Source organism: Pseudomonas sp. KH_024_B2 (assembly GCF_057839965.1).
In genome coordinates this window covers 933,372-990,569 of record NZ_CM174502.1, presented here as the reverse complement: position 1 = coordinate 990,569, position 57,198 = coordinate 933,372, and the positions used below count along the sequence as shown (strand labels likewise).

Annotated in this window: 53 protein-coding genes (2 of these 53 running past the window's edge); 33 read left to right on the top strand and 20 right to left on the bottom strand. The window is 58.7% G+C overall.

The window, feature by feature from the left end; all coding sequences use genetic code 11:
* From AC3I0A_RS04620 to AC3I0A_RS04555, 14 genes are all read left to right on the top strand, one after another.
* Positions 1–518, top strand: the 3' portion of a protein-coding gene (locus AC3I0A_RS04620; protein WP_489376456.1) for an aminotransferase class V-fold PLP-dependent enzyme. Its footprint begins 667 nt before the window's first position; 518 of the gene's 1,185 nt are visible here — the last part of the coding sequence; its start codon lies beyond the left edge, outside the window; the stop codon is at positions 516–518.
* 81 nt (positions 519–599) lie between these two features.
* Positions 600–1,115: a sigma-70 family RNA polymerase sigma factor gene (locus AC3I0A_RS04615; protein ID WP_489376455.1), complete on the top strand. Its 516-nt coding sequence runs from the start codon at positions 600–602 to the stop codon at positions 1,113–1,115.
* Positions 1,116–2,093: a FecR domain-containing protein gene (locus tag AC3I0A_RS04610; protein WP_489376454.1), complete on the top strand. Its 978-nt coding sequence runs from the start codon at positions 1,116–1,118 to the stop codon at positions 2,091–2,093.
* Positions 2,094–2,195: 102 nt separating this feature from the next.
* A complete protein-coding gene (locus AC3I0A_RS04605; RefSeq protein WP_489376453.1) occupies positions 2,196–4,628 on the top strand; it encodes a TonB-dependent siderophore receptor in 2,433 nt (810 codons plus the stop codon).
* 65 nt (positions 4,629–4,693) lie between these two features.
* Positions 4,694–5,881: an ABC transporter substrate-binding protein gene (locus tag AC3I0A_RS04600; protein WP_489376452.1), complete on the top strand. Its 1,188-nt coding sequence runs from the start codon at positions 4,694–4,696 to the stop codon at positions 5,879–5,881.
* Positions 5,878–6,939, top strand: coding sequence for a FecCD family ABC transporter permease (locus tag AC3I0A_RS04595; RefSeq protein WP_489376451.1), 1,062 nt, complete (start codon positions 5,878–5,880; stop codon positions 6,937–6,939). The genes AC3I0A_RS04600 and AC3I0A_RS04595 overlap by 4 nt, the downstream gene beginning before the upstream one ends.
* The gene (locus AC3I0A_RS04590) at positions 6,933–7,688 is read left to right on the top strand and encodes an ABC transporter ATP-binding protein (RefSeq protein WP_489376450.1); all 756 of its coding nucleotides are present in this window, start codon (positions 6,933–6,935) and stop codon (positions 7,686–7,688) included. Before AC3I0A_RS04595 ends, AC3I0A_RS04590 begins: the two co-directional genes overlap by 7 nt.
* Positions 7,689–7,851: 163 nt before the next feature.
* The gene (locus AC3I0A_RS04585) at positions 7,852–8,187 is read left to right on the top strand and encodes a hypothetical protein (protein ID WP_489376449.1); all 336 of its coding nucleotides are present in this window, start codon (positions 7,852–7,854) and stop codon (positions 8,185–8,187) included.
* 118 nt (positions 8,188–8,305) lie between these two features.
* On the top strand, positions 8,306–8,482 hold the full coding sequence (locus tag AC3I0A_RS04580; RefSeq protein ID WP_489376448.1) for a hypothetical protein: 177 nt from the start codon (positions 8,306–8,308) through the stop codon (positions 8,480–8,482).
* A 32-nt stretch (positions 8,483–8,514) separates the two neighbouring features.
* Positions 8,515–9,993 (top strand): c-type cytochrome, encoded by a 1,479-nt coding sequence (locus AC3I0A_RS04575; RefSeq protein ID WP_489376447.1) that lies wholly within the window; start codon positions 8,515–8,517, stop codon positions 9,991–9,993.
* A 43-nt stretch (positions 9,994–10,036) separates the two neighbouring features.
* Positions 10,037–11,812: a cytochrome c oxidase subunit I gene (gene ctaD / locus AC3I0A_RS04570; RefSeq protein ID WP_489378410.1), complete on the top strand. Its 1,776-nt coding sequence runs from the start codon at positions 10,037–10,039 to the stop codon at positions 11,810–11,812.
* Entirely contained in the window at positions 11,809–12,495 is a 687-nt protein-coding gene (locus tag AC3I0A_RS04565; protein WP_489376446.1) for a cytochrome c oxidase subunit 3, read from the top strand. Before ctaD ends, AC3I0A_RS04565 begins: the two co-directional genes overlap by 4 nt.
* 6 nt (positions 12,496–12,501) lie before the next feature.
* Positions 12,502–13,215, top strand: coding sequence for a heme-copper oxidase subunit III family protein (locus AC3I0A_RS04560; RefSeq protein WP_489376445.1), 714 nt, complete (start codon positions 12,502–12,504; stop codon positions 13,213–13,215).
* Between the two features lie 33 nt (positions 13,216–13,248).
* Positions 13,249–13,566 (top strand): cytochrome C oxidase subunit IV family protein, encoded by a 318-nt coding sequence (locus tag AC3I0A_RS04555; protein ID WP_489378409.1) that lies wholly within the window; start codon positions 13,249–13,251, stop codon positions 13,564–13,566.
* Positions 13,567–13,598: 32 nt separating this feature from the next.
* On the opposite strand, the gene AC3I0A_RS04550 is transcribed toward AC3I0A_RS04555, so the two are convergent.
* The 3 genes from AC3I0A_RS04550 to AC3I0A_RS04540 all read right to left on the bottom strand — a co-directional run bounded on the left by AC3I0A_RS04550 (position 13,599) and on the right by AC3I0A_RS04540 (position 16,917).
* A complete protein-coding gene (locus tag AC3I0A_RS04550; protein WP_489376444.1) occupies positions 13,599–14,159 on the bottom strand; it encodes a magnesium transporter in 561 nt (186 codons plus the stop codon).
* A 330-nt stretch (positions 14,160–14,489) separates the two neighbouring features.
* Entirely contained in the window at positions 14,490–15,380 is an 891-nt protein-coding gene (locus tag AC3I0A_RS04545; protein WP_489376443.1) for a DUF2950 domain-containing protein, read from the bottom strand.
* A 13-nt stretch (positions 15,381–15,393) separates the two neighbouring features.
* Positions 15,394–16,917, bottom strand: a complete 1,524-nt coding sequence (locus AC3I0A_RS04540) for a DUF3300 domain-containing protein (protein WP_489376442.1) — start codon at positions 16,915–16,917, stop codon at positions 15,394–15,396.
* 296 nt (positions 16,918–17,213) lie between these two features.
* Here AC3I0A_RS04540 and AC3I0A_RS04535 point away from each other — a divergent pair, with 296 nt between their 5' ends.
* Entirely contained in the window at positions 17,214–18,425 is a 1,212-nt protein-coding gene (locus tag AC3I0A_RS04535) for a patatin-like phospholipase family protein (protein ID WP_489376441.1), read from the top strand.
* Positions 18,426–18,471: 46 nt separating this feature from the next.
* Here AC3I0A_RS04535 and AC3I0A_RS04530 read toward each other — a convergent pair whose 3' ends face one another.
* Positions 18,472–19,419: an antitoxin Xre/MbcA/ParS toxin-binding domain-containing protein gene (locus tag AC3I0A_RS04530; RefSeq protein ID WP_489376440.1), complete on the bottom strand. Its 948-nt coding sequence runs from the start codon at positions 19,417–19,419 to the stop codon at positions 18,472–18,474.
* Between the two features lie 246 nt (positions 19,420–19,665).
* On the opposite strand from AC3I0A_RS04530, the gene AC3I0A_RS04525 reads away from it, so the two are divergent.
* The 3 genes from AC3I0A_RS04525 to AC3I0A_RS04515 all read left to right on the top strand — a co-directional run bounded on the left by AC3I0A_RS04525 (position 19,666) and on the right by AC3I0A_RS04515 (position 23,074).
* A complete protein-coding gene (locus tag AC3I0A_RS04525) occupies positions 19,666–21,627 on the top strand; it encodes an alkaline phosphatase D family protein (protein WP_489376439.1) in 1,962 nt (653 codons plus the stop codon).
* 432 nt (positions 21,628–22,059) lie between these two features.
* The gene (locus tag AC3I0A_RS04520) at positions 22,060–22,200 is read left to right on the top strand and encodes a LysR family transcriptional regulator (RefSeq protein ID WP_489378408.1); all 141 of its coding nucleotides are present in this window, start codon (positions 22,060–22,062) and stop codon (positions 22,198–22,200) included.
* A 16-nt stretch (positions 22,201–22,216) separates the two neighbouring features.
* Positions 22,217–23,074: a DMT family transporter gene (locus AC3I0A_RS04515; protein WP_489376438.1), complete on the top strand. Its 858-nt coding sequence runs from the start codon at positions 22,217–22,219 to the stop codon at positions 23,072–23,074.
* 184 nt (positions 23,075–23,258) lie between these two features.
* Here the strand turns inward: AC3I0A_RS04515 and AC3I0A_RS04510 are convergent, their stop codons facing one another.
* Positions 23,259–24,200: a LysR family transcriptional regulator gene (locus AC3I0A_RS04510; protein WP_489376437.1), complete on the bottom strand. Its 942-nt coding sequence runs from the start codon at positions 24,198–24,200 to the stop codon at positions 23,259–23,261.
* Between the two features lie 197 nt (positions 24,201–24,397).
* Here AC3I0A_RS04510 and AC3I0A_RS04505 point away from each other — a divergent pair, with 197 nt between their 5' ends.
* A complete protein-coding gene (locus tag AC3I0A_RS04505; protein ID WP_489376436.1) occupies positions 24,398–25,420 on the top strand; it encodes an NAD-dependent epimerase/dehydratase family protein in 1,023 nt (340 codons plus the stop codon).
* Positions 25,421–25,451: 31 nt separating this feature from the next.
* On the opposite strand, the gene msrA is transcribed toward AC3I0A_RS04505, so the two are convergent.
* The 3 genes from msrA to msrB all read right to left on the bottom strand — a co-directional run bounded on the left by msrA (position 25,452) and on the right by msrB (position 28,677).
* A complete protein-coding gene (msrA, locus tag AC3I0A_RS04500; protein WP_489376435.1) occupies positions 25,452–26,165 on the bottom strand; it encodes a peptide-methionine (S)-S-oxide reductase MsrA in 714 nt (237 codons plus the stop codon).
* Positions 26,166–26,303: 138 nt separating this feature from the next.
* Positions 26,304–28,115: a cytochrome c biogenesis protein DipZ gene (locus AC3I0A_RS04495; protein WP_489376434.1), complete on the bottom strand. Its 1,812-nt coding sequence runs from the start codon at positions 28,113–28,115 to the stop codon at positions 26,304–26,306.
* A gap of 43 nt (positions 28,116–28,158) precedes the next feature.
* Entirely contained in the window at positions 28,159–28,677 is a 519-nt protein-coding gene (msrB, locus tag AC3I0A_RS04490; RefSeq protein WP_489376433.1) for a peptide-methionine (R)-S-oxide reductase MsrB, read from the bottom strand.
* Between the two features lie 155 nt (positions 28,678–28,832).
* Here msrB and AC3I0A_RS04485 point away from each other — a divergent pair, with 155 nt between their 5' ends.
* The 5 genes from AC3I0A_RS04485 to AC3I0A_RS04465 all read left to right on the top strand — a co-directional run bounded on the left by AC3I0A_RS04485 (position 28,833) and on the right by AC3I0A_RS04465 (position 32,497).
* Positions 28,833–29,549, top strand: coding sequence for a response regulator transcription factor (locus AC3I0A_RS04485; RefSeq protein WP_489376432.1), 717 nt, complete (start codon positions 28,833–28,835; stop codon positions 29,547–29,549).
* Entirely contained in the window at positions 29,546–31,072 is a 1,527-nt protein-coding gene (locus AC3I0A_RS04480; protein ID WP_489376431.1) for a sensor histidine kinase, read from the top strand. Before AC3I0A_RS04485 ends, AC3I0A_RS04480 begins: the two co-directional genes overlap by 4 nt.
* Before the next feature lie 72 nt (positions 31,073–31,144).
* The gene (locus AC3I0A_RS04475) at positions 31,145–31,399 is read left to right on the top strand and encodes a type II toxin-antitoxin system prevent-host-death family antitoxin (RefSeq protein WP_489376430.1); all 255 of its coding nucleotides are present in this window, start codon (positions 31,145–31,147) and stop codon (positions 31,397–31,399) included.
* Positions 31,396–31,650 (top strand): Txe/YoeB family addiction module toxin, encoded by a 255-nt coding sequence (locus AC3I0A_RS04470; RefSeq protein WP_489376429.1) that lies wholly within the window; start codon positions 31,396–31,398, stop codon positions 31,648–31,650. Before AC3I0A_RS04475 ends, AC3I0A_RS04470 begins: the two co-directional genes overlap by 4 nt.
* Before the next feature lie 142 nt (positions 31,651–31,792).
* Entirely contained in the window at positions 31,793–32,497 is a 705-nt protein-coding gene (locus AC3I0A_RS04465; protein WP_489376428.1) for a hypothetical protein, read from the top strand.
* A 96-nt stretch (positions 32,498–32,593) separates the two neighbouring features.
* Here AC3I0A_RS04465 and cyoE read toward each other — a convergent pair whose 3' ends face one another.
* The 7 genes from cyoE to hmpA all read right to left on the bottom strand — a co-directional run bounded on the left by cyoE (position 32,594) and on the right by hmpA (position 40,222).
* Complete coding sequence (gene cyoE, locus AC3I0A_RS04460; RefSeq protein ID WP_489376427.1) at positions 32,594–33,481, bottom strand: heme o synthase; 888 nt, start codon at positions 33,479–33,481, stop codon at positions 32,594–32,596.
* A gap of 10 nt (positions 33,482–33,491) precedes the next feature.
* Positions 33,492–33,839 (bottom strand): cytochrome o ubiquinol oxidase subunit IV, encoded by a 348-nt coding sequence (cyoD, locus tag AC3I0A_RS04455; protein ID WP_489376426.1) that lies wholly within the window; start codon positions 33,837–33,839, stop codon positions 33,492–33,494.
* Positions 33,840–34,466 (bottom strand): cytochrome o ubiquinol oxidase subunit III, encoded by a 627-nt coding sequence (locus AC3I0A_RS04450; RefSeq protein ID WP_489376425.1) that lies wholly within the window; start codon positions 34,464–34,466, stop codon positions 33,840–33,842.
* A gap of 3 nt (positions 34,467–34,469) precedes the next feature.
* On the bottom strand, positions 34,470–36,500 hold the full coding sequence (gene cyoB / locus AC3I0A_RS04445; protein WP_489376424.1) for a cytochrome o ubiquinol oxidase subunit I: 2,031 nt from the start codon (positions 36,498–36,500) through the stop codon (positions 34,470–34,472).
* A gap of 3 nt (positions 36,501–36,503) precedes the next feature.
* The gene (gene cyoA / locus AC3I0A_RS04440) at positions 36,504–37,448 is read right to left on the bottom strand and encodes a ubiquinol oxidase subunit II (protein ID WP_489376423.1); all 945 of its coding nucleotides are present in this window, start codon (positions 37,446–37,448) and stop codon (positions 36,504–36,506) included.
* Between the two features lie 818 nt (positions 37,449–38,266).
* Positions 38,267–38,776, bottom strand: coding sequence for a disulfide bond formation protein B (locus tag AC3I0A_RS04435; protein ID WP_489376422.1), 510 nt, complete (start codon positions 38,774–38,776; stop codon positions 38,267–38,269).
* Between the two features lie 264 nt (positions 38,777–39,040).
* Positions 39,041–40,222: an NO-inducible flavohemoprotein gene (gene hmpA / locus AC3I0A_RS04430; RefSeq protein WP_489376421.1), complete on the bottom strand. Its 1,182-nt coding sequence runs from the start codon at positions 40,220–40,222 to the stop codon at positions 39,041–39,043.
* Positions 40,223–40,378: 156 nt separating this feature from the next.
* On the opposite strand from hmpA, the gene norR reads away from it, so the two are divergent.
* The 4 genes from norR (at position 40,379) to AC3I0A_RS04410 (ending at position 44,554) form a co-directional block, all read left to right on the top strand.
* Positions 40,379–41,935 (top strand): nitric oxide reductase transcriptional regulator NorR, encoded by a 1,557-nt coding sequence (gene norR, locus AC3I0A_RS04425; RefSeq protein WP_489376420.1) that lies wholly within the window; start codon positions 40,379–40,381, stop codon positions 41,933–41,935.
* Positions 41,936–42,171: 236 nt separating this feature from the next.
* Positions 42,172–43,074, top strand: coding sequence for a chemotaxis protein CheV (locus AC3I0A_RS04420; RefSeq protein WP_489376419.1), 903 nt, complete (start codon positions 42,172–42,174; stop codon positions 43,072–43,074).
* A gap of 3 nt (positions 43,075–43,077) precedes the next feature.
* The gene (locus tag AC3I0A_RS04415) at positions 43,078–43,560 is read left to right on the top strand and encodes a GNAT family N-acetyltransferase (protein ID WP_489376418.1); all 483 of its coding nucleotides are present in this window, start codon (positions 43,078–43,080) and stop codon (positions 43,558–43,560) included.
* Positions 43,561–43,804: 244 nt separating this feature from the next.
* Complete coding sequence (locus tag AC3I0A_RS04410) at positions 43,805–44,554, top strand: YkgJ family cysteine cluster protein (RefSeq protein ID WP_489376417.1); 750 nt, start codon at positions 43,805–43,807, stop codon at positions 44,552–44,554.
* 39 nt (positions 44,555–44,593) lie between these two features.
* Here the strand turns inward: AC3I0A_RS04410 and AC3I0A_RS04405 are convergent, their stop codons facing one another.
* From AC3I0A_RS04405 to AC3I0A_RS04395, 3 genes are all read right to left on the bottom strand, one after another.
* Positions 44,594–45,436: a type 1 glutamine amidotransferase domain-containing protein gene (locus AC3I0A_RS04405; RefSeq protein WP_489376416.1), complete on the bottom strand. Its 843-nt coding sequence runs from the start codon at positions 45,434–45,436 to the stop codon at positions 44,594–44,596.
* A gap of 30 nt (positions 45,437–45,466) precedes the next feature.
* On the bottom strand, positions 45,467–46,660 hold the full coding sequence (locus AC3I0A_RS04400; protein WP_489376415.1) for a transporter substrate-binding domain-containing protein: 1,194 nt from the start codon (positions 46,658–46,660) through the stop codon (positions 45,467–45,469).
* A gap of 256 nt (positions 46,661–46,916) precedes the next feature.
* Positions 46,917–47,174 (bottom strand): hypothetical protein, encoded by a 258-nt coding sequence (locus AC3I0A_RS04395; protein ID WP_489376414.1) that lies wholly within the window; start codon positions 47,172–47,174, stop codon positions 46,917–46,919.
* A 227-nt stretch (positions 47,175–47,401) separates the two neighbouring features.
* Here AC3I0A_RS04395 and AC3I0A_RS04390 point away from each other — a divergent pair, with 227 nt between their 5' ends.
* From AC3I0A_RS04390 to AC3I0A_RS04370, 5 genes are all read left to right on the top strand, one after another.
* On the top strand, positions 47,402–48,571 hold the full coding sequence (locus tag AC3I0A_RS04390; protein WP_489376413.1) for an efflux RND transporter periplasmic adaptor subunit: 1,170 nt from the start codon (positions 47,402–47,404) through the stop codon (positions 48,569–48,571).
* The gene (locus tag AC3I0A_RS04385; protein ID WP_489376412.1) at positions 48,568–51,663 is read left to right on the top strand and encodes a multidrug efflux RND transporter permease subunit; all 3,096 of its coding nucleotides are present in this window, start codon (positions 48,568–48,570) and stop codon (positions 51,661–51,663) included. The genes AC3I0A_RS04390 and AC3I0A_RS04385 overlap by 4 nt, the downstream gene beginning before the upstream one ends.
* Positions 51,664–51,672: 9 nt before the next feature.
* The gene (locus AC3I0A_RS04380) at positions 51,673–52,347 is read left to right on the top strand and encodes a heavy metal response regulator transcription factor (RefSeq protein ID WP_489376411.1); all 675 of its coding nucleotides are present in this window, start codon (positions 51,673–51,675) and stop codon (positions 52,345–52,347) included.
* Entirely contained in the window at positions 52,337–53,701 is a 1,365-nt protein-coding gene (locus AC3I0A_RS04375; RefSeq protein ID WP_489376410.1) for a heavy metal sensor histidine kinase, read from the top strand. Before AC3I0A_RS04380 ends, AC3I0A_RS04375 begins: the two co-directional genes overlap by 11 nt.
* 161 nt (positions 53,702–53,862) lie before the next feature.
* Positions 53,863–55,356 carry a GGDEF domain-containing protein gene (locus AC3I0A_RS04370; RefSeq protein ID WP_489376409.1) on the top strand — a complete coding sequence of 498 codons (1,494 nt, stop codon included), beginning with the start codon at positions 53,863–53,865 and terminating at the stop codon, positions 55,354–55,356.
* A 202-nt stretch (positions 55,357–55,558) separates the two neighbouring features.
* Here the strand turns inward: AC3I0A_RS04370 and lpxC are convergent, their stop codons facing one another.
* Together lpxC and ftsZ are read right to left on the bottom strand one after the other, a co-directional pair.
* The gene (gene lpxC, locus AC3I0A_RS04365; RefSeq protein WP_489376408.1) at positions 55,559–56,470 is read right to left on the bottom strand and encodes a UDP-3-O-acyl-N-acetylglucosamine deacetylase; all 912 of its coding nucleotides are present in this window, start codon (positions 56,468–56,470) and stop codon (positions 55,559–55,561) included.
* Between the two features lie 112 nt (positions 56,471–56,582).
* On the bottom strand, positions 56,583–57,198 hold the 3' portion of the coding sequence (gene ftsZ, locus AC3I0A_RS04360; RefSeq protein WP_489376407.1) for a cell division protein FtsZ. It continues 572 nt past the right edge of the window; 616 of the gene's 1,188 nt are visible here — the last part of the coding sequence; the start codon falls outside the window, past its right edge — the gene reads right to left on this strand; the stop codon is at positions 56,583–56,585.

Here is a 57,198-nt window from a genome sequence, read left to right as displayed (position 1 = left end):
TCTACGTCGAAAAGTCCCTGTGCCAAAGTCTGGAACCGGCGTTTCTCGACCTGCATGCCGCGTCTTTGCTGACGCCTGACACCTTCAAGATTCGTGAAGATGCGCGGCGTTTCGAAAACTGGGAGTGCAACGTGGCTGCGAAACTGGGCCTCGGTGCAGCGGTGGACTACGCGCTTGCGCAAGGCATCGAGCCGATGTGGCAGCGCATTCAACAGTTAGCGGGCCACTTGCGTCATCGACTGGCCGACGTGCCTGGCGTCACGCCTCAAGACATAGGCACCATCAAGTCAGGCATCGTTACATTCACTCGCCAGGGCAGCAGCGCTGCTCAGGTACAGCAATGGCTTGCGGGGCAAGAGAAACGTATCAACGTCACGACCTCGACGTTCCGCTCGACCATGCTCGACATGCAGCAACGGGGTTTACAGGAAGTCAGCCGCGCCTCGGTCCATGCCTACAACACCGAAGCCGAAATCGACGCAATGATCGAAGCACTGATGCGCATGCCGCGAGGATGAGGTTGCCGATTCCCCCTTGCGTCACAGGCCCTCCGTCAACTAGGATCGGGAATACTTCTCAATCGCAAAAAAATACCCGCCATGAGCGATACCCTGCCCGCGACTCACTCCAATCATCTGCGCGCGATCGAGGCCCTTTACAGCGGCCATCACGGCTGGCTGTACGCCACGCTGCGGAAAAAACTGGGTAACGCCATGGATGCGGCGGACCTGGCGCAGGATACCTTCACCCGCATACTCGCCTCGCAGGTCGCGGTTATCGAACAGCCTCGGGCTTACCTGAGCTGCGTAGCCAAGGGCATTCTCGTCAATTGGTATCAGCGCAAGGCGCTCGAACGCGCCTACCTCGATGCCCTCGCGCTGCTGCCCGCCCCCGAAGTGCCTTCGCCCGAATTGCGTTTCATGGTGCTGGAAACCCTGCACGAAATCGACGCAATGCTCGACTCCCTGCCCGCGCTGGTCAAACGCACATTTCTGCTGTCGCAGATCGGCGGGCTGAAATACGAGGACATCGCCGTGCAACTGGGCGTATCGCTGATCACCGTCAAGCGCTACATGAAGCAGGCCTTCGTGCAGTGCCTGATGCTGGTGGAATGAATGATCACTCGCCGCAGCGACCCGCAGCTCGATCCCAAGGTTCTCGAAGAAGCCGCCGAGTGGCTGATGCGCCTGGGCGAAAGCGACCTCAGCGACACCGAGCGTGCCGAATGGGAATGCTGGCGTGTCAGCACTCCCGAACGTCATCTCGCCTGGGCTCGCGCGCAGTTGCTGCAAAGCAAACTTGGCGGGCTGCCACCGTCATTGGCGATGTCGGCGCTGGACCGCCCGAGCAATCCTGAGCGCCGCGTCGCCCTGGGCAAACTGGCGGCGATCCTGGCCTTGCTGCCCGCCAGTTGGGGCAGCTGGAAACTGGTGGAATCGCAGCAATGGTCGGCCGACTACCGAACCGCCGTCGGCCAGCGCCGCGAGCTGACCCTGGCCGACGGCTCGCAGATCACTCTGAACACCGACACGGCCATCGATGTGCTGTTTGACGCCAACCAGCGGCTGATCAACTTGCGCGAGGGTGAAATTCTGGTGCAGACCGCGCCAGATGTTTCACCGTATGCCCGACCCTTTCTGGTCAGCACCCGCCAAGGCCGAATGCAGGCACTGGGCACGCGGTTTACCGTTCGCGAACTGCAGACCCGCACTCATCTGGCGGTCCTGGACGGCGCGGTCAGGGTCCAATTGCCCGATAGCAGCGGCGTGGCGTCATTGATCGTCAACGCCGGGCAGCGCACCGACTTTTCATCGCAAGCCTTTGGCCAATTGAACCCGGTGGACCGCTCCGTCAGTGCCTGGACCCAAGGCATGCTGATGGCTGACAACCTGCGCCTGGCCGACTTCGTCGCCGAACTCGCCCGATATCGCCAAGGTTTCGTGCGCTGCGATCCGGCGATTGCCGAACTGCGCATTTCCGGGGCTTTCCCCATCAGCGATAGCCAACGCACCCTCAACATGCTGGTGCAGACCTACCCGGTGATCGCCACCGGACATTTGAGCGGTTATTGGGTGACACTCTCCCCCGCTTGAGCCATGCACAAAAAATAGTTGCTGCGCGGGTGATACTTTTTTTGATCTCGACTGGCAAGGAAAGGAAGAACTTCTCAACCTCGTCGAAAGGGTCATCACTCCATGCTCGTTGCACGACCTCTGCGCTCGGATCGCTCACTCAAGCTGGCTATCCGCAGCGCGCTGCTAAGCCTTGCCTTGACCGGCGTCGCCAGCCCGTTTGCCATCGCCGCCGCACCAACACAACTGGATGCCACCGCTACCCGTGCCTACAACATTGCCCCTGGCCCTTTGGGTGCGACGCTGTCGAGATTTGCCGTCGATGCCGGTATTGCTCTTTCGTTTCAGCCGTCGATGACCGAAGGCCTGACAAGTCCGGGCTTGTCAGGCACCTACTCCACGCAGGAAGCGATCAGCCGTCTGCTGGCCGGCAGTGGCCTGGAAATGGTTTCGCGCAGTGACGGCAGCTACACCCTGGCACCGCGCCCGGCCGACAGTGCCGGTGGTCTGACCCTTTCCGAAACCACGGTCAACGGCATCGACGGACGCACCGACGGCTTGCCGCCAGTGTACCCGGGCGGCCAGGTTGCCCGTGGCGGGCGCCTCGGCATGCTGGGAAACAAGGATGTCATGGACGCGCCGTTCAGCGTCAGCAACTACACCTCGGCGCTGATGAAGGATCAGCAAGCGGTCACCGTGGCCGACGTGCTGGAGCGTGACTCCTCGGTCCGCTCCACGGGCCAGACCGGTGGCATTGTCGACTCCTTCTTCATCCGCGGCTTCCCGGTCGGTGAAGGCAACCTCGGTGAACTGGCGTTCGACGGTGTGTACGGTGTGGCGCCCAACTATCGGGTGTTCACCGAATACGCCGAGCGCATCGAAGTGATCAAAGGCCCCGGCGCCCTGCTCTACGGCATGTCGCCGAACAGCGGCGTGGGTGGCGTGATCAACGTGGTGCCCAAGCGTTCCCTCGACGAGGACTTGACCCGGTTCACCGCCAGTTACGCCATGGATTCGCAGATCGGTGGACACATCGACGTCAGTCGGCGCTTCGGTGAGGAACGCCGGTTCGGCGTGCGCATCAACGGCAGCACCCAGCAAGGTGACACGGCCATCGACGATCAATCCCGGGACGTCGACATCGGCGCCATTTCGCTGGACTACCAGGGTGACCGCCTGCGAACCACGCTGGACTTGATCAGCCAGAAAGAGGAGTTCGACGCGGCATCCCGACCGTTCCTCATTGCTTCAGGCGTGGAGATTCCCTCCGCCGCCAACGGCCGTACCAACGTGAGCCAGGACTGGGGTTGGTCCGAAACCCGTGACAAATCGGCCTTGCTCGGTGCCGAGTACGACCTCAACGACGCCCTGACCGTGTTCGCCCACGCAGGCGGCGGCAAGTCGGATGTAGCGCGGATGTCCGACCAGACCCCGACTATCCTCAACAGCGCTGGCGATACGCGGTCGATCCCCGGCTATTACAAATTCGAAGTCGAGCGCTACACCGTCGACGCTGGCGCCCGCCTGCGCTTCGACACGGGCCCGATCAGCCACAGCACCACGCTGCAAGTCACCCGGTACCGTGATGAACTGTCGCGCGGCATCAACTCCGGCCCGGCCGTACTGTCGAACATTTACCACCCGATCGACCGTGCGAAACCGTCCATTGCCACGCCGAATGCGCTGAAAGTGTCCGAGACCGAATTGTCCGGCGTGGCCCTGGCCGACACCCTTTCGGTACTGGACGAACGCTTGCAAGTTACCCTCGGCTTGCGCAAGCAGAACATCGAATCCGACAACTTCAACGCCGCCGGCGTGGTCACCACCTCTTACGATGAGAGCGAGACAACGCCGCTGTTCGGGGTCGTCGTCAAACCCTGGGATCATGTTTCGTTCTACTACAACTACATCGAAGGCTTGAGCAAAGGCGACATCGCTCCGGCCACCGCCTCGAACACGGGCGAAATCTTTGCGCCCTACATTTCCCGGCAACAGGAAGTCGGGGTCAAAGTCGACTACGGCACCTTCACCTCCACGCTCGCCCTGTTCCAGATCAAAAAGCCCAGCGGCGAACTGACCGCCGGCGTGTTCTCGGTACAAGGCGAACAACGCAACCGTGGCATAGAGCTGAACGTGTTTGGCGAGATCGCGCAAGGCACGCGCCTGCTCGGTGGCGTCACCCTGCTCGACGCTGAGCTGAGCAAGACCGGCGTTGCCGCCAACCGTGGCAATAAACCGGTCGGCGTACCTGAAGTTCAGGCCAACCTCTGGGCCGAGTGGGATACCCCGTGGGTCGAAGGTTTGACCCTGACCAGTGGCGCGATCTACACCGGCAGCCAGTATGTGAACCAGGCCAATACCCAGGAACTCGATCCGTGGACGCGTTTCGATGTCGGCGCGCGTTACGCCACCCGTATCGCGGATCGTCCGACCACCTTCCGTGCCACGGTGCAGAACGTATTCGATCGTGAGTACTGGTCCGGGGTCGCGTCCTACGGTGCCTTCTCCCAAGGCTCACCGCGCACCCTGCAACTGTCGGCCACCGTCGACTTCTGAAACGTTCAGCCCCGGGTAGCGGCCTGAGCCGTTGCCCGGTCTGGCTTTTTGCAAAGGCTTCAAACATGGCATCTGTTCATCGACGCAACCACGCTTTCGCTGCCCTGCTTTTGGCAGGCCTGCTGGGCGTGGCGTTGTTTTCTCTGACGCCGCGCAATGCGCTTGCCGCCGATCAGGATCCCGCGGCGGTTATGGTGACCGACCTGCTGGGACGCAAGGTCAAAGTCCATGTCCCGGTCAGACGCGTGATTCTGGGTGAAGGCCGTCAGTTGTACCTGGTCGCCGCACTGGATACGCAAAATCCCATCGAACGCATCGTCGGTTGGCGCAAGGACTTGATTCAGTCCGACCCGGACACCTACGGCGCCTACCTGCGAAAATTCCCGGCTATCGCGAAGATTCCAACCTTTGGAGGCTTTGAAGACGGCACGTTCGACATCGAGCAAGCAATCTCCCAACAGCCGGACGTGATCATCCTCAACATCGAAGCGCAGCACGCCACCGAAGACGCGCGCTACATCGAGAAGCTCGATGCGCTAGGGATCCCAGTGGTCTACGTCGACTTTCGCAACAACCCGATGCAAAACACCGAGCCGACCATGCGCCTGTTCGGCCAGCTGTTTGGCAAGGAAGAGCGCGCCGGGGCCTTCATCGATTTTCGCAACCAACAGATCCGTCGCGTGACGGACGTCATCAAAGCCAGCAAGCCGCCACGCCCGAACGTGTTCATCGAGCGCATCGGCGGTTACACCGACGATTGCTGCCTGAGTTTCGGTAACGAAAACTTCGGTCGTTTCGTCGAGATGGCCGGTGGTAACAACATCGCCAAAGGCATCATTCCGAGCACCTTTGGCCAGTTGAACCCGGAACAGGTGATTGTCGCCAACCCGGATCAGGTGGTTGTCACCAGCGCCAATTGGGAAGCCTTTGCTCCGAGTGGTCGCTGGGTCGGCGTCGGACCGGGCGCGGACCTGACACAAGCCCGACACAAACTGGCCTGGTACACTCAGCGCCCGGCTTATGCCGGCATCAAGGCTCAGGACAGTCAGGCCTTTCATGCCATCTGGCATCAGTTCTACAACAGCCCTTATCAGTTCGTGGCAATACAGCAACTCGCCAAATGGTTTCACCCGACGCTGTTTGCCGACCTCGATCCCGATGCCTCATTTCGCGAACTCCATGAGCGGTTCCTGCCGGTGCCGTACGAGCCGGGTTACTTCGTCAGCCTGAAGAAAACGGAGGCCAAGCCATGAGTTCTCTCGGCGACGTACAGATCGTGCAGCGTGACGCCTACCGCCAACTGGTGCTTCGCAAACGGCTGGTTCTCGCGGCGCTCGTGGTGTTGCTGATGTTCAGCGTACTGCTCGATCTGGCCTTGGGGCCAGCCCGCTACAGCCTGAGTGAAGTGCTCGGAGCGGTGTTTTCACCGGACACCGCGTCCGCGCAAGTGCGGGTGGTGATGTGGGAAATCCGGCTGCCAGTGGCGCTGATGGCTGTGGCGGTCGGCGCGGCGTTGTCGCTGGCCGGCGCGCAGATGCAGACGATCCTCAACAACCCGCTCGCCAGCCCCTTCACCCTCGGCATTTCCGCCGCTGCCAGTTTTGGCGCGGCCATGGGCCTGGCCTTTGGTGTAGCGCTGTTCCCGTTGGCGGCGCAGTACATGGTGCCGGTGAACGCGTTCATCATGGCGATGCTTTCCGCGCTGCTGATCCACTTCCTGAGCATGCGTCGCGGCGTGACAGCCGAAACCATCGTGCTGCTCGGCATTGCGCTGGTGTTCACCTTCAATGCTCTGCTGGCGCTGGTGCAGTTTTTCGCCACCGAGCAAGCCGTGGCTGCGGTGGTGTTCTGGACCATGGGCAGCCTGACCAAAGCCACCTGGCCGAAACTCGGCGTGATCTGTCTGGTGATCCTGATCACCTTGCCGATCTTCGCCAAACGCGCCTGGGCCCTGACCGCCCTGCGCCTGGGCGATGACAAGGCCGCGAGTTTCGGGATCAACGTGCGGCGTCTGCGCTTTCAGACGCTGATCATGGTCAGCCTGCTCGCGTCGTTTCCGGTGGCCTTTGTCGGCACCATCGGCTTTATTGGATTGGTGGGGCCGCACATCGCCCGGATGTTGATTGGAGAAGATCAACGTTTTTTTTTACCGGCCTCGCTGCTGACCGGTTCGCTGATTCTGTCGGCCAGTTCCGTGGTCAGTAAAACGCTGATTCCGGGTGCGATATTTCCCATCGGCGTGGTCACCTCGCTGATCGGCGTGCCGTTCTTCATATCTCTGATCCTCAGCGGGAAGAAAAACTCATGGTGAAGATCAAACTGGAGAACCTCGGCGCCCGTTACGGCCAACGCGAGATCATTTCCGGAGTGACCACGGCGACGTTTACCGGCGGCCAAGTGGTCGCTGTGGTCGGGCCCAACGCGGCGGGTAAGTCGACGCTGTTCAAACGCATGGCCGGGCTGATCGACGGGCCGGGTCAGGTCATCCTGCAGGACTCGAAAAAAGGCCCTCAAGGCATCAGCTACATGCCTCAGGGCTTGAATGCCAGCGCCCGGTTGACGGTCTACGAATCGGTGTTGCTGGCGCGCAAACAACTGACGCCGGGCTGGGTCGTCCACGACGATGAGTTGAAGCTGGTGGACCAGATTCTCGGCGCCCTGGGGATCACTGAACTATCCTTTCGCAACCTTGGGGAACTGAGCGGCGGCCAGCAACAACTGGTGTCGATTGCACAAACCCTGGTGCGCGAGCCAGAAATCCTGCTCATGGACGAACCGACCAGCGCGCTGGACATGCATCGGCAGGTGCAAGTGCTGAACTTCATGCGCGCACTGGCCCGCAAACGCGAGGTCATTGTGTTCATCGCGATCCACGACCTGAATCAGGCGCTACGTTTTGCCGATCAGGTATTGGTCATCGCCAAGGGTACCACCCAGGGCAGCGGCCCCAGCGATGAAGTGATCACCGTTCAGATGTTGCGCGATGTCTACGAGGTTGAGGCAAGGATCGAAAAATGCAGCCGCGGGCAGTGCCACATCCTGATCGACGATATAGTTTGAGCAAATGCGCCATAAAAAAGGGAACCGCTTTTCTCCCGCTTTTCCCTTTCCCCACTAATCTGCAAAAGAAGAACCCTGCCCATGCGTAGTGGTCAGATAAGTGATGGCATTGAGAAGAGTAAAAAATCTACAGAGTCCAGCAGTCCACAATGGAGGTTTCGTCATGAGCACCCTGACGATCGAAGGCTGGTGCAAAGCCAGCGGCGCCCAAAAGTCCACCCCGATGGGGGAGATCCATTTTTACGTCGATGGCCCCCTTCATCTGCGTCTGGAGGAAGCTGAAGAACGCCTACAGAAGACCCATGAGCGTGAAGCCATGGTCGATGTCGACATGAGCTCACTGGATTTGATCATGCCGGAGGAATATGGCCCCTTGTCCGACTGCCAAATGCGCGTCTATATACACAACGAGCGCGGTCAGTTCCATTTGGTCGGACATCGAGCGAGCGATGGTAGCTTGATCTATAGCAACGCGGTTTTGATTGATCAGCTGCTTTAGAAGCGACTACGAAAAGGGGAAAGTCACCCTGCTTCTAAGGTCCAGTGAGTAGCCTGGCGGACTAAATAAATCGGCCCTCTTTTCTCGTTGTCCCTTTTCTCTTTAAACGATTAACTTAATGTTGGAACTGGAATATCCGGGCATCAGTTTTTTTTCAGAAAAAGCGCTTGCTCCATCCATGCACTATACTTCTTGCAGACTGCGCCACCCGAAGGGGTGGTACTTGCCTACCCTGCTTGGGCGTCAGATTAATGTTAATTTGACGATGCTGTTTAGTGGTGATGCTTTGGCATAACCAATGAGCAACAGGAATAGGATGAAGAGAAAATGGCAACAGCAATTATCTTGATTCTAATCGTTGTTGCATCAGTGCTGTTTCACCTACTAGCGCCGTGGCATGCGACACCGGCAGCGTCCAACTGGGGGTCAATAGACACCACCCTGTTCATCACCCTGATCATTAGCGGAATATTTTTCATCGCCATCACGGTATTTATGGCGGTAGCCGTGATGCGTTATCGTCACAAGGAGGGGGCCAGGGCGCACTACCAGCCAGAAAATAAAAAACTGGAATTATGGTTAATTATCGTTACCTCGATAGGTATTGCCGCGATGTTGGCGCCAGGCCTGGTTGTTTACAATGATTTCATCCAGGTGCCAAAAAATGCTTATGAACTTGAAGTGATCGCCCAGCAGTGGCAGTGGGCCTTTCGTTTTCCCGGCCAGGACGGGAAGCTGGGTAAATCGGATATCAAGTTTGTCGATTCCGCCAATCCCCTCGGCCTTGACCCCAAGGATCCTGCCGGGCAGGACGATGTGCTTATAAAAAACAATGAAGTTCGCCTTCCAATCGATCAACCGGTGAAAGTTTTACTGCGCGCTAAAGATGTGTTGCACAATTTCTATGTACCGCAAATTCGCAGCAAGATGGATATGGTGCCAGGGATGGTGTCGCACTTTTGGTTTACGCCGACTAAAACCGGGAAATATGAAGTCCTTTGCGCTGAGTATTGTGGTGTGGGTCATTACAACATGCGCGGCCATATGATTGTGGAAGAACAGAACGCCTTCGATCAATGGCTGAACAGCCAACCGACTTTTGCGCAGACATTGACGACAGCTGCCAAGCCCGGTCGGGACAGCGTGCTGGAAAAAGGCCGCCTGCTGGCCGAAAACCTCGGCTGCAGTGCCTGCCATAGCCAGGATGGCAGCGCCAGTCTCGGCCCGGGATGGAAGGGTCTGTACGGCCGCACTGAACAGCTTGCCGATGGCACCAGTGTGCTGGTCGATGAGGCCTACCTGAAAGAGTCGATCCTCGATCCTAAGGCCCGACTGGTACAGGGCTACCCGCCGGTCATGGTGGCCTATACTCTCAATGACGATGAACTGGGTGCTCTCGTCGCCCTGATCAAATCACTGGGTGCTGCGCGGCAAGACGATGAACCTTCTGCCAGTGAAGCGTCGGGCCCAGGTGAAGACTTGGCGGCGCAGGGACAGCGGCTGGCCGAGTCGCTCGGCTGTCTGGCCTGCCACAGTGTCGATGGCAGCAAGGGCGTCGGCCCCAGCTGGCAGGACCTGTATGGCAAGACAGTAACCCTTGCCGACGGCACGACGATAAAGGCCGATGAGGGCTATATAAAGGATTCGGTTCTTAATCCCGGTGCCAAGATCGTCAAGGGCTATGCAGCCGTCATGCCGGCCTTTGCTCCGAGCGATGAGGAGTTGAACGCACTGATCGCTTTTATCAGATCCAAAGCGAATGCCGACGCTGATGCGAGCAAGGCGGAGCCAGGAAAGGAGCCGTAAAGGAGCCAAAAACACACCGAAACTTCGGCAGGAGGATGACGTGATGGCCTATGCGGAGCAAGCCGAAACAGAAGCACTGCACGAACCTAAAAGTTTCCTGACCAAATACATCTGGAGTCAGGACCACAAGGTCATAGCCATTCAATATTCCCTGACGGCTATATTCGTGGGTCTGATAGCCGTGGTGTTGTCCGGCTTGATGCGCATGCAGATAGGCTTCCCCGGTAGTTTGGAGTTCATGGACGCCAGTACTTACTATCAGGCGATGACCATGCACGGCATGATCATGGTCATTTATCTGCTGACGGCCTTGTTTCTGGGGGGCTTCGGCAACTATCTGATCCCGTTGATGGTGGGCGCCCGCGACATGGTCTTCCCCTACGTCAACATGCTGAGTTACTGGTCCTACCTGCTGGCGGTACTGGTGTTGCTCGCCAGTTTCTTTGTCCCTGGCGGCACCACCGGTGCGGGCTGGACGCTCTATCCGCCACAGGCCATTACTCAGGGGACACCGGGGACCGAGTGGGGCATCGTCCTGATGCTCGTCTCACTGGCGATTTTTATCGTCGCAACCACCATGGGCGGGTTGAACTACGTAACCACGGTGTTGCAGGCGCGCACGCACGGCATGACATTGTTTCGCATGCCGCTCTCCGTATGGGGCATCTTCATGGCCTCGATCATGGCCTTGCTGGCCTTTCCGGCGTTGTTTGTCAGTGCGGTCATGATGCTGTTTGACAAACTGTTGGGCACCAGCTTCTTTATGCCGGCGATCATCTCGCTGGGGCAGCAGCTCGATCACCAAGGTGGCAGCCCGATATTATTCCAGCATCTGTTCTGGTTCTTCGGCCACCCGGAAGTCTACATCGTTGCCCTCCCCGCGTTTGGCCTGGTCTCCGACTTGATCAGCACGCATGCACGTAAAAATATCTTCGGCTACCGAATGATGGTGTGGGCCATTATTGCGATTGGCGTACTCAGCTTTGTAGTCTGGGCGCACCATATGTATGTCAGCGGAATGAATCCCTACTTTGGCTTTTTCTTCGCCATCACCACCTTGATCATCGCGGTGCCGACCGCACTGAAAGTCTACAACTGGGTGCTGACCCTGTGGCGGGGCGACATCCATCTGACCGTGCCGATGCTGTTTGCCCTGGCCTTTATCGTCACCTTCCTGGTCGGCGGTCTGACCGGGTTGTTTCTCGGCAATGTGATCGTGGATATTCCGCTCTCGGACACCTATTTCGTCGTAGCCCATTTTCATATGGTCATGGGTGTCGCACCGGTACTGGTGGTGTTCGGCGGCATTTATCATTGGTTCCCGAAAGTAACCGGGCGCATGTTAAACGACACCCTGGGCAAGCTGCATTTCTGGATTACCTTTCTGGGCACCTACGCCATCTTCTTCCCCATGCACTACCTGGGTTTCCAGGGCATGCCACGCCGCTACTACGCCTTTGAAAACTACGCGTTCATCCCGCAGTCGGCGCAAGATTTGAATGCCTTCATTACGGTGGTGGCATTGACCGTCGGCGTTTCCCAACTGCTGTTCGTGTTCAACCTGGCCTGGAGTGTATTTAAAGGCAAGCCCGCAGGCAGTAATCCCTGGGGCGCGGCCAGTCTGGAATGGCAAACGCCGAACACCCCGCCGATACACGGCAACTGGGGAGCGAAACTGCCAGTCGTGCATCGCTGGGCCTATGACTACAGTGTGCCGGGGATAGAGCAGGATTTCGTTCCGCAAACGGTCTCCGCCGAGGAGCTGGAGCATATGCGGCAACTCAGTGCCGGAACCAGGATAGCGGACGTTAAAACATGAACAGACTGCTATTGAGAAACGCCGACGGCGCTGACCCCGGCGGCAGCTGGAGTCGCGATCCTGAGGGTATTCAGGCCGCCGAGGGTGCCGATAGAACCGCAAGAATAGGCCTGCGCTTGTTTCTGGTGGTGGTGAGCTCGTTGTTCTTTCTCTTCCTGATCGCCTTTATCGCCCGCTCACAAATGGCCGACTGGCTACCCCTGACAGAGCCCTTGGCGCCGTTAGCCAATCCATGGCAGCTATGGCTGAATTCGGCTTTTCTGGTATTCGGTTGCATCGCACTGCAGTGGTCGCGTATGGCTGCCCGAAAGGCTCGAGTGGGCGCAACTGTCATTGGCTTTGCATTGGGGGGCGTATTTGCAATTGTCTTTCTGGTGGGGCAACTCTGGGTCTGGCAGCAGTTTGTCGCCTGGGGCTACTTTGTCGCCAGCAATCCGGCCAACAGTTTCTTCTATCTATTGACCGGCCTGCATGGGCTCCACCTGCTGGGCGGGCTGATAGCCTGGAGCAGAACCGTCGCTAAATTCCTGCGTCGCGTGCCGTTGCCGCAACTGCGCGCCAGCGTAGAGCTCTGTGCCATCTATTGGCATTACTTACTGGGTCTTTGGTTCGTGCTATTCGCTCTGCTGACCAGCACGCCCGAAACCTATGAAGCCATCGCCAGATTCTGCGGCCTGAGGTGAAAAGCCATGGCATCGCCCCCACCAGCCCCAGGCGAGTCCGATTCATCCAATCCACCAAGCTTGCTGCCTGCACCGGGATGGCAGGGCATCGCCAGCGACTGGTCCTCGGATAGAGAGGCTTTCAAGCAGGTGCCTTGGGGCAAGGCGATGATGTGGATATTCCTGCTCAGCGATACGTTTATATTCACCTGTTTTTTAATCGGCTACATGTCGGTACGCATGACCATCACCGTCCCTTGGCCGAACCCCAGTGAAGTGTTCGCATTAACGATCGCTGGTAGAGAAATCCCACTTATTCTGATCGCCATCATGACCTTTGTGCTGATCAGTAGCAGCGGCACCATGGCCATGGCCGTTAATTTCGCTTATCGCCGTGATCGCGCGAAAACCACTGCCCTGATGCTGGCGACCGCAGCCCTGGGTGCGACCTTCGTCGGCATGCAGGCATTTGAATGGAGCAAGCTCATCTCAGAAGGGGTGCGTCCCTGGGGGAACCCCATGGGGGCGGCGCAATTTGGTGCGAGCTTTTTCATGATTACCGGTTTCCACGGACTGCATGTGTCAATCGGCGTCATCTACCTCAGCATTGTCGCGCTGAAAGTACTGCGGGGAGATTATGAGCGCTCCGGAAACTATCAGATCGTCGAGATAGCCGGGCTTTACTGGCACTTCGTGGACTTGGTGTGGGTGTTTATTTTTGCTTTCTTCTATTTATGGTAGATCGTGAACAGGTTCTGAAGAGGAGCACTGATGATGGCGCATGCTCAGGGTCAGCAACATCCAATCAGTTTGTACCTTAAAATCTGGGGGCTGTTATTCGTCCTCAGCACGCTGTCGTATCTTGTCGACTATTTTCACTTCCAAGGCTACCTCAGGTGGTCCCTGATTATCACTTTCATGTTGTTGAAGGCAGGTTTGATTGTCTCCATCTTCATGCATATGGCCTGGGAACGGTTGGCCATGGTCTACGCCATATTGGTGCCACCTTTATGTTTACTGGTGCTCGTCGGACTGATGGCCTCCGAGGCGGACTATGTTTTCCTCAGCCGGGTCATTTTCTTCGGCCAATAAGCAACTTCCGGATGGCCTTAAGCCTGCAGGGGCTAACCCGATATCACTCGCTTGAACTGATGCCATTTGTGCTGCCAGGCTACTGTCCAGTGGGGGGCTGCCGCTCCCGTGCCGGCGATCTTCAGCATTGGATGATGTTCGATGACCCGGTCCAATACCGATTCCTGATCCGGCTCGACATCCACAAAGAAGATATGTTTGCCCTCGTCTACCACCTGTTTAAAACTGCGGAAGTGAGCGTTCGGCACCTGGAACCCAAAAAAACCGCCTTCCCAGATGCAGAAGCCGAATATAACAACGGCAAGGAAGATAAAAGGCACCCAGCCTGCGGCAGATTCGGTCCAGCCCATCCACCAGGCGCCAGCAAGGACCAGCGCTGCGAGTGGCACACCGATCACCGCACCAATCTCGCCAGAGTGAACAGCATCTTGCTTCATTAACGAGTTAACCTCGTGAAGGTGATGTTGTTCAACATCAGCAACTTCTTCACTGAGCACATGAATTTGTTCGCTATTGATGCCGCTGGCTTCCAATTCATTTTCAACGGTTTCAAGATCGTCGAGATTGTCACTGATGTAATAGTGTCGATTCATGCCACACCTCCCATCTCGTGTTTGCTGTAGACCTCTTCTGTCCTGCAGCCGTTAACCGAGATTTGCAGTCGGTATCTGTACCTGTGGAGAACGTTGCACACTTCATGCAATCCGAGAGAAGTATAGCACCCACTAGCATGCAGGGTAGGCGGCGTCAAGATCTAAAAACAGCATTAGGGCCTGGCGCACCCTGAGAGCTCTGCATCGCAGCACCAGCCGATAGCAACATGATGCAACGACTTTCCAGGCTCCTGTCACTGACTACACCACCTTGCGCCATTGCCTACAAATCCTGACCAACCAGATCGACTTAGGCACTCATCTGAGCTGTCAAGGCGCCAGCTGCTCTTCGACATCGCTCCAACTGCTATCCGGATCGAAGCGGAGCATGGCCTTCGCCAGTTTCGCGCTGTCCGGGCCCTGGTCTTTCTCGAACACCTGGCCCTCGTGGCTGATCATGAAGCTCATCACGCCGCTGTCGCCATACTTCGCCGGCCAGGCGATCAGGGCGAAGCCACGGCTCATGTTGTCGCCGAGCTTATAGCTGTAAGCGCCGCCCGGCGCCGATGGACCCTGGGCGTCGAGGATACGGTACTGGTAGCCATACCAGTCGTCGCCGGGCTTGGCGTCGCCGAATAACGGGCCGAGCGGACTCTCCTCTATACCGGGCTCTTCGGCCCAGTACAGACCATCGTACTTGCTGTTGCTGCTGATGAACTTCTGCGCGTACTCAAGCACACCGTCGCCGTCGCGGTCGACCTCGGCGTAGTCCACCTGGGCATCGTAGTAGGCCCGCGCCGACTGCACGGTGGCCAGTTCGTTACGACCGATGCGGCGCTCACGGATCTCCTCGCCACCGGCCTTGGCGTTGAAGGCCCAGCCGTCCTTGCGCTGCATGATCGGCAGCGGCAACGTCCAGGGGTCGGTGCCGACCACCAGATGCACTTGGCCTTTCGCGTCGGGCTGGGTGCTGTGCTTTTCCCGGTAGCGGGCGAGGAAGGCATCGACGTCGCCGCGGTCGACGCCCTTGAGCGGGATATACGTGCGCCAGTCGGCGCCGAGCAAGGCCGCGAGGCGCGCGGGATCGGCCTGTTTGGTGCCGAGCGCGGCGACCAGGGCCTCGGCGGCGGCATCCGGACTGGGGAAGGCCTGCTGCGCGCGCACGTCCAGGGCCAGAACTGCCAGCAGCGCAACGGGGAAAATACGGAATGCAGCATTCATGGCGAGTCTCCTGTCAGCGCCGTTGGCCGCCGCCCCGAGACGGTGCTCGGGAGGGGCGTTGCACAGTCTGGCCGCCGCTGCGCGCCGCGCTCGGCCGACTGGCGGCGACGTGACTGGCTTGGCCGCGGCTGGCTTGCGTTCGCGACTGCGAGGGGTTGCTGGCGCCGGCAAAGGCATTGTTGCGCGGCCCCTGTGTGCTGGCCTGCTGCTGACGCGCTTGCTGGCGGGCCTTTGTATTGTCTTGCGCGCTCTGGCGCTTCTGCGTACTAGCCTGGGTATTCTGGCGCGTCTGTGCACTGGCTTGCTCGCGTTCGCGCTTCTGCGCACCGGCCTGGGTAGTCTGGCGCGTCTGTGCACTGGCTTGCGCGCGCTCGCGCTCGCGCACCTGCGGTTCTTTGCGCAGATCGCGGCTCGCAGTCTCGGCCCGCTCGCGCGCCTGGCGGTTGCTGGTGGCAGGAGCTTCGATGCCGCGCTGCGTCAGTGACTGGCTGGCGCGCTCGCGCTGGGAGGCCCGCGCCGGATCGCGGCCGCGGAAAGCGTCACGCTGTTCGCTGCCGGCCAAACGCCGGCCGCTCTGTTCGCGGTTGGCGCGGTCGCGGTAGGGCACGCCGTCGCGGTTGATCGAGTTGTGGCTCCAATTGTTCTGGTTGGCGTTGATCTGGCGGTTGGTGTTGATGTTGTTGTAGCGGTCGACGTCGATGTCGATATCGCCGTGGCCCCAGTCGCAGTCGCCCCAGAGCGAATTGACGATTGCCACGCCCGCGCCGAAGGCCAGGCCGGTGGCGAGCGCGGAGCCGAAGTAGTAGCCCGGCGGCGGCGGGTAGTACGCCGGCGGGTAGGACGGGTAGGCCCAGGTGCCATAGACTACGCTCGGGTTGTAGCTCGGTACGTAGACGGTCTGCGGCTGCGCCGGCTCGATGATGATGGTCTGCGTGGCGGCAGGCTGCTGCACCACCACGGTCGAACTGGCCGGTGCCGGCGCAGCCGGCTGCACGATGATTTTCTGTTGCTCGTTGGATTCGAGGTGGCCGGCGGCTTTCGCCTGCCGGCGCAGGCGTTGCACCGAATCCATCACAGCGTTGGGCTGCGCGAGGAAGGCGTCGCCCAGACGCTGCACCCAGGCCGGATCCTGACCCAAGGTCGCCAGCGCCGCCGGGAAGGCGACCAGCGATTGCACGCTCGGATCCCAGGGCTCGTTCGCGACTTGACGCACGGCGGCGTCGCCGCTGCTGTCCGGATGCGCCTTGGACCAAGCCACGGCGTCGGCGACATCGCCCGGATAGGTCGCCGCCATCAGTACCTGGGCCAGTAACGAATCCGGATACAGGGCCAGCGGCGCCAGCATCTGGTCGAGTTCCTCCGGCGCAAAGACAGCCTCGGCCGGTGCAGTCGGTTCGGGTGCGGGCGCAGCGCCCGCTACACCCGCCTCGGGGGCGGCGACCAACGCCTTCGTGGTGGGGAACTGGTCCTCGTCTGAACAGCCGGACAGAGACAGCACGGCGAGCAGGATTGCGCTGAAGCAATAGCAAACACGCATAACGCTTCTCCCGGGGGAAGAAAAAGCGGGAATGGACGCAGGGTCGTAGCGACTGCCGTCGGTGGAGCGGGATCTTGTAAATCATAGCTGGGGGATAAGGGGGGCGTAGCGAATTATTCGGATGGGCAGCTGCACGGTCTCATGCACCAGATGCCTGCATTCGCACCCACATGACCTAAGCTCATGGCAATAAACCAGTCAGAGCCCTTGGTGAGCCCAATAGCCAATCAGGACACTCAAGGTGATAACAGGCGGCTGTACACGATCGTTGAATCGAACAGCGGGAGATGATGACTATGAAAATCACCAGCCTGATTGTGGCGCTGTTGGTACTGATGCAAGGCTGCGCCTGGGCGCCGCCTCGCCTATCCGCGGTGCCGTCCGAGTTGACGGCGAGAGCGCAGATCCCGGGAATGACCGGCGTACGTTATGTCGCTGGCGGAGACATGACAGAGCTGACCCGAGTCGCGCTTGGAGCGCTGCAGCGCGAACAGGCTTACCTCGTGAAACAGGGGCACAAGGGCCCCCTACCGCCAGCGGTATTTCTGGCAATCTCGGGCGGTGGTGACAATGGCGCGTTTACCGCGGGATTGTTGAATGGCTGGACGGCTACAGGGAAGCGCCCCGAATTCAAACTCGTTACCGGCATCAGCACCGGCGCGCTGATTGCGCCTTTCGCCTTTCTTGGGCCGAAGTACGACGCGACGCTGAAGCGGGTCTATACCACCTTATCGCCCAAAGACGTCATTGCACCGCGCAGCTTTATCTCAGGCGTTTTGAGCGACGCAATGTCGGACAACGCACCGCTGTTGAAGCTGACCCGCAAATCGGTGACCGAGGACATGCTCAAGGAGATCGCCGCCGAGTACGCGAAAGGCCGCTTTCTGTTGATCGCCACCGCAGACCTCGATGCGCGACGCCCCATTATCTGGGACATGGGAAAAATCGCGACCTATGGGGGTCCTGAGGCATTGGACCTTTTCGTGAGAATCATGATCGCATCCGCCTCGATTCCGGGAGGATTTCCGCCAATGATGATCGATGTGGAAGTCGACGGTAAACCCTATCAGGAAATGCACGTGGACGGCGGCATCATGGCGCAGGTATTCGCTTATCCGGCCGGGATCCGTATCAATGAGGAGGCGGCAAAAGCAGGAGTCACCCGCGAGCGCAAGCTCTACGTGATACGCAACGCGCGACTCGATCCGGACTGGGCGCAGGTCGAGCGCAGCACCATGAGCATCGCCGGGCGCGCAGTCGCCTCGTTGATCCACAGCCAGGGCATCGGCGACCTCTACCGGATCTATGCCACCACCCAGCGCGACGGCGTGGACTTCAACCTCGGGTTCATACCGTCGAGCTTCAACTTCCCCCACAAGGAAGAGTTCGACAACGCGTACATGCGCAAACTCTACGACACCGGTTATGACATGGCGTTGCAGGGCTTCCCATGGCTCAAGGTGCCGCCTGGATTCGCTCCTCCGGGTGCAACAGCAAAGGGAAAATAGTGAGCGTGTGTTGCGCTCAATAATGGTTTGGAAGCCGCGATAACCTTCAATCTATTTGCTTGCTGTTCGTTTGATCTGCAATCCATTGACGCATGTAGGAAAGTACCTGCTGAGCCCCATCCTCTGTCTCAACCATATCAATGGGGCACTGATTATCCAGGTAGGGATTAGGCTGCCCCATCCACTTAAATGCCTTTCCACGATCACCCCGAATTGGGATAGCAAGATCTAGAACCTGAGCCAGAAGATCTGGCCACGCATACCACGACTCCGGCTTAATCGTCGGCTTTCGTCCCGGAATGACGCGTGGCAACTGACATGCAGCTAGTTCTTCGCTGGTGATATGAGTCCGAACCCAATGAGCCAACCTTGCCAACTCAGTGTTGGGGATTCGCTCATGATCAGTTGTTGGAACAACGAGGCCGATCCTCACCGACGTATGGGTGCGGATCATTTGCAAGGCGGGAGCAATATCGGTGTCATTTGTGACTATCACAACCTGGTCAACCGCGCCGGTTAGCGCATCGTGATAGGCCTGCAGAGAGATATTCACATCGCTTTGCTTTTCTTCAACCTTCCAGGCAAGGATGCCTTGGCAATCCCGAGGTGCACGACCGGGATCATCAGCGTCAACGATTTTTACCGTCATCTTGTTGACCGCGTAATACCCTTCAACGAGCTGAATGCTACCGTCGTACAACTTTCTTAATGCGGTGTGGTAACGCGCTTGAGATGAGACAGAGTCTTCCCCTCGCGCAACACTTTCAACAATTTGGGCTGTGAAATACTTTATCGAGGGTGAAGCGATCAGGAGCGAATGCCTAATATTTCCTTCATCATCCCTGACCAGGACGGAGGGAAGGACATGACTCTCGAACAACGCCATGATGTCCAACCACTTAAAGGGTGTCCGCCGTAGACAGCCGTAGTAAAGGTTGTAGCCATCAATATAGACTCGAGTGCGCAGAGGCTCCAGGTCTTGCTTTCCCTGCATATCGACACTCCAGATACGAAAAAACCGGCTTTCGCCGGCTTTTCCCCCCACTCTCCAGATGGTCAAGCCACGCCGGAAATATGGGTTAGTTGTTGAGGCAAACTCTATTCAAGGTGGACGCTCCTGTCAACCTTGATACACACCCTGCATCATTTGGCAGGGCGCTTAAACGCTGCATAACAAACCACCAACCTCACCTGCGGTATGATCCCCAACTCTGCTTTACACCAAGAGTCTTGAACCTGGATGTCCGTCACCTCCCCGCTACCTGAGTATTGCGACCCATTGCCTGCCGTCCTGGCCGGCCCGTTGTTGCGACGCCTTGAGCCGACGCGGCTGGTGCTATGGCTGGTGGGCTCGAGGGCGCTGGAACTGACGCTGCGCCTGAGGTTCGTCGAGGGCACGGGTGGCGAGACAACCCTCGATTTCCCCCTCGATGCCCGGCAGTGTCAGGTGGTGCCGATCGGAGAGCGTGGGTTTGTCCATCTGATCGATCTGCGCCTCGACGCTGCCCTGCCCTGCGACCAGTCGATTGAGTACGACCTGTTGATCGCCGAGGCGGATGGCCGGCAATCGGGCATTGCCGAGTGGGCGCCGCACCTGCTTTATGGGGAGGCGCGCTGTCCCGATTTCGTTCTGCGCACCCGCATCACCCAGTTGGTGCATGGCTCCTGCCGTAAACCCCATCATTACGCCGACGAAGGCCTGCTCTGCGTCGATCGGTTGCTGGCTGAGGCGCCTGACGCCGAACAGCGTCCGGCCTTGTTGATGATGAGTGGGGATCAGGTGTACGCGGACGATGTGGCGGGCCCGATGTTGCGGGCGACTCATGCCTTGATCGAGCGTCTCGGGTTGTTCGGCGAGTATCTGGACGGCGCGGTGGTCGAGGACAGCGCCAGGCTCTATGGGCACCCAGCCAGTTATTACCATCGCGCCGATCTGCTGCCGGCGCTGGAAAGTAATGAAACCCTGCGCGAGCGGTTTTTCGGCGGAGTGAAGAAGCCGATTTTCACCAGCAGTACCGCCGACAACCATTTAGTGACCTTCGCCGAAGTCATGGCGATGTATCTGCTGGTCTGGTCACCGGTGCCCTGGACGCTGATAGAACCGCAGCCGCCTGAGCTCAAACCCGAAGAACGTGCACGTTATGCCCGTGAACACACGCAGATCGAAGGCTTCAAGGCCGGTCTGGGCGGTGTCTCGCGGGTGTTCGCGCACCTGTCATGCCTGATGATTTTTGACGACCACGATATTACCGATGACTGGAACCTCAGCGCCCAGTGGGAAGAGACGGCTTACGGTCATCCGTTTTCCAAACGCATCATCGGCAACGCACTGATGGCCTACATGCTCTGCCAGGGCTGGGGCAACAACCCTGATGTGTTCGGTGATGTGCTGGAGAAAACCCGCGCGCTGAGTGCCGATGCCATCGGCCAGGACCGTCACTTGGGCAGCACCGCTCAAGACAGCTTGATCGATGATCTGCTGCGCTTTCAGAACTGGCAGTACGTCTTGCCGACCAGCCCGGCACTGGTGGTGCTCGATACCCGCACTCGGCGCTGGCGTAGCGAGTTCAACCTCAAGCAGCCATCGGGTTTGCTCGACTGGGAAGCCCTCAGCGAACTGCAGCAGGAATTGCTGGATCATCCCTCGGCGATCATCGTTTCGCCCGCGCCGATCTTCGGCGTCAAACTTATCGAGACGGTGCAGCGGGTATTCAGTTGGTGCGGTTTCCCGCTGTTGGTCGACGCGGAAAACTGGATGGCCCATCGCGGCGCGGCGCAGGTGATCCTGAATATCTTCCGGCACTCACGCACGCCCGGGAACTACGTGATTCTATCCGGGGATGTGCATTACTCGTTTGTCTATGAAGTGCTGATTCGCCACCGCAAGGCCGGCCCGAGAATCTGGCAGATCACCAGTAGCGGCATCAAGAATGAATTCCCGCCGAAACTGCTGGAATGGTTCGACCGCCTCAATCGCTGGCTTTACTCACCGCGCTCGCCACTCAACTGGTTGACCAAACGCCGGCGCATGCAGGTGATTCCGCACATCCCCGAGCACGCTGAAGCGGGTGAGCGGCTGTGGAATTCGGCGGGGATCGGTCAGGTGTTTTTCAATGAAAAAGGTCAGCCGCAGGATATTTATCAGCACAATGCCGATGGCTCTGCGCCTACACGGCTGGTTGGGCCTGATGAGCCGCAATGAGCCGTGGTGCATCAAGCGGCGATTGGCAGGCTAATACCAGGTCGCAGGCCCCCTATTTTCATAGGTGGGGCCAGGTACAACGATGCGAGGTAGATAGATCGTAATCCCCGTCAGCATTAACCCTAGCTATTCACGCCACCGATATTAACAGGCCGCTACCCCAGTGACATTTCGGACAAACACATAGTCAGCTCCGAACTTTCTCACCCTGTATATACCTGAGCAGTTCCATGTAGTACTTATCCGTCAGAAGTAACCGTCTATATCTGTCAGATACATCTGATAGTCCAACACTGCCCTCCGGGCAGAATCGTTGATGTTATTGCCATACCTATTATCGCTATGTATCGTACGGCACATCGCATCGAGCACTGGCTAACTGTTCAAGCTCAACGATCCAGGGGCTGGAACGACAATGGACTTTAACCACAACTGGCTTCTTGCTCACCTAAAAGTTTCCGGTCGTTTTCCCGTGCAGCGGCACAGCTCAACATTAGTACCAGCATGGTTAGTATCCATATCAAAGAGCTTGAGCTCCCCGGGTATAAATTTAATCGGCAGAGAACAATTTGAGTAAAAAGGATCATAAATGCATCAAGTAAAACTGCCGTTAAGTGGAGCATTATGGATGGTAGCGAGCCTGCTCTCATTCATTGGCATGGCTGTCGCGTCCAGAGAGCTTTCCAAGTTCATGTCGATCTTCGAGATCCTGTTTTTCAGGTCTTTTGTCGGGCTGTTCATTATTTTTCCGGTTATTTACAAACAGCGCGCCCAACTCAAACAGGCAGTAGACCTAGGCTTGCAGGTCGGCAGGAATGCGGTTCATTTCGCCGGACAATATGCCTGGACCGTTGGCGTGGCGTCGCTTCCGTTGGTCAAGGTCTTTGCTCTGGAGTTCACCACCCCGATATGGGTTTCCCTGCTAGCGTTTTTATTCTTGAAAGAAAGACTCTCCACCGCCAGGGTGCTCGCCGCCATCGGCGGTTTTATTGGTGTCCTGGTCGTTCTAAGGCCCGGCTTTGACAGCATTGAACCCGCCGCGCTTATCGTTCTGCTGGCCGCCGTGGGTTATGCAACGTCCATCATCATGGTTAAAAAACTGACGTTGACCAGCAGCCCCGCCATCATCGTGATCTGGATGGTACTTCTACAACTACCCTTGGGTTTTGGTCTGTCCCTTGCACAATGGCGAACACCTACGCTCGAATGCATCCCATGGATTCTGCTGTTAGGTGTAACGGGTTTAAGCGCGCACTTCGCGATGGCTAAAGCACTGAGCATCATGGACGCGTCCATTGCCATACCGATTGATTTTTTCAGGGTGCCGCTCATTGCCGTGGCTGGATTTTTTCTCTACGGCGAGAACCTTGAAATCCGGGTATTAGTCGGCGCACTGATTATCTTCGCCTCAAACTATCTAGCCTTCCGGATCGAGCAAAAGAACTAAGCATCCCCGCATGGGCGCTCGCCCATGTCGGGTACAAGACTGTTAGGGCGTGTGATCCAAAAGCAGTTACTGCAGAACGGATGTGTACACCATCGAGATGGATGCACGCCGCGCCGACCCTTCGCGGGCAAGCCCGCTCCCACAGGAGCCGGGGGTAATCCGCAGGCGGGGCGAGGCCGCACTGTCAGTTCCGCAGATCACCCTCGTGGACATTCCACTGCGCTCGGTATTCCATCAAAAAATCGACAAAGGCTCTGAGCCGCAAAGGCGTATGGCGTCCGCCAGGGTAGAGCAGTGTAAATGGCCGGGATCGTCCGTTGAACGCTTCAAGGACTTCCACCAACGAGCCTTCCGCCAACTCTTTTTCAACGATGAATTTGTAGGTTTGGAAGAGGCCGGCACCATGTTTGGCCAGCGTGACGCCGCCCAGCACATCGTCCGAACAGCTATAGCCGCCTTCAGTCAGGAGCTCTTTGTCCTTGGCGTTTTCCTTGAACAACCAGGCGATACGCCTACCGCTGCTGGGCAGTTCGAATTGAATGCAGTCATGGTTGTGCAAGTCATCCAGGGTTTGCGGCCGCCCTGCGCGCTGCAGGTAGTCAGGACTCGCCACCGTGACCAGTTGCGCATCTTCCAGATGCCGGGCGATCAAGCCTGAGTCGGGCAGGACCCGGACCCTGATCGCCATGTCGTAGCCTTCATCAATGAAGTCGACGTTGCGGTTGCTGATATGCACGTCGACCTTTACCGCCGGGAAGCGCGCTCGAAAGGCGGGCAACAACGGCAGGATGCGGTGATGGCCGTAGGTGGTGGGCACGCTGATGCGCAAGGTCCCGGAGGGCGTTTGCTGCTTGCCCATGACTTCGCGCTGGGCTTCAACCAACTGGGCCAAGGCCTGGCGGCACTGTTCGAAATACGCTCGACCACTGTCCGTCAGTTTTACGCTGCGGGTGGTACGGGTGAAAAGGCGCACGCCCATGCGCTCCTCCATGCGCGACACCGAGCGGCTGACCGCCGCTGGCGTTACCCCGGCTACCGCTGCCGCGGTGGTGAAACTTCCTGATTCAGCCGCCAGGCAAAACAACTCGATGCTGCCCAGCAGAATATCGTCGAACTGTCGCTTCATGATTGATAACACCATGGATCAAATGAAGTGCTCTAACGGGTATTTATCAAACAAAGGTAAATAAATACAGTTGTTTCACCAGAGCAACTAATTCCGAGCAAGGACTCTGGGGCACCGACACCTTGACTCTGCCCCTAGGGACACACCCTATGGTTCTCGTCACCTATGGCTAACGCTTGAACGACGAGGAAATACCGATGGGCAATCTGTGTTTGGTGACCGGCGCCAATGGGCATCTGGGCAATACGCTGGTCAGGGCGCTGATCGCGCGCGGCGACAGGGTCCGCGCTGGGGTGCGGGATATCAGCAACACAACGCCTTTCGAAGGCCTTGACTGTGAACTCGTCTACACCGAACTCCAGGACAAGGCAGCGATGCTTAAAGCACTGGAAGGTGTCGACGTCCTGTATCAGGTGGCGGCGGTGTTCAAACACTGGGCAAAAGATCCCCAGGCTGAAATAGTCGAGGTGAATGTCCAGGGCACCCGCACGGTGCTGGAAGCGGCGGCAGAGGCCGGGGTCGAACGGGTGGTGTATGTCAGTTCCGTTGCGGCTGTCGGTCATGACGGGCAGCCGCTGTCTGAAGAGCACTGGAATGACGACGTTCAAAACCCTTACTACCAGTCGAAGATTCTGTCCGAGCGAGCTGCCTGGCAAACGGCTCAAGCCCACGGCTTGTGGATGGTTTCGGTGCTGCCCTCGGCCATGATTGGTCCGCACGCCTCTCGCTTGACCGAGACCATGGGATTTTTGGCCTCGATCGAGCAGCGCAAAATCCCGCTCGACCTCAACTTCCATTTCAACTTCGTGGATGTGCGCGACGTGGCGCAAGGTCTGATATTGGCTGCCGAGAAAGGCCGACCGGGCAATCGCTATATCCTGGCCAACAAGCGCTCATCCTCGCTTGCCGAGATCATTAGCGCGGCCAATCGGGTCACGCCAGGCTATCGCATGCCACCGCGCGCGCCTAAAGGGTTACTGCTGAGCGTGGCGTGGTTGAAGCAACGACTGGCCGCAATAACCGGAAAACCCGCCGACCTGCTGGTGAGCCAGGTTCGCATGTTCTATGGCATCAAGCAGGAGTACGACATCACCAAGGCCGAATCGGAGTTGGGCTATCGACCACGGTCGCCAGAAGAAGCCCTCAGCTTGGCGTTTGAATATTTGAAGACGCGAGTTCGACACAGCGCTGCGCCGTATCCGGAGCGAAGAGCTGATTGATTTCGCCTTTGAGCACTCAAGGTCACCCTCCTCACCTCCCTGCCTTCACCAACACCGGTTTCTCCTGATAGCGCTCTGGATACAGCTGTTTCAGCTGCGCGACCTTTGGCAGATCATTGATCACGATGTAGGGGTGAGTCGGGTGCTCGGTCAGGAAGTCCTGATGGTAGTCCTCGGCCGGGTAGAAACCGTTGTAGGTCTCGAGCCTGGTGACGATCGGTTTGTTGAACGAACGCGCTGCGTCGAGTTGGGCGATATAAGCCTGGGCGACCCGCTGCTGCTCGGCGTTTACCGGGAAGAGCGCCGAGCGGTATTGGGTGCCGGTGTCGGGGCCCTGGCGGTTGAGTTCGGTGGGGTTGTGGGCGACCGAGAAGTAGATCTGCAGCAAGGTCCCGTAGGTGACTTGGGCAGGATTGAAGGTGACCTCGACGGATTCCGCGTGACCGGTATTGCCGTCGCTGACCAGCTCGTATTGTGCGCTGTTGGCGGCGCCGCCGGCGTAACCGGAGACAGCTCGTTTGACGCCTTTTACGTGCTGGAACACGCCTTGTACGCCCCAGAAGCAGCCGCCGGCGAAGACAGCGGTTTCGGTGTCTCCCTTGACCGTTTCGTCGAGGGTCGGCGGGGGGATGAGGACGGCGTTTTCTGTCGCGCCGAAGGAAAAGGCGGAGCATTGGCCGATGAAGGTGGCGGCGACCAGGCCTGACAGTGTGCGGCGCCAGGTTGAGTGGGACAGGGTTTTCATGGCGGTGACTCCTTAATAAGTAAGTCCGACGAAAATTCTTCATCGCATGTCGGGCCGCCTTCGCGGGCAAGCCCGCTCCCACAGGTACAGTGCTCGACTCCAGATGTTTTAACTGACTCTGTCCCTTTGCGCTCGCGATCAACCAAAGGTAAACGCATACGCCGACACACCCGGATCGAGAAACTCAATGCTGAACGTGCGATCCGCAACATCACCCGGTTGGCGGACCAGCTGATAAAGCCGCTGCTCGGTCACGACTCCGCTGCCATCGGGCGCTACGTCGGTGCCGTGGGCATCGCCGGGCATCTGGCCGTCAAGGGTGACTTTGAAGCGCACCGGTTTGCCGTCAACGCCGGGGCCCAATACCAGATGCAAATCCCGGGCATGGAAGCGGTAGACGATTCGACCGGTCGGGGCTGCCAGCGTGGCCCGCTCGGAGCCGACATTCCATTTGCCCTCCAGGCCCCACTCGTTGAGCGATGGTTTGGAGGGCGGGCTGTAGGCCGCGACCTTGTCGGGCGCCAGGCTGTCGGCCGGTACGAAATGTTCGGAGCGCTGGTAGCCAAGGTAGGTCTCCGGCGATTGCACTTCTTTCATGTCCGCGGCCAGCTGCACGCCTTGGGCGCTGACATTGATCAGGCCATCGGCAACTTTCGCGGCCCCGGCCTCGCGCAGCAATTGCTGAATCACCCGCTCCGACTCGGCGTAATTACCCTCGCCAAAATGGTGGTAACGGATACGCCCCTGAGCATCGGCGAAGTAGTGCGCCGGCCAGTATTGGTTGTTGAAGGCGCGCCAGATCTTGTAGTCATTGTCGATGGCCACCGGGTAATTGATGCCCAGATCCTTCATGGCTTTGGTGACGTTGCCCACGTCACGCTCGAAGGCGAATTCCGGGGTGTGCACACCGATCACTACCAGACCCTGATCACGGTATTTCTCGGCCCAGGCTTTGATGTATGGCAAGGTGCGCAAGCAGTTGATGCAGGAGTAGGTCCAGAAATCCACCAGCACCACTTTGCCTTTCAGGGCCTGGGTGGTCAGTGGCGGCGAGTTGAGCCATTGCACGGCACCGTCGAACGACGGCAGATTGCCTTCGATCGGCAACGCCGCAGCCTCTTTCGCAGTCATCGTCATCGCGCCGCCAGCGGCCATCATGCTCGAGCCCGGCTGGCTGTCCTGGGTCTGAGGAATCTGCGCCATCATCGCCCCGCTGTTGGCCGGTAATTTCCCGGCCAGCCGACCGACCAGCGCCTGTTCGATCTCGCCGGTGGAAGCGGTCGAAATCCGCGCCAGAATGCCGGTATCCAGGCCCAGGGCGATGGCCACAACACCCACCAGCATCGCCGCGCCCAAACCACGGCGCAGCCATTCACCGGCACCGATGGAACGCTTCATCGCAGCAAAAACCTTACCGCCCAGCAACAGTGCACCGGCGAGCGAAGTCGCGGCACCCGCGGCGTAGGCCAGTAACAGCAAGGTAGTGCCGATGCTGGCCCCTTGCAGCGCCGCGCCGGTCAGCACCAGACCGAGGATCGGCCCTGCGCACGGCGCCCACAGCAGCCCCGTGGCGACGCCGATCAACAACGAGGCGCCGGGACGTGGCCGGGTATCGGCGCCCGCCGCTTCGGACAGACGACCGCCGGCCGCCACCAGTGGCCGGGTCAGCCGTTCGGCCAGGCGCGGCAGCAACAGCGTCAGCCCGAATAGCGCAACGAACAGCAACGCGAGCCAGCGACCGTACTGATTGACTTGCACCACCCAGCCGCCGCCGACCGCCGCCAGTGAGGCGACCAGTGCGAAGGTCAGGGCCATCCCCGCCAGCAGCGGCAAGCCACTGCGCATAAACGGCTGGCCGGTGCGAGCGAAGACAAAGGGCAATACCGGCAGAATGCACGGGCTGATAATCGTCAGCACGCCACCGAGATAGGAGAGAACCAGAAGCCACATAGCGTCGACCTGCATGAAGTGAAAGAAAGGGCATTTGCATGGCTTATGCCGACAACGGCTCGAAGGTCAGTGCAAGACCGTTCATGCAGTAGCGCAGACCGGTCGGTTTTGGCCCATCGTCGAAGACATGCCCCAAATGACCACCGCAACGCCGGCAGTGGACTTCTTCGCGCAGGATGCCGAACGAACGGTCCTGACGAGTCACCACTGCGTTGTCCAGCGGCGCCCAGAAGCTCGGCCAACCGGTGCGGCTGTCGAACTTGGTGCTGGATGAAAACAGCGGCAGGGCGCAACCGGCGCAGGCGAAGATGCCTTCGCGATGTTCGTTGTTCAGTGGGCTGGAGTAGGCGCGCTCGGTGCCCTCCTTGCGCAGGATGTCGTACTGCCCGGCACTGAGCATGGCGCGCCATTCGGCATCCGTGTGGGTCACCTCAAAGGTTTCACCGGCGCTGGCAGAACTGACCATCGCCGAGCTTGCGCTGAACCTTGGCAAGATGCCGATAGCCAGCGCTGCAACGCCCAGGCCGCCACCCGCTATAAGAAACTGTCGCCGAGAAAACATGGCTCTCTCCAAAAAAACGCAGTGTTTTATGTTTTAGACAGCCTAGGCTTGAGGTGATCGCTAAATCCTCACGCAGAGTTAAACAATTCGTGATAACTCGGCTCACGGAAAAGCCGCACAATGCCCATCATCGCCTGGTGCAGGATGTAGTTCCGATGGATCAGCCCAAACGTGTCCTGGTGGTCGAGGACGATATGCACATCGCCGACCTGATCTCGCTGCATCTGCGCGATGAGCAGTTCGAGGTCGTGCACAGCGCCGATGGCAATGAAGGCCTGCGCCTGCTGGAGCAAGGCGGCTGGGACGCGCTGATCCTCGACTTGATGCTGCCCGGTGTCGATGGCCTGGAGATCTGCCGCCGCGCCCGCGCCATGACCCGCTACACGCCGATCATCATCACCAGTGCGCGTTCGAGCGAACTGCACCGCATTCTCGGTCTTGAGCTCGGTGCCGACGACTATCTGGCCAAACCCTTTTCGATGCTGGAACTGGTGGCGCGGGTCAAGGCGCTGCTGCGACGGGTCGATGCGATGGCGCGCAACCTGAAAATGGACGCTGGCAGCCTGATGGTCGACGGGCTGTTTATCGATCCGTTGACCCGCGATGTAGCACTCGACGGTCGACGTCTGGACCTCACGCCGCGGGAATTCGACCTGCTGTATTTCTTCGCCCGGCAGCCGGGCAAAGTGTTTTCGCGCATGGACCTGCTCAACGCCGTGTGGGGTTACAGCCACGAAGGTTACGAGCACACGGTCAACACTCATATCAACCGTCTGCGGGCGAAGATCGAGGCTGATCCGGCACAACCGGTGCGGATCCTCACGGTGTGGGGCCGTGGCTATAAATTCGCCGCGACGGAGGATCAGCCGTGAGACTGACCCTCACGCAGCGCCTGTCAGCGGTGTTCGCGGTGCTGTTGCTGGTGTGCTGCGGCACCTCGGTGTGGATGCAGGTGCGCTCGAACAAGATGCACGAACTTGAAGTGGTGCAAGGGCTGTCCCGCGATCTGGCCCGGCACATTGCCCACGACACTCAACTGATGGACGCCAATGGCTTGATGCCGAACGCCGTGCGCCAGTTGTTCAGCCAATTGATGCTGGTCAATCCCAGCGTCGAGGTCTATCTGCTCGACCCCAACGGCCGCATCGTCGGCAATGCCGCGCCCGAGGGCCGCTTGCGCCGCGAACAGGTCGATCTGGCGCCGGTGCAGCGCTTGCTCAACGGCGAGGCCTTGCCGATTCTCGGTGACGACCCGCGCAGTATCGACGGGCGCAAGGTGTTCAGTGCCGCGCCGTTGCGGGTCAACGGCCAGCCGGCCGGCTACCTCTATGTGGTGCTGCTCAGCGAGGAACACGACCGCTTTGCCGAGCGCGGCGCCACCAGCGTGGCCCTCAACACCGCACTCTGGTCGATTGGTCTGGTGGCGCTGCTGTGCCTGATCGCCGGCCTCACGGCGTTTGCCCTGATCACCCGGCCGTTACGCCGATTGACCGAGACCGTCGCGCATTTCGACATTGACGGCGCACCCGTTGTCCCACCCTCTTCGCCCGCAATAGACCCAGCGGAAAAAGCCACTAGCCATGACGAAATCGCCGTGCTCGACGCGGCGTTCCGGCAAATGCAAACCCGCCTCGGTGAACAATGGCGCTCACTGACGCGCCAGGATCAGGAACGTCGGGAGCTGGTGGCGAATATCTCCCACGACCTGCGCACACCGCTGGCGTCGTTGCATGGTTATCTTGAAACCCTGTCACTCAAGGACGCCACGCTGACCCCGGACGAACGGCGCCGCTACCTGGGCATCGCGCTCGATCAAAGCCGCAAGGTCGGTGGTCTGGCGCAATCGCTGCTGGATCTGGTGCGCCTGGAACATGGCTTCGTGCAGCCGGTGCTGGAGCGGTTTTCGCTGACGGATCTGGTGCAGGACGTCTTCCAGAAATTCGAACTCACCGCCGAGGCGCGACAGATAACGCTGAAAGCCAACTTCGCTCCCAGCGGGTTAGCGGTGTGTGCGGACCTCGGGCTGATCGAACGGGTATTGACCAACCTGCTGGACAACGCGCTGCGGCATACGCCGATCGATGGAGAAGTCGAAGTCAGCCTGGTGCCCCAAGGGCCATTCGTGGATGTAACGATCAACGACAGCGGTCCGGGCATCGCCCCGGAACTGCTAGAAGGACTGTTCCTGCGCCCGTTCAATATCGGTGGTGCCCGGCGTGACGGAGGCCTGGGCTTACGCATCGTGCACCGGATCCTGCAACTGCATGGTCGCGAGATCCGGCTGATCGATGTTCCCGGGCGGGGAGCGACGTTTCGCTTCTCGCTGCCGGTGGATGAAGAAATGGCCAGTCAGTTGGCAATTCGGTCGATGAATTTGAATTCGCCGGGAAGATGACCATCGGTAAGACCGACCTTGCCAATATGTACTTATTTCTGTACGTTCTTGTCTATCAGTGAGGACATCATCATGCAAACCATCAACTACACCCATGCCCGCGCACACTTGGCAGAGACCATGGATCGGGTCAATGAAGACCGGGCCCCATTCCTGGTGACACGCCAAAAAGGCGAACCGGTCGTCATGATTTCTCTGGCCGAATACAACGCCCTCGAAGAAACCGCTTACCTGCTCCGCTCCCCCGCCAATGCCGAGCGCTTGATCAAATCGATCAACAGCCTTCGCGCCGGAAAAGCCAAAGCCAGGCAATTGATTGAAGAATGAAGATTCTCTTTACCCCTGAAGGCTGGGATGACTACCTCTGGTTCCAGCAGAACGACAAGGCCGGACTCAAGCGCATCAACCTTTTGATCAAAGCGATCCAGCGTGATCCCTTCGACGGACTTGGCAAACCCGAGCCCCTAAAACATAACCTCAGTGGATTTTGGTCGCGCCGGATAACAGCCGAACATCGCTTGGTCTATGGGATAGAAAACGATGAGGTGCAGATTCTGATGTGCCGATATCACTACTGAACCAACGCATCACCTTTCACAAACACGAACCTGGCAGCACAGCTGTTAAAGCATGCTTCCTTGACGTCGCTGCACAGCCGCCCTGAAAATGCCCGGCGCTGTTCCCGTCTCAAACCCTGTTAAACGAAGTAGTGAAATTTCAATGCCTGATTCCAACACCGATGAATCCGTAATCACCTTGTCGTCCAAAGTGGAATACGAAAACGCCATCAATCTTTCGCAGCATGTGCCGCAGGCCAAGACCATCAGTGAAATGGTGCTCGATGCTTTTCACACCTCGAAGGAAAGCGACCAGATTCGTGACTTACGCATTGCGATTCGCCAGGCACATGACCAGTTTGACGACGACAAAGCCTACGAACTGATGGGCGAGTTGAAACAGCTTAAAGACGCAGAGGCCGCCGACATCGCCGCTCTGGAAGACTTGAGCAGCAAATTCCCGATAGGCCGGATTCTGTCGAGCTTCAAGGACGACCCGGCCTTTCAGGAACTGGTCTACAACCTGGCCCTGAAAGTATTGAACCAGACCCACCAAGCGATCAGCAATCCCGGCAGCGGCAAGACCAAAGCGGCACGCGCCAAGAAAGAGATCGAAGTGTTCTCCATCAGCAAGGATGGCGTAAGCGTCACCCTGCCCCTGCGCACGCCCCGCTCCAAACCGAACGTGGACCGTGAAGCCTTCGAATTCCTCGGCTTTGCGTTCGTCGGTGAAGGCGATCAAGCGGAACTGGAAGGCGAGACTTTCATGGATAACGAAGGTGCCGAGCAACCTGCTACCCGCAAAAGCATCATCACTGCCTTGCAGCAGCAGACCGCATTCGACGGTTACAGCATCGCTCAGCAGTAACGCCGGAAGATCTTCTGCTTTCCATCAGTCTGTCGAGAAAAAAAAGCCCCGCTCTTCACATCGAAGGCGGGGCTTTTTTTGTAGCCATGTTCTAGCTCAAGGCGCGTAAGTCAGCAGCAGCTCGCTCGGCACTTTGAAGTCCAGGGACATCATCACGCTCAGCGCGGTGATGGTGAAGATCGAGAAGACGAACAGCTTGCGCGCCCAGACTTGATCATCCACGGCCTTGTAGCCGGTCCAGGCCATGTACAGCCAGTACATGCCCATGGCAGTGGCGACGGCGAGGTAGCTCATGCCGGCGTAGCCGCTGAAGGTCAGCATCAAGGTCGCCACGAGGAAGGCCAGGATGTAGAGCAGGATGTGCCGCTTGGCCACTTCAATTCCGCGCTTCACTGGCAACACCGGAATCGACGCGGCCAGGTAATCGTTGAAGCGGAAGATTGCGATGGCGTAGGAATGCGGCATCTGCCACAGGCTGAACATCACCAGCAGCGTCAGCGCAGCCATGTCGAAGCTGTTGCTCACGGCCACGTAGCCGATCACCGGTGGCATGGCCCCCGACAGACTGCCCACCAGCGTGCCGTGAACCGACTTGCGCTTGAGGTACAGGCTGTAGAAACCGACGTAGATAACGAAACCGATCACTGCGAACAGCGCCGCCAACGGGTTGGCCACGCGGTACAGCAGGACCACGCCGACGATCCCGAGGAGGGTCGCGTAAACCAGTGCCAGTTTCAGGGAGATCAGGCCCTGGACCAGCACACGGTTTTTGGTGCGTTCCATCTTCAGGTCGATGTCACGGTCGATGCAGTTGTTGAACACGCAACCGGACGCTACCACCAAGGATGTGCCAATCATTGCAGCCAGGAACAGGGCGATGTCGACATGCCCTTTCGAGGCCAGGAAAAACCCGCCTGCCACAGAAAGCACGTTACCGAAAATGATCCCCGGTTTGGTGATTTGGATAAAGTGCTTAAAGGACATCCGGAGTTCCTCAGTGCGCCATCATGTTGGAGTGGATGCTGAACATGATCCACAACGACAGGCCGACCAACAGGACGATCACCAGGGCAGCGAAGACGAACGCGATCACGTTGTTACGCTGGGCGGCGGAGCGGTCCAGGTGGAGGAAGTAAACCAGGTGAACGAGCACCTGGATCACGGCGAAGGCCAGCACGATCCACAGGGTCACGTCTTTCGGCAGGGATGGGTACATCACCAGGCCGAACGGAATGACGGTCAGGATCACCGACAGGATGAAGCCGATGGCATAGGACTTTACGCTGCCGTGGTTGGCATCGTGGGCATCATGGCCATTGTGGGAATGAGCTGCGTTAGCCATTTACATAGTCCCCATCAGATAAACAACCGTGAATACGCAGATCCACACAACGTCCAGGAAGTGCCAGAACAGGCTCAGGCAGCTCAGACGGGTCTTGTTGGTCGCCGTCAGGCCGTTTTTCTGCACCTGATACATCATGATCGCCATCCAGATCAGACCGCTGGTCACGTGCAGACCGTGGGTCCCGACCAGGGTGAAGAACCCGGACAGGAAGCCGCTACGGCTCGGGCCGAAGCCTTCGGCGATCAGTACGTGGAACTCGTTGATCTCCATGCCGATGAAGCCGGCACCGAGCAGAAAGGTCATGCCCAGCCAGACCAGCACCTGGTTCTTCTTGCCCTTGAACAGCGCCAGCATGGCGAAGCCGTAGGTGATCGAACTGAACAGCAGCAGAGCGGTTTCGCCCAGTACGTAAGGCAGTTCGAAGATGTCGTGGCCCGACGGGCCACCGGCGACGTTGTTTACCAGTACCGCGTACACCGCGAAGATCGACGCAAACAGAATGCAGTCGGTCATCAGGTAGAGCCAGAAACCGAATACGGTCATCTCGCCCGAGTCGTGGTGATGGTCATCGTGCCCATGTCCATCGACATGGGTGTGTCCAGCATTGGTCACTAAGTTCGACATGGTTTAAGCCTGTTCCAACGAGGTTTCAACACGGGTGGTGGTGGCTGGAACTTTTCCGGCCGCTACCAGACGCTTGTGCTGCTCGGCTTCGATGCGCTCGATCACGTCGACCGGCACCATATAGCCCTGGTCATCACGAGCAGCGTGGATCACGAAGTACACAACAGTGCCGACAAGGCCTGCGATGGCCAACCACCAGATGTGCCAGATCATCGCGAAACCGAACACGGTCAACAGAGCCCCCATGACCACACCGGTGGCGGTGTTGTTTGGCATGTGAATCGGTTCATAGCGGCGTGGAGCCTTGTACGCAGTACCGTTTTCCTTGGCCTCGGTGAACGGGTCGATGCAGTCGGCTTTCGGCAGCACGGCAAAGTTGTAGAACGGTGGTGGCGACGAGGTCGACCATTCCAGCGTGTGGGCATTCCACGGGTCGCCGTGTTCGCACATGTTCTCTGGCTTGTTGCGATCACGCACGCTGACGTACAGCTGGATCAGCTGGCAGGCGATACCGACGGCAATCATCACCGCACCGAACATGGCAACGTACAGGTACGGCACCCACTCAGGGTTGGTGGTGGCGTTCAGACGACGGGTCATGCCCATGAAGCCCAGTACATAGAGCGGCATGAACGCGACGAAGAAGCCGGTGATCCAGAACCAGAACGCTGCCTTGCCCCAGCCTTCGTGCAGCTTGAAGCCGAACGCTTTCGGGAAGTAGAAGGCGAAACCGGCGATGTAACCGAATACCGCGCCGCCGATGATCACGTTGTGGAAGTGCGCGATCACGAACAGGCTGTTGTGCAGAACGAAGTCAGCACCCGGAATGGCCAGCAGTACGCCGGTCATGCCGCCGATGGCGAAGGTCACCATGAAGCCCAGGGTCCAGAGCACCTGGCTGGTGAAACGCAGACGGCCCTGGTAGATAGTGAACAGCCAGTTGAATAGCTTCACCCCCGTCGGGATCGAAATCAGCATCGTCGCCAGACCGAAGAAGGCGTTGACGCTGGCACCCGAACCCATGGTGAAGAAGTGGTGCAGCCAGACCATGAAGCCGAGGATCGAGATCGCGCCACTGGCGTAGATCATCGAGTGGTGGCCGAACAGTTTCTTGCCGGAGAAGGTCGAGATGACTTCGGAGAAGATCCCGAACGCCGGCAGAATCAGGATGTAAACCTCAGGGTGACCCCAGGCCCAGAACAGGTTGACGTACATCATCGGATTGCCACCAAGTTCATTGGTGAAAATGTGGAAATCCATGTAACGGTCAAGCGTCAGCAAAGCCAGAGTAGCGGTCAGGATCGGGAACGAAGCGACGATCAGAACGTTGGCCCAGGTGCAGGTCCAGGTGAAGATCGGCATATCCATCAACTTCATGCCCGGGGTACGCATTTTCAGTACGGTGGCCAGGAAGTTGACCCCCGTCAGCGTCGTCCCGAGCCCCGATAGCTGTAGCGCCCAGATGTAGTAATCCATCCCCACGCCCGGACTGTATTGCAGGCCCGACAGCGGCGGATAGGCAACCCAGCCGGTCTTGGCGAATTCGCCAACGCCCAGGGACAGGTTGATCAGCACCACGCCGGAAACCAGCAGCCAGAAGCTCAAGGAGTTCAGGAACGGGTAGGCAACGTCACGCGCGCCGATCTGCAGCGGCACTGCAAGGTTCATCAGGCCGGTGAAGAAAGGCATCGCCATGAAGATGATCATGATCACACCGTGGGCGGTGAAGATCTGGTCATAGTGTTCAGGCGGCAGGTAGCCAGGCGAACCCTCGGTGGCCATGGCCAACTGGGTACGCATCATGATGGCGTCGGCAAAACCACGCAGCAGCATGACCATGGCGACGATGATGTACATCACGCCGATTTTCTTGTGGTCGACCGACGTCAGCCACTCGGACCACAGGTAGGTCCACTTCTTGAAGTAAGTGATTGCAGCGAACAGTCCCAGACCGCCAAGCGCGATCATGGCGATGGTTATCATCACGATCGGCTCGTGGAACGGGACCGCTTCCCAACTTAATTTACCAAACATCGTTTACTCCTCTGCCCCGGCAGCTGAATGCGAACTCATGTCCATCCCTTCCATATGGGCCACTTCTTTCTCTTTCTGCTCGTGGTGCATCGGCTTGCCCGGTTTCATGCCTTCGTACTTGTCGACGATGATCTGGAACAGGTTCGGCGTGACCGAGGAGTAGAGTTCGACTGGGTTGTTCTGGCTCTGCTTGGCAAGGGCTGCGTATTCAGCTTGTTCAAGCTGTTTAGGTGCCTTTTTGACTTCACTTACCCAGGCGTCGAAATCTTCCTGGGAAGTTGCGATCGCTTTGAATTTCATACCGGTGAAACCTGCGCCGCTGTAGTTGGCGGAAATACCGTCCATTTCAGCGTTCTGGTTGGCGATCAGGTGCAGTTTGGTCTGCATGCCCGCCATCGCGTAGATCTGACCGCCCAGAGCAGGGATGAAGAATGAGTTCATCACGGCGTCCGAAGTGACCTTGAAGTTGATCGGGGTGTGCGCCGGGAACACGATCTTGTTGACCGTGGCAATGCCTTGTTCCGGGTAGATGAACAGCCACTTCCAGTCCAGCGCGACCACTTCGATGGTGATCGGCTTGACGTCGGACTCCAGCGGACGATAAGGGTCCAGCGCGTAGGTCGACTTGTAGGTGATGTAACCCAGAGCAATGATGATCAGTACCGGAACAGTCCACACCGCGATTTCGATCTTGGTGGAGTGGTTCCATTTAGGCGTGTACACGGCATCGGTGTTGGACGCGCGGTATTTCCAGGCGAACAGGAAGGTCATGACGATGACCGGAACCACGACCAACAGCATCAGCAGCGTTGCGGTGATGATCAGGTTTCGCTCGTCCAGGCCGACCTGGCCCTTGGGATCGAGCAAAGTCATGTTGCAGCCACTCAGCAACAACGTGCCGAGCAGAGGCAAGAAGCCTAAGAATCTGGGGTACCTGTTTTTACTCATCTCACGACCTCTAAAGCAGCTTGCGCAATGCAGTTGGGTTTTGATCGCCAACACTTCACCCTGCCAAGGGTTGGCATTTTTTCTTCGATTGAATAAGGGCCTGCCCCGTCGCGCTAAACGCTGATCGACACATCCTGGGCTAGCACTGGGTTCTTATTCGAATTCGTGGTCAAAGGCCTTGTTACAGACCAATTCCATTTGGTGCGGATAGTTGGAAGGTTGCCGGCACCTGGAGTCGCATGGAGTATTCAAACCGCCCCTCGACCGCCCTCGTATGCCCAAAGATGGGCAGCGCCGGAATTTCAGTGCGGGCGATTGTAGATATGTAACGTTCTATAAACCATGTCTCATCTCGAAATAATTCTTATCGAAACCAGCAACAATCATTAACGATTATTGCGTCAGTCAATAATCGTATCGCGTTTCATTCTCAACAAGAACCCCAAAAAATGTAGGCTTAATGTCCTCATTTCAGACAGCTTCGCTGCTCGGATTGGTGCCGTAATCAGCCCCGAGGCCTCTCTAAACAAGGCCTCCAGTATTTCGCTGGAGCCTGTTAAATCTGCCTGATGAGCTTTGCGGTCTTTGGCAATTCAATCGCTCAGAGGGGATGAATTCGGGGGTTCGCGCAGCTCCGGCATCGCCACTTGAAATGTCTTGCCACACCCCGCGTGTGACAACGTGTCGCACATGTGCCGCACATTTTCTTGAGTGAAATCATGTTCTTTTTCCGAACCCCTGGAACGCAAAACGCCCCGGCCCTCTCAAGGAGGAAACGAGGCGTTTTTTTGTGTCGTCGGGTGCTGCGGCGAGTGACCTTAGCGGATGTTCTTGCGGTTGCGGGAAATGCCCAGCGGTACCAGCACAATGGTCAATACAAAGGCCACCAGCGCCCACTGCGCCAGGGACAAACCCAGCACCGGCGGGTAAGGCGTCGCGCAGAAACCGTCGACCCGAAAGCCCAGCGGGAAAATCGACGCCAGCGGCAAGCCATCGACAATTGGCTGCAGGACGTCGATCCCGCAACTGACCGTCGGATAGAACTGGATGTACACGTGATGCCCGGCGACTGCGGCGCCAGCAATGGCGCTGAGCACCACCAGCACTTCGAGCAGGGTAATGCTGCGTCGGGTGCGCATCGCCGCGCCGACGAAGGCGAAGATCGCGATCAGCAACAAGGCATAGCGTTGCAGGATGCACAGCGGGCATGGCGCTTCGCCCAGCGCCACTTGCATGTACAGCGCACCGCCGATCAGCGCCAGACAGATCACGCCAAGCAAGACCAGAAACCGTCGCTCACGCCCCAAACGCATTATTTCGTCACTCATCCCGGTATCCCTTTGCTGAAGTGATGTAAGTCATCGATAAGCTAGTTTACCGCGCGGCGGCAGCGTGGTGGTTTAACGGGAGGGAATTAACGGGGGATTAAGCAGGAGGTTTGTGTTGAAGCTGATGACGTCATCGCGAGCAAGCTCGCTCCCACACTGGACCGTGTCTGGACACAAAATCTGTGTACGACACCGTTCTAATGTGGGAGCGAGCTTGCTCGCGAAAGGGACGACGCGGTGAGTCTGACTCACCGCGCTTGAGCGCTATTCCAGCACCGCAGCCGGGCCGAAGAACTCGTAACGGCTTTGCTTCTCCGGAACACCCAAGGCTTTGAGGTGACGCTTGATCGCGCCCATAAAGCCTTTTGGCCCGAGGAAGTAAGCATCCAGATCGCGCTGCTCAGGCAACCACTGCGCCAATTGCTCCTGACTCAACAGCCCGACCTGATCTGCCGCCGGGCTGACGCCATCATCTTCGGCATAGCAGTAAAAGCGCTTGAGTTGCGGATGACGCTCGGCCAGCGCATCGACCCAATCACGGAAGGCGTGAACGCCGCCATTACGCGCGCAGTGAATGAAGTGCACCGGGCGTTTGGTCGCCAGCGCTGCTTCAAGCATCGGCAAGGTCGGTGTGATCCCGACACCACCGCTGATCAGCACCAGCGGTTTGTCGCTGGCAGTCAGGGTGAACTCGCCAGCCGGCGGAAACAGCATGATGCTCGCGCCTACATGGAACTGGTCATGCAGGAAGTTCGAGGCACGACCGCCACCTTCGCGCTTGACGCTGATGCGGTACTGACCGGCATCAGCCAGGGCCGACAGCGAATAGTTGCGACGAATCTCTTCGCCATCGAGGATCAGCTTCATGCCGATGTACTGGCCAGGCTCTGCCGCGAGGATCGCGCCTTTGTCCGCAGGTTCGAAGTAGAACGAAGTGATTTCCGAGCTTTCCTCGACCCGCGCCACCAGTTTGAACTCCCGCTCCCCGCGCCAGCCGCCCGGTGCTTCGGCCTTCTGGTCGTAGATAGCGGTTTCGGCACCGATCAGGATATCGGCCAACTGGTTATAGGCCGCGCCCCAGGCGCTCATGACTTCAGGGGTGGCAATCTCACTGCCGAGCACTTCGCTGATGGCCCGCAGCAGGCAGCTGCCGACGATCGGGTAATGCTCAGGGAGGATTTGCAGGGCAACGTGCTTGTTGATGATCTTCGCCACCAGATCGCCCAACTGGTCCAACTGGTCGATATGCCGCGCATACATCAACACACCGTTAGCCAGCGCACGAGGCTGATCGCCGCTGCTCTGGTGGGCCTGGTTGAACATCGGACGGACTTCCGGGTATTCGGAGAGCATCATGCGATAGAAATGAGTGATCAACGCTTCGCCACCGCTTTCCAGCAGCGGGACGGTCGATTTGACGATGGCACGGTCTTGAACGCTAAGCATAAGGGCAACTCCTGAGCTTTTTGGTTTCTAGCTGATTACCCTTTACCTATCAGTTTCCATGCCAACAATTAAAACCATATAAATCAACTAGTTGAGAAACAAGTAGTCATATCGACAATGACTGTTTTATAGTCATTGAGACTACATGGAGTCAATATGACTGCAAAGCCGCTGCTCACTGCCCTGCTCCCCCTGGTCTCGGATCTGTCCCGCGAATTGCCGGAGGGCGAGCGCTATCGGCGCCTGCTCGAAGCCATGCGCGCACTGTTGCCCTGTGATGCCGCCGCCCTTTTGCGCCTCGACGGCGAATGGCTGGTGCCCTTGGCGGTAGATGGTCTGAGCCCGGACACCCTGGGCCGACGCTTCAAGGTCAGCGAACATCCGCGTTTTGAGGCTTTGCTCAGCAGTCCCGGACCGACCCGTTTCGCCAGCGACAGCGAGTTGCCGGACCCTTACGACGGTTTGGTGGACGGTCTCGACGAACACCTGGAAGTCCACGACTGCATGGGCTGCCCGCTGTTTATCGACGAACGCCCCTGGGGTTTGCTGACCCTCGATTCACTGGACCCGCAACGTTTCGAATCCGTCGAACTGGACGCGCTGGAAGCCTTCGCCAGCCTCGCCGCCGCGACGGTCAACGCTGCTGAACGCATCGAACGCCTGGCCCTGCGCGTCGAAGACGAACATCAGCGCGCCGAGGTTTACCGTCAGGCCAGCGGCCAGCAAAACCGCGAAATGATCGGCCAAAGCAAAACCCACAAACGCCTGATGGAAGAAATCAGCCTGGTGGGCGGCAGTGACCTGACAGTGCTGATCACCGGTGAAACCGGAGTCGGCAAGGAACTGGTGGCCCAGGCTATTCACGCAGCTTCACCGCGGGCCGACAAACCGATCATCAGTCTGAACTGCGCCGCCCTGCCGGACACCCTGGTGGAAAGCGAGCTGTTCGGCCATGTGCGCGGTGCGTTCACCGGCGCAATGAACGACCGTCTCGGCAAGTTCGAACTGGCCAACGGCGGCACGCTGTTTCTCGATGAAGTCGGCGAGTTGTCGTTGGCGGTGCAGGCCAAGTTGCTGCGGGTGCTGCAAAGCGGTCAACTGCAACGCTTGGGTTCGGACAAGGAGCATCAAGTGGATGTGCGGCTGATCGCGGCGACCAATCGCGATCTGGCCGAAGAAGTGCGCAGCGGCCGCTACCGGGCTGACTTCTATCATCGCCTCAGCGTTTATCCGTTGCTGGTGCCGGCGCTGCGGGATCGCGGCCGCGATGTGCTGCTGCTCAGCGGCTTTTTCCTCGAGCAGAACCGCTCGCGCATGGGCCTCAACAGCCTGCGCCTGACCAGCGATGCTCAAGCAGCGCTGCTGGCCTATGCCTGGCCGGGCAATGTCCGTGAACTCGAACATTTGATTGGCCGCAGCGCACTGAAAGCGCTGGGCAATTGCCGTGAGCGACCGAAAATCCTTAGCCTCAGCGCGGCGGATCTGGATTTACCGAATGTCGAGGAACAAGCTTCCCCGCCAGAGCCTGCCGCCACCCCCATGGTTTTGCCTGACGCGGCCGGGGATCTGCGCCTGGCGACCGAGAACTACCAGCGCCAGCTGATCAGCGCCAGCCTTGAGCGACACCGGAACAACTGGGCGAGTGCCGCCCGTGAGCTAGGCCTGGACAGGGCGAATCTTGGAAGGATGGCGAAAAGGTTGGGGATGAAGTGACACGCTTGGCACCGTGCCCTTCGCGGGCAAGCCCGACTCCCACAAAGCAACGCGGACATCCTGTGGGAGCGGCGGTGCGGCGATCCGACTTGCCCGCGAAGACGGTCTCACATTCACTAGATACTCAACTGACTGGTATTAACCCCTAAAGCCAGCCCCCAACAAGTCGATAACCCGTCATCGACAGCTGTTCACGGCCCCGTTACCGTGAACCACCTTATCCACAGAAGGTTTTTATGTCCTCCACCAAAGCCCGCGCAGATTCACTTTCGCTTCTGCTGTTTACCTTGCGCAGCGGCAAGCTGATGGCGATCAACCTGCTGAAAGTCAGTGAAATCATCCCCTGCCCGCCACTGACCAGGCTGCCGGAGTCGCACCCGCACGTCAAAGGCATCGCCACCCTGCGCGGCGCCTCGTTGTCGGTGATCGATCTGAGCCGGGCGATTGGTGAAAAGCCGCTGGTCGACCCGGACGGTGGCTGCCTGATCGTCACCGACGTCAGCCGCTCCAAGCAGGGTCTGCACGTTCAGGCCGTGAGCAAGATCGTGCATTGCCTGACCACCGACATCCGCCCACCGCCCTTTGGCTCCGGCGGCGTCAGGTCGTACATCACCGGCGTGACCTCGGTCGACGGCACCCTGGTGCAGGTATTGGATATCGAGAAAGTCATCCACGGCATCGCCCCGGCGCAGATCGAAATGGCGCCGACCGAGCTGAGCATGGAAGACGCCGAAGTGCTGGGTAACGCGAAAATCCTGGTGGTCGATGACAGCCAGGTGGCACTGCAACAATCGGTGCACACCCTGCGCAACCTCGGTCTGCAATGCCACACCGCACGCAGCGCCAAGGAAGCCATCGACTGCCTGCTGGACCTGCAGGGCACCGATCAGCAGATCAACCTGATCGTCTCGGACATCGAGATGTCGGAGATGGACGGCTATGCCTTCACCCGAACCCTGCGCGAAACCCCGGACTTCGCCCACCTCTACGTACTGCTGCATACCTCGCTGGACAGTGCGATGAACAGCGAAAAAGCCCGCCTGGCCGGAGCCAACGCGGTGCTGACCAAGTTCTCCTCGCCGGAACTGACCAGGTGCCTGATCGAGGCCGCCAAAGCCGTCGCGGCTCAGGGTATTTGAGTCTTGGCCGAGGACTACTGCCTACTGCTGCGGCGCGATCTCATTGAGATTTTGTCGCCCGTCGCCTGGCCGACCGGCATCCGCCTGACCGATTACCGTCCGCAGCTTGCCGAGGCGGTTCATGAGTTGATGGAGTTGGGTAATCAACAGGGCGGCGGTCGCGTACCTGCACTCGATATCTGGCGCGAACGCTTCGAGATCGATGCCGAATATGACCCGGCGCTGTGTTTTATCGCCATGGATGAACAAGGGATTGTCGGCGTCGCCCACTGCTGGACCAGCGCCTACATCAAAAATCTGGTGGTGCATCCGCGGGCTCAGGGCCAAGGGCTTGGGCGGGCGCTGCTGATGCATGCGTTCAGCGTGTTTCAGCAGCGTCGGGAAGGTTTCGTCGATCTGAAAGTGCTGGAAGATAACCAGCGGGCACGGCGCTTGTATGAAAGCGCAGGGATGCGCGTGGTACTCAGAGAACTCATTCCAGCGTAATGCCGCTATCGCGAGCAAGCTCGCTCCCACATTAGATCTCAGCGAACACAAAGTAATTGGTTGAGCTCGATCCAGTGTGGGAGCGAGCTTGCTCGCGAGGCGTCCTCAAAATCAACCCTGCTCCCAAGCCATAATTGCGCCCTGATTGTCACTGGCGCATAACTTGCTTTCAGACAGGCCTTTGCAGTGACCCTGTGATATTTCCCGTCACCGCTCTCGCCTATCAATTGCGGCTGGCCGTTCAATGAATACAACGTTTTCCTGTGTAGGTTGCGGCAAGTGCTGCACCGACCACCACGTACCCCTGACTCTCGCCGAAGCCCGGCAGTGGGCGGCTGACGGCGGCAATGTGATCGTGCTGGTGGAAGGCTTTCTCGGTAATGGTCTCGGTCTGCCGTTGCAACAACGTGAGCATGCCGAGCGACGTTCCTGTGTAGTGCCCAGCGGAACTATCGAAGCCTATGTGGCGATCACCTTCGCCGCGTACAACGTCGGCCCCTGCCGGAATCTTGACGAAGATCAGCTCTGCCGGATCTATGAGCGCCGGCCTTTGGTGTGTCGCATCTACCCCATGGAAATCAATCCGCACATTGCGCTCAAACCAGCCGCCAAGGAATGCCCGCCAGAATCCTGGGAGACAGGACCGGACCTGATTGTCGGTGGTGAGTTGGTCGACCAGGAACTGGCCGACCTGATCCAGCGTTCACGTCAGGCTGACCGGGACGACATCCAGACCAAGGAAGCCATCTGCGAACGGTTGGGCATTCGCACTACCGCGCTCAAGGGCGACGGCTTCACCGCTTACCTGCCGGACATGACGGCCTTTGCCACTGCCATTGAGCAGGCTGAAGCGCAACCCTCGGTGAGTTCGGCCAGCGAGTGGCTGTTCCATGTTTCCGGGGAAGATATCGCCGAACAGGTGCTGGCAGCCGGAGCGCAGGTGGTGACGGTGGCAGCGGTGAATTATGCGTTTATTTCGTTGCGGGCGGCCTAGGGTTCGCCTCAGTGCTTTCACTGACTGCACTGACCCCGATTATTTCAGGCGCTTCAACAGTTCATTCCCTACCTCTAGCGTCGAAGCGGGGTTCTGACCGGTAATCAATTCGCGATCGACCACCATATTGGCCGTCCAGGGCACGATATTGCTGCTGTATAGCCCACCCGCCTGCTCCAGGGCCGTCTGCGGGAAAAACTTCATTTGTCCTCCGCCGAGGCGACCTTCAGCCATTCGTTCTTCCACATTACTCATGACAGTCATCTTGTACCCTGCATAAATCCAGTCAGGGCGCGCCTGTACGTGTCCTGCCAACTCCAGTTGACCGACAAACCCTGCAGCATCAGGCAACGCCGAGAGCAACGCGGCAGGCCCATGGCACACCAGCGCGGTAGGTTTGCCCTGGGTATGGAAGCTCGCCAGCAACTTGCCCAATAGCGGGCTGTGAGTAAGGTCCTGCATCGGCGCACGGCCGCCGGGGATATACAGTGCATCAAAGCGCTCGTAACCCATCTGCTCTACGCGGGACAGGCTGATCACTGGAGACTCGCCCGGTGAAGTGATCTTGAGCCGGTCCAGCAATGCCTTGTGCGCATTAAAGGCGTCAATATCGTTGTTGAAGTAGGACTTGTTGACAGAGCCTTGATCCAGGCTGGGCGCTTTGCCGTGGGGTGTCGCGAACGTCACCGTATGACCCGCATCGAGAAGCAGTTTCACCGGCTGCATCAACTCGTTGAAAAAAAAGCCGGTTGGGGTGACCTTGCCGTCCTTCAAGTCAAGTTGTGCGGCATCGGATAACACCACCAGCACATTGGCGGCGTGGGCAGCGAGGCTGATGACGTTGAGCACGACCGTCAGCGCCAGCATCGTTAGTATCTTCATCGTAGTTCCACCGATTTGGAGAGCGTGAACCTAGCCTTTGATAACGGCCAGGCATTCAACTTCGACACGTGCGTTCAGCACCAGCTTCCGGGTAGAGAACGTGGTACGGGCGGGAAGTCGATCGGCAGGAAAATATCTGACGTACACGTCATTCATTGCGGAGAAGTCATTGATATCGGCAAGTATGACCGTGCACTTCGCCACTTGATCAAGGGAAGAGCCATTACGCTCCAGCACCTCACGCAGGGTGTTCATGGTCTGGGTCATTTCTGCGCGAATTCCTCCTGTCACCAGTTTGTCGTTGGCACCGACACCAAGAACCCCGGAGAGGTACAGCATCTCGCCGACCCGCACGGCTTGCGAGAAAGGCTGATCTTTTCCCCCGGGACTGTACTGTAGTGAGTTTGCCGCGACCGGCTCAGCACCGCTCCCGACAACCGTCGATGAACCTGAGGGCTCAGACAAATAACGTTTGATGATGGGATCGTACTTACCGTTTTGTTTAAGACCCGCAAGGGCTTTATTCAAGGCATCACGCAGATCAGGATCGGTCTTGCGTACACCCATCGCCACGCCGCTACCCAGAAGTTCGTCGGTAATCACCGGCCCGGAAAAACCGAAAGCACGGCCTTGGGGCGTATCCAGTAAGGCAGCGGAGATTTCAATGGCGTCTTGCAGCGTCGCATCGATATCGCCAGCCAGAAGACTGTCGATCAACTCGGTATTGAACTTGAAACTCTGAATGATTACCCCGGCAGGTGCCCATCTGGCTTGTGCATAAGCTTCCCGGCTCGTACCGGCCAATACACCGACACGTTTGCCTTTGAGCGATTGCGCGTCCGGCAGTAAACCTGCGTCTTTGAGCGTAACCAGACGATTGCTGAGCGGGTACAGATTCTCGGTAAAGTCGATTATCTGCCGACGCAGTGGCGTGGCCGACATCGGCATGATCGCGTCGAAACGCCCGGCCTCGAGCGCTGCAATGTTGGTGGCATAATCCTGATCGATCCAGACACAGCGAGCATCGAGTTCGGCGCACAGGGCATTACCCAACTCGATATTCAGTCCGACCAGTTCACCCTGAGCATTGCGGCTTTCGAAGGGCGGGACTAACGCCTCGACTGCAAAGCGGATTTCGGTCCGCTTTTTTTCTCCCGCAAGGGCCGCAAAGGCGCCCACCGTCATGGATAAAAGCAGGGTTGTTAAGGTTTTTCCAAACTTCATCGCGGCGTCCTTCGAGAAAGATCAATGGAGCCCGCAACGCCCTTCTCTACCCTTAGAGGGTTTTAGAGACACTCTGCAAATGATGAGTGGATATCAAAATGCATCGTTGATGAGTGGCATTTAGCGGACAACGAACTTTTAACGAATAGCCGTAGAGTCCTCTACGAGAAGAGTCTGGATTTGTTGTAGGAGCAAGCCTGGAGTGGGACAGATTTGTTACTGTCCCGAAGGGGAAGGTCAGGTAAAACCGCGCGGATCAGCGCTTGCCCATCGAGCGACGGGTGCCGGGAGGCGCTGCGCCAGGGGTTTTGGTGTGGCCGTTCTTCGCGCCGTTTTTGTACCACGGCTGATTGGCGTTCTTCGCCGCGGCAAGCTCGCCCGGTTTGAACGGGAACTTGAACGCGGGAATCGCGGCTTTGTCTTCGGTGTCTGCGCTGGAGTCGACGCTGTTTTGCAGGTCAGCCTGTTCGTCGCTCTGGACGTCAGCAGCAGGCGGTTGTTTACGGGAAGTCATGAAAGCTCCAAGGGTACAAAAAATGGCTCCGGCCAGGGTGACAGGCCGTAGAAGCCGGCAGTATACCTGTGCGCCTGCGATCTTTAACCTGCACAGCGCACGAATGGTCAGCCATTGCTGACAGCGCTGTCAGTTAGCAGTCACTTTGCTGACCGGATTGGAGGACTATAAGTAAGTCATTGATACTGGCCAAATCCCTCGAACACTTGCTCTGGCGTCCTGAAAGCATGCGTATTCAGAAAAAAACGGTGTTGATCGCAGGGTTGCTGATCGCTTTGGCCGCAGTGGTTGCCGTGTTTTTGACCAGGCCCGCAGCGACCAGACTGGCGGCGCCAACCGCGATTCCTGTGCGGGTGATCAGCGTCGAGCAAAAGGACGTGCCGCGCTATGTCAGCGGCATCGGCTCGGTGCTGTCGTTGCATAGCGTCATCATCCGGCCGCAGGTCGACGGCATTCTGACCAAACTGTGGGTCAAAGAAGGACAACTGGTAAAAAGCGCTGATCTGCTGGCCACCCTCGACGATCGCTCGATCCGCGCCAGCCTCGATCAGGCCCGCGCTCAGCTGGGGCAAAGCCAGGCGCAACTGCAAGTGGCCGAGGTCAATCTCAAGCGCTACAAGTTGCTGAGTGTCGATGATGGCGTCTCAAAGCAGACCTATGATCAGCAACAGGCACTGGTCAATCAGTTGAAAGCCACCGCACAGGGCAACCAGGCTGCCATCGACGCCGCGCAAGTTCAGCTGTCTTACACGCAGATTCGCTCGCCAGTCACCGGCCGGGTGGGTATTCGCACGGTGGATGAAGGCAACTTCCTGCGCATGAGCGATACCCAAGGCTTGTTCTCGGTGACCCAGATCGACCCGATCGCCGTCGAGTTTTCTCTGCCGCAACACATGCTGCCAACCCTGCAAAGATTGATCAGCGCCCAGACCCAGGCCCAGGTCAACGCCTATATGGGTGCCGACACCGATGGTGAAACCGGCGACCTGCTCGGCGAAGGGCGCCTGAGCCTGATCGACAACCAGATCAACGCCAACACCGGGACCATCCGCGCCAAGGCCGAATTCAGCAACGCCGGGCAAAAGCTCTGGCCGGGGCAATTGGTGACCATCAAGATCCAGACCGCCCTCGACAAAGATGCCCTGGTAGTGCCGCCCACCGTGGTGCTACGCGGACTCGATCAGCATTTCGTCTACCGGGTCAACGCCGACAAGGTCGAAGTGGTGCCAGTGCAAATGGTCTACCAGGACACTGCTCAGAACATCATCAAAGGCGTGAACGCCGGTGATGTGCTGGTGAGCGACGGCCAATCGCGGCTCAAGGCAGGTGCCAGGATCGAAGTGCTCAGCGAGCCACCGCAGGCTACTCAAACAGCGAACACGGAGCCGCAACCATGAAAGGCCATGGCTCGGTTTCGGTCTGGTGCATCGACCACCCGGTCTCGACCTTTCTGCTGACCTTCGCTCTGGTGCTGCTGGGGCTGATCGCCTTCCCGCGACTGCCCATCGCACCGTTGCCGGAGGCGGAGTTCCCGACCATCCAGGTCGCTGCGCAGTTGCCCGGCGCCAGTCCGCAGACCATGGCCTCCTCGGTGGCCACGCCGCTGGAAGTGCAGTTCAGTGCCATCCCCGGCATGACCCAAATGACTTCCAGCAGCGCCCTGGGCTCGACCAACCTGACGCTGCAATTCACCCTCGAAAAAAGCATCGACACCGCCGCCCAGGAAGTTCAAGCGGCGATCAACACCGCCTCCGGCAAGCTGCCCAATGACATGCCGAGCCTGCCGACCTGGAGGAAGGTCAACCCGGCCGACAGCCCGGTGCTGATCCTCGCCATCAGCTCGACGCAGATGCCCGGTACCGAACTCAGCGACTATGTGGAAACCCTGCTGGCGCGGCAGCTCAGCCAGATCGGCGGGGTCGGTCAGATCTACATCACTGGCCAGCAACGCCCGGCCATCCGCGTCCAGGTCGCGCCAGACAAACTGGCGGCCATCGGTCTGACCCTGGCCGACATCCGGATAGCCCTGCAGCAGGCTAGCCTGAACCTGGCCAAGGGCGCGCTGTACGGCCCGTCGAGCATTTCCACGCTGTCGACCAACGACCAGCTGTTTCACCCCGAGGAATACAGGCAGTTGATCGTCTCCTACAAGGACGGTGCACCAGTCCACCTCAAAGATGTCGCGCGAGTGATCAACGGCTCGGAAAACGCCTACGTTCAGGCCTGGTCCGGTGATCAACCGGGGTTGAACCTGGTGATCTTCCGTCAACCCGGCGCCAACATCGTCGCGACTGTCGACCGCATCCAGGCTGAACTGCCGCGTCTGCAAGCGATGCTCCCGGCCACGGTGCAAGTGACTGTGCTGTCAGACCGGACCAAGACCATCCGCGCCTCGTTGCAAGAAGTGGAAATCACCCTGCTGATCGCCGTGTTGCTGGTGATCGCGGTAATGGCGCTGTTCCTGCGCCAGTGGTCGGCGACGCTGATTGTTTCCAGCGTGCTCGGCGTGTCGCTGATCGCCAGTTTCGCGCTGATGTACGTGATGGGTTTCAGCCTGAACAACCTGACCCTGGTGGCGATCGTGATCTCCGTGGGTTTTGTGGTGGACGATGCGATAGTCGTCGTAGAGAACATTCACCGGCACCTCGAGGCCGGCGACGGCATGCGCGAGGCGGCAATCAAGGGTGCCGGCGAGATCGGCTTTACGGTGGTGTCCATCAGCTTCTCGCTGGTAGCCGCGTTTATCCCGTTGCTGTTCATGGGCGGCGTGGTCGGACGGCTGTTCAAGGAATTCGCCCTGACCGCGACCTCAACCATTTTGATTTCGGTGGTGGTGTCGTTGACCCTGGCGCCAACCCTGGCCGCGCTGTTCATGCGAGCCCCGGCACACGATGCCCACGCCAAACCCGGCTTCGGCGAACGACTGCTGGCGCGCTACGAAAAAGGCCTGCGTCGCGCCCTCGCCCACCAGCGGCTGACGCTCGGGATTTTCGGCCTGACGTTGACCATGGCGATTGTCGGCTACGTGATCATTCCCAAAGGTTTCTTTCCGGTGCAGGACACCGGTTTCGTGCTCGGGACCAGTGAGGCGGCGGCCGACGTGTCCTACCCGGACATGGTGGCCAAACACCTGGCGCTGGCGAAAATCGTCAGCGCCGATCCGGCGGTGCAGACCTTCTCCCATTCCGTGGGCGTGAGCGGCAGCAACCAGACCATCGCCAACGGCCGCTTCTGGATCGCCTTGAAAGACCGCAACCAACGCGATGTCAGCGCCAGCCAGTTCATCGACCGGATCCGTCCGCAACTGGCGAGGATTCCGGGGATCGTCCTCTACCTGCGGGCCGGCCAGGACATCAACCTCAGCTCCGGGCCGAGTCGCAGCCAATACCAATACGTGCTCAAGAGTAACGACGGACCGACCCTGAATACCTGGACCCAGCGCCTGACGGAAAAACTGCGGGCCAACCCGGCGTTCCGTGATATTTCCAACGACTTGCAACTGGGCGGCAGCATTACCCATATCAGCATCGATCGCAGCGCGGCAGCGCGTTTCGGCCTGAACGCCACCGATGTCGACCAAGCGCTTTACGATGCGTTTGGCCAGCGTCAGGTCAACGAATTCCAGACCGAGACCAATCAATACAATGTGATCCTCGAACTCGACGCCAAGCAGCGCGGCAAGGCCGAAAGCCTGAATTACTTCTACCTGCGCTCGCCCCTCAGTGGCGAGATGGTGCCGTTGTCGGCATTGGCCAAGGTCGATCCACCCACAGTCGGGCCGCTGTCCATTGCTCATGACGGAATGTTCCCGGCCGCCAACCTGTCGTTCAACCTTGCGCCCGGCGTGGCGTTGGGCGATGCGGTGATCATGCTCAACCAGGCGAAGAACGAGATCGGCGTGCCGGCCTCGATCATCGGCAACTTCCAGGGCGCAGCCCAGGCGTTCCAGAGTTCGCTGGCCAGCCAGCCATGGCTGATTCTGGCGGCGCTGTTGGCGGTCTACATCATTCTCGGGGTGCTCTATGAGAGCTTCGTGCATCCGTTGACAATCATCTCGACCCTGCCCTCGGCCGGTCTTGGCGCCCTGCTGATGCTGTGGATCTGGGGCCAGGACTTCTCGGTCATGGCATTGATCGGTCTGGTGCTGCTGATCGGGATCGTCAAGAAGAACGGCATCCTGATGATCGACTTCGCCCTCGACGCCCAGCGCAAAGGTGGGCTGACACCGGAAGACGCCATCTACCAGGCCTGTCTCACCCGGTTCAGGCCCATCATGATGACCACCCTCGCCGCGCTGCTCGGCGCCCTGCCGCTGATGCTCGGTTATGGCACCGGCGCCGAACTGCGCCAGCCACTGGGGATCGCGGTGGTTGGCGGGCTGCTGGTCAGCCAGGCGCTGACCCTGTTCACCACGCCGGTCATATACTTGTGGCTTGAGCGGCTATTCCATCGGCCCAGACCAGCCCCGACGCTGGCGAGCACTTACTGAGGCGGGGTCATGCGCGTTCTGATTATCGAAGACGAAGAAAAAACCGCGGATTACCTGCACCGTGGTTTGACCGAACAGGGCTACACCGTGGACCTGGCCCGGGATGGCGTCGAAGGTTTGCACCTGGCGCTGGAAAGCGACTACGCGGTGATCGTGCTTGATGTAATGCTGCCAGGCCTCGATGGCTTTGGCGTGCTGCGCGCCTTGCGTGCGCGCAAGCAAACCCCGGTGATCATGCTCACCGCCCGCGAGCGCGTCGAAGACCGGATCAAAGGCCTGCGCGACGGTGCCGATGATTATCTGGGTAAACCCTTTTCCTTCCTTGAACTGGTCGCACGCCTGCAAGCGTTGACTCGCCGCAGCGGCGGTCATGAACCCGTGCAGATCAGCATCGCCGACCTGTGGATAGATTTGATCAGCCGCAAGGCCAGCCGGGCCGGCACACGACTGGACCTGACCGCCAAGGAGTTTTCGCTGCTCAGCGTGCTGGCCCGGCGCCAAGGCGAAATCCTCTCGAAAACCGCCATTGCCGAGATGGTCTGGGACATCAATTTCGACAGCGACGCGAATGTCGTCGAAGTCGCGATCAAACGCCTGCGGGCCAAGCTCGACGGGCCGTTTGAAGAGAAACTGCTGCACACCATTCGCGGCATGGGGTATGTGCTGGAGAGCCGTGGTGTCTAACTCCATTGCGTTACGCCTGAGCGGCATGTTTACGCTGGTGGCACTGCTGGTGTTTCTGTTGATCGGTGGTGCGCTCTATCAACAGGTCGACAAGGGTTTGGGCCTGCTGCCCGAAGCCGAGCTGGATGCGCGTTACAGCGTGCTGGAATCAGCCCTCAACCGTTACGGCACACCCGAGCATTGGGCGAAGATCAACGCCAAGCTCAATCTGCTCAGCGAAGAAGACAAACGCATCCGTTTCTGGGTCGTCAGTGGTGACGCCGGTTATGAATATGGCGCCCCGGATGCGCAGATTCGCGCCTTCGCCCAAGGACCGCTGGGCATGCGTGACTTGACCCTGCCAGACCACAAGTACCCGTTGAAAGTGCTGGTCAGCCAACTGCCGGCCAAGGACCAGCGACCGCCACTACGCTTTCTGATCGGCATCGACACCGAGACCTTCTTCCAGACCCAGCATCACCTGCTGGTCGCCCTGATCAGCCTGGCCATTATCGGTGTATTACTGTCCTCGGCCCTGGGTTACTGGGTGGCACGGATCGGTCTGAAACCGTTGATCAAACTCTCCCAGGAGGCGCAACGACTGACCCCGCCGCGGCTCTCCGGGCGCCTGCAGCTGTCACCGTTGCCGCCGGAACTCAATCAATTCGTCAGCGCCTTCAACTCGACCCTGGAACGGGTGGAGCAAGCCTATTCACGCTTTGAGTCGTTCAATGCCGATGTGGCCCATGAATTGCGCTCGCCGTTGACCAACCTGATCGGCCAGACCCAGGTCGCGCTGACGCGCGGGCGTTCGGCCGAACACTACTTCGAAGTCCTGCAATCGAACCTCGAAGAGCTTGAGCGACTGAGGTCGATCATCAATGACATGCTGTTTCTGGCCAGTGCCGATCAGGGCAGCAAAGCCACCCAACTGACCACGACGTCGCTGGCCGATGAAGTCGCAACGACCCTGGATTACCTGGACTTCATCCTTGAAGACGCTCAGGTGAAAGTCGAAGTCAGCGGCGACGCCAATGTGCAAATCGAGAAAGCTCATCTGCGTCGGGCGCTGATCAATTTGCTGAACAATGCGGTGCAATACACCGCGCCCGGGCAGGTCATTCGCGTGCAGATCGACGCGCAGGAACATCAGGTCGCCATCGGCGTCGCCAACCCCGGCGAGGCCATCGCCAGCGAACACCTGTCGCGATTGTTCGAACGCTTCTATCGGGTCGACGCCTCACGCAGCAACAGCGGCGCCAACCATGGCCTGGGGCTGGCCATCGTCAAAGCCATCGCCTTGATGCATGGCGGCGATGTGTTTGTGCGCAGTGACGGCGGGATGAATACATTTGGTATCTATCTGCCGGTTTAGTTCGCCCTGTTTGCCGCAGTCGCAGCAAAAGGCCAGCACGTTTTGCTGGCCTTTTTCATGCGCGGGATTTATACATGCGCCATAGGTGCAACCGGTCTCTGTCAGTCTGCCCGCTTCCCTCGCAACAATTTAATACCGTCCAGACAGCAGAAGTCAGAACCATGAGTGTGAGCAGTGCGACATCCCGTCCCCCGCCCCCCGTCAGCCGGTCGGAGTGGATCCTGATTCTTGGCAGTTCGCTGACGGTGATTGCCATTCTGAGTATCGTGACCTTTCTGCTGATCCGCGAACATGGCACTGCCCAACTGTCCGCAACGCGTGCAGCCTCCAACATTGTGCAGTTGATCGACGCTGACGTGCTGCGCAATGTCGAGCTTTATGACCTGTCCCTGCAGGGATTGATCGCCGCTTCGCAGCGCACCGACCTCACGCTGGTTTCCCCACAAATACGCCATCTGCTGTTGTTCGATCGAGCAATCGCCGCCCCCCATATGGGCGAGATTCTGTTACTCGATAAACACGGTAACGTGCTCGCCGACTCGGCATCAGTCGAACCGCAGCCGGGTAACTTCGCCGACCGCGAGTACTTCCGGTCCCATGTACAAAATCTTGATAGCGCAATGTCTATCAGCCGGCCATTCAGGGCCAGACGCGGCGATCACGACTGGCGTATCAGCTTCAGCCGCCGCCTCTCGTCGCAACAGGGCGAATTTCTCGGTGTCGCCGAAGCGGCCATGCGCCTGAGCTACTTCAATCAGCTGTTCAGCAGTTTGAGTATCGACCGAGACAGCTCGGTCAATCTGATCAGCACCGGTGGGTTCCTGCTCGCCCAGCAACCGCCCCTGGCCGATGACTTGATCGGCAAGGATTTCAGTAACCGGCCCAACTTCATGCGTATTCTGCGTGAGGGCAATGGCAGCTTCACCAGTGTATCGAGCCGCGATGGCAAACAGCGGCTTTACACCTTTTCCAGGGTCGGCAATCTGCCGTTGATCGTCGTGGTAGCGCTCTCGATCGATGAAGTATTTGCTTCCTGGAAACGCACAGCGGTGTTGGTAAGCGGTGCCACGGGTGTGTTGTGCATTGGCCTGCTCTGGCTGACCTGGCTGCTGTGCCGCGAATTGCGACGCCGACACAGTGCCGAGCTGGAACTCGCGCAACTGGCCGCAACCGACGGTTTGACGGGGCTGGCCAACCGTAGATCCCTGGATCAGACGCTGGATATTGAATGGGCCCGAGCGCAACGTTCGGGCCACGCGCTTTCGGTGCTCATGATCGACGTCGACCACTTCAAGGCCTTCAACGATAAACACGGCCATCAACTTGGCGACGAAGCCCTGTCCACCGTGGCCAGGGTGATCAAAAACAACATACGCCGCCCCGGCGATCTGGCGGCTCGTTATGGTGGAGAAGAGTTTGCCGTGGTGCTGCCGGAAACCGACAGCAATGGCGCATCGCGCATTGCCGAGAGTATCCGCGCTGCCGTTGAACAGGGTGAGCCCGTGAGCGCTGACGACTCGCCCATCACCGTCAGCATCGGACTCAGCAGCTGGTCAGGCGCGTTTGAGGAAAGCCCGGAAACGCTGCTCTTCGCCGCCGACAAAGCGCTTTATCAGGCCAAAAACAGTGGACGGAATCGGGTGGTGGCAGGTTGAAATCCACGTTGTGAGTACCGGCCCCATCGCGAGCAGGCTCGCTCCCACAGTGGATTTTTGGTGTACACAAAATCTGTGTTCACATCGATCAATGTGGGAGCGAGCCTGCTCGCGATGGCGTCATGACGAACACCCATTTTCCTGCTGCCATAAAAAAAGGCCACCCGAAGGCAGCCTTTAAAAAACTAGAGAGGTTTTTTGCTTACACCGCCGCAACCGGACGCATGTAAGAGATCGGTGCAGTGCTGGCATCTTCGAAGGTCACGACTTCCCACGCATCTTTCTGCTCAATCAATTTGCGCAGAAGCTGGTTGTTCAGTGCATGCCCCGACTTGAAGCCGCGGAACTCACCTATCAGGCTATTGCCCAGCAGGTAGAGGTCACCAATTGCATCGAGGATCTTGTGCTTCACGAATTCGTCTTCATAGCGAAGGCCGTCTTCGTTCAGTACACCATCCGCGTCGACCACGATGGCGTTTTCAACGCTACCGCCGAGTGCGAGGTTGTGCTTGCGCAGGTACTCGATATCACTCATGAAACCAAAGGTCCGGGCGCGGCTGACTTCTTTTACAAACGAAGTGCTGGAAAAATCCACGCTGGCACTTTGAGTGCGGTCACGGAACACCGGGTGATCGAAATCGATCTCAAAGCTCACTTTGAAGCCTTCGAAAGGAAGGAAAGTGGCGCGCTTGTCGCCGTCTTCCACAGTCACTTCACGCAGGATGCGGATGAACTTCTTGGCTGCGTCCTGTTCTTCCAGGCCGGCAGATTGAATCAGGAATACGAAGGGTCCGGCACTACCATCCATGATCGGGACTTCGGACGCGGAGAGCTCGACGTAGGCGTTATCGATGCCCAGGCCTGCCATGGCCGAGAGCAAGTGCTCCACCGTGTCCACTTTGGTGTCACCGCTGACCAGTGTGGTCGACATAGTGGTTTCACCAACGTTTTCCGCGCGAGCAGGAATCTGCACCACAGGGTCCAGGTCGGCACGACAAAACACAATGCCGGTGTCTACAGGCGCAGGCTTGAGAGTCAGATATACCTTCTCCCCGGAGTGCAGACCTACACCTGTGGCACGGATAATATTTTTCAGAGTGCGTTGTTTAATCATGGCTTGGGCCGCTTCAGCGCAAATTGCGAACTGGTATCAACAAAGGCTGGCGATGATAGCAGACCAGACCTTTGCTGAACACCAATCACCCTAATACCCCTGATACATTCCATCAATCGGCCTGGCGACGCAGAAATGCCGGGATGTCCAGATAGTCCAGATCATCTTGCGGATTCAGCTTCGCCGCGGTCGCAGCACTGGCCTGAGCCTGATTGCGCATCACGGTTGGACGGTCCAGATCGCGGTAGTTCACCGACGGCATCTCCTGGCGCGAAGGTGCTGGCGATTGAGCGGCCATGGAGGTATGAACGGTATTGTCGATGACCTTCACAGGCTTCTCGATTTTCGCGCCCAGACCGGTGGCAACCACGGTCACGTGCAGTTCGTCGCGCATGTCCGGATCGATAACAGTACCGACCTTGACCATTGCGTGCTCGGAAGCGAAGGCTTCGATGATGCTACCCACGTCGGAGTACTCACCCAGGGACAGGTCAGGACCGGCGGTGATGTTCACCAGGATGCCGCGTGCACCTTGCAGGTTCACGTCTTCGAGCAACGGGTTGCGGATGGCCGCTTCAGTCGCTTCACGTGCACGGTTCGGACCGCTGGCGCAGCCAGTGCCCATCATCGCCATGCCCATTTCGCTCATCACGGTACGCACGTCAGCGAAGTCGACGTTGATCATGCCCGGACGCTTGATGATGTCGGAGATACCGCGAACGGCACCG

Coding starts and splice junctions, on each gene's coding strand:
- AC3I0A_RS04615 (WP_489376455.1), top strand. CDS start 600: ATGAGCGATACCCTGCCCGCGACTCACTCCAATCATCTGCGCGCGATC.
- AC3I0A_RS04405 (WP_489376416.1), bottom strand. CDS start 45,436: ATGAAGATACTAACGATGCTGGCGCTGACGGTCGTGCTCAACGTCATC.
- AC3I0A_RS04575 (WP_489376447.1), top strand. CDS start 8,515: ATGGCAACAGCAATTATCTTGATTCTAATCGTTGTTGCATCAGTGCTG.
- AC3I0A_RS04450 (WP_489376425.1), bottom strand. CDS start 34,466: ATGTCGAACTTAGTGACCAATGCTGGACACACCCATGTCGATGGACAT.
- AC3I0A_RS04540 (WP_489376442.1), bottom strand. CDS start 16,917: ATGCGTGTTTGCTATTGCTTCAGCGCAATCCTGCTCGCCGTGCTGTCT.
- msrB (WP_489376433.1), bottom strand. CDS start 28,677: ATGTTTTCTCGGCGACAGTTTCTTATAGCGGGTGGCGGCCTGGGCGTT.
- cyoB (WP_489376424.1), bottom strand. CDS start 36,500: ATGTTTGGTAAATTAAGTTGGGAAGCGGTCCCGTTCCACGAGCCGATC.
- AC3I0A_RS04505 (WP_489376436.1), top strand. CDS start 24,398: ATGGGCAATCTGTGTTTGGTGACCGGCGCCAATGGGCATCTGGGCAAT.
- AC3I0A_RS04545 (WP_489376443.1), bottom strand. CDS start 15,380: ATGAATGCTGCATTCCGTATTTTCCCCGTTGCGCTGCTGGCAGTTCTG.
- AC3I0A_RS04470 (WP_489376429.1), top strand. CDS start 31,396: ATGAAGATTCTCTTTACCCCTGAAGGCTGGGATGACTACCTCTGGTTC.
- AC3I0A_RS04435 (WP_489376422.1), bottom strand. CDS start 38,776: ATGAGTGACGAAATAATGCGTTTGGGGCGTGAGCGACGGTTTCTGGTC.
- cyoD (WP_489376426.1), bottom strand. CDS start 33,839: ATGGCTAACGCAGCTCATTCCCACAATGGCCATGATGCCCACGATGCC.
- msrA (WP_489376435.1), bottom strand. CDS start 26,165: ATGAAAACCCTGTCCCACTCAACCTGGCGCCGCACACTGTCAGGCCTG.
- AC3I0A_RS04560 (WP_489376445.1), top strand. CDS start 12,502: ATGGCATCGCCCCCACCAGCCCCAGGCGAGTCCGATTCATCCAATCCA.
- AC3I0A_RS04420 (WP_489376419.1), top strand. CDS start 42,172: ATGTCCTCCACCAAAGCCCGCGCAGATTCACTTTCGCTTCTGCTGTTT.
- AC3I0A_RS04370 (WP_489376409.1), top strand. CDS start 53,863: ATGAGTGTGAGCAGTGCGACATCCCGTCCCCCGCCCCCCGTCAGCCGG.
- hmpA (WP_489376421.1), bottom strand. CDS start 40,222: ATGCTTAGCGTTCAAGACCGTGCCATCGTCAAATCGACCGTCCCGCTG.
- AC3I0A_RS04585 (WP_489376449.1), top strand. CDS start 7,852: ATGAGCACCCTGACGATCGAAGGCTGGTGCAAAGCCAGCGGCGCCCAA.
- AC3I0A_RS04590 (WP_489376450.1), top strand. CDS start 6,933: ATGGTGAAGATCAAACTGGAGAACCTCGGCGCCCGTTACGGCCAACGC.
- AC3I0A_RS04465 (WP_489376428.1), top strand. CDS start 31,793: ATGCCTGATTCCAACACCGATGAATCCGTAATCACCTTGTCGTCCAAA.
- lpxC (WP_489376408.1), bottom strand. CDS start 56,470: ATGATTAAACAACGCACTCTGAAAAATATTATCCGTGCCACAGGTGTA.
- AC3I0A_RS04400 (WP_489376415.1), bottom strand. CDS start 46,660: ATGAAGTTTGGAAAAACCTTAACAACCCTGCTTTTATCCATGACGGTG.
- AC3I0A_RS04485 (WP_489376432.1), top strand. CDS start 28,833: ATGGATCAGCCCAAACGTGTCCTGGTGGTCGAGGACGATATGCACATC.
- AC3I0A_RS04550 (WP_489376444.1), bottom strand. CDS start 14,159: ATGAATCGACACTATTACATCAGTGACAATCTCGACGATCTTGAAACC.
- AC3I0A_RS04390 (WP_489376413.1), top strand. CDS start 47,402: ATGCGTATTCAGAAAAAAACGGTGTTGATCGCAGGGTTGCTGATCGCT.
- ctaD (WP_489378410.1), top strand. CDS start 10,037: ATGGCCTATGCGGAGCAAGCCGAAACAGAAGCACTGCACGAACCTAAA.
- AC3I0A_RS04600 (WP_489376452.1), top strand. CDS start 4,694: ATGGCATCTGTTCATCGACGCAACCACGCTTTCGCTGCCCTGCTTTTG.
- norR (WP_489376420.1), top strand. CDS start 40,379: ATGACTGCAAAGCCGCTGCTCACTGCCCTGCTCCCCCTGGTCTCGGAT.
- AC3I0A_RS04410 (WP_489376417.1), top strand. CDS start 43,805: ATGAATACAACGTTTTCCTGTGTAGGTTGCGGCAAGTGCTGCACCGAC.
- AC3I0A_RS04535 (WP_489376441.1), top strand. CDS start 17,214: ATGAAAATCACCAGCCTGATTGTGGCGCTGTTGGTACTGATGCAAGGC.
- AC3I0A_RS04555 (WP_489378409.1), top strand. CDS start 13,249: ATGGCGCATGCTCAGGGTCAGCAACATCCAATCAGTTTGTACCTTAAA.
- AC3I0A_RS04475 (WP_489376430.1), top strand. CDS start 31,145: ATGCAAACCATCAACTACACCCATGCCCGCGCACACTTGGCAGAGACC.
- AC3I0A_RS04605 (WP_489376453.1), top strand. CDS start 2,196: ATGCTCGTTGCACGACCTCTGCGCTCGGATCGCTCACTCAAGCTGGCT.
- AC3I0A_RS04530 (WP_489376440.1), bottom strand. CDS start 19,419: ATGCAGGGAAAGCAAGACCTGGAGCCTCTGCGCACTCGAGTCTATATT.
- AC3I0A_RS04580 (WP_489376448.1), top strand. CDS start 8,306: ATGTTGGAACTGGAATATCCGGGCATCAGTTTTTTTTCAGAAAAAGCG.
- AC3I0A_RS04385 (WP_489376412.1), top strand. CDS start 48,568: ATGAAAGGCCATGGCTCGGTTTCGGTCTGGTGCATCGACCACCCGGTC.
- cyoA (WP_489376423.1), bottom strand. CDS start 37,448: ATGAGTAAAAACAGGTACCCCAGATTCTTAGGCTTCTTGCCTCTGCTC.
- AC3I0A_RS04595 (WP_489376451.1), top strand. CDS start 5,878: ATGAGTTCTCTCGGCGACGTACAGATCGTGCAGCGTGACGCCTACCGC.
- AC3I0A_RS04525 (WP_489376439.1), top strand. CDS start 19,666: ATGTCCGTCACCTCCCCGCTACCTGAGTATTGCGACCCATTGCCTGCC.
- AC3I0A_RS04495 (WP_489376434.1), bottom strand. CDS start 28,115: ATGTGGCTTCTGGTTCTCTCCTATCTCGGTGGCGTGCTGACGATTATC.
- AC3I0A_RS04510 (WP_489376437.1), bottom strand. CDS start 24,200: ATGAAGCGACAGTTCGACGATATTCTGCTGGGCAGCATCGAGTTGTTT.
- AC3I0A_RS04395 (WP_489376414.1), bottom strand. CDS start 47,174: ATGACTTCCCGTAAACAACCGCCTGCTGCTGACGTCCAGAGCGACGAA.
- AC3I0A_RS04610 (WP_489376454.1), top strand. CDS start 1,116: ATGATCACTCGCCGCAGCGACCCGCAGCTCGATCCCAAGGTTCTCGAA.
- AC3I0A_RS04380 (WP_489376411.1), top strand. CDS start 51,673: ATGCGCGTTCTGATTATCGAAGACGAAGAAAAAACCGCGGATTACCTG.
- AC3I0A_RS04515 (WP_489376438.1), top strand. CDS start 22,217: ATGCATCAAGTAAAACTGCCGTTAAGTGGAGCATTATGGATGGTAGCG.
- AC3I0A_RS04565 (WP_489376446.1), top strand. CDS start 11,809: ATGAACAGACTGCTATTGAGAAACGCCGACGGCGCTGACCCCGGCGGC.
- cyoE (WP_489376427.1), bottom strand. CDS start 33,481: ATGTCCTTTAAGCACTTTATCCAAATCACCAAACCGGGGATCATTTTC.